Here is a 57,671-nt window from a genome sequence, read left to right as displayed (position 1 = left end):
TATAGAGCCCATGGCTGTCTTATTTTCCGATGTTTTGGTAGGGGAAAGAACTCTTATTCATAGCGGTGCTGTTATAGGTTGTGATGGGTTTGGAATTATCCCTTCTCGTTGCCCCAAGGAGCGGCCTGTCAAAATACCTCAGGTAGGTGGTGTGGTAATAGGGGACGATGTGGAGGTGGGAGCCTGTTCCACCATCGATCGTGGTACTCTCGATAATACGTATATAGGAGCTGGAGTGAAAATTGACGATCATGTTCATGTAGCGCACAATGTGCGGATAGGCGAGAATTGTATTCTTGTCGCCATGACGGGGTTAGCGGGAAGTACTGAGCTTGGGGAAGGCGTTATAATGGCAGCCCGTAGCGGAGCTAAAGACCACGTAAAAATAGGAGATCGTGCCCAAGTTGCGGCCATGAGTGGAGCTGTTAAAGACGTAGCACCTGGAGTAGTGGTGTCAGGGTTTCCTGCGAGGGACCACAAGGAACATTTCAAAGCTCAAGCTCTTTATCTGCGATTGCCTGAAATATTCTCCAGGTTGAGGGAGCTTGAGAAAAAAATAAAAAGTCTAGAAGAGGAGAAAGAATGACCCCTCTTTATACGCTGGCTTCCCCAATAATTTTTAGAGGGGTGGGGCTTCACTCAGGCGCTCCATGCTCTGTGGAGTTGAAACCTTCCACAGAGGATCGGGGTATTCTGTTCAAAATCAATGGTGAATACTTCCCCTTGAATAGTGCGGAATTCTCTGGGGATGGTCGAGGAACAGAGCTTCTTTTCCCTGGTGGCAGAAGAGTAAGGACAGTGGAGCACCTTTTAGCAGCTTTAGGGGCTATGGAAATTGGTCAGGTTGTGGTTGCTGTAATTGGTCCGGAAATTCCTATACTAGATGGGGGTTCTTTTTCTTTTGCGAAGGGAATACAGGAAGCAGGACGAGCGACAACAGGAGTTTTGAGCGAACCTTTAAAACTGCTCGTTCCTTTAGTGGAGAAAGACGAGACAGGGAATCGGATCCTCATGGCTTTCCCAGAGGATTGCCTCTCTATAACGTATATTATCGAATATTCGAATCCGGTAATCGGTACGGAGATATTTGACTTTCGAGTAACACCGGAAGGTTTTTTAACCCAAATAGCTCCTACGCGTACCTTTGCTCTAGATGAAGAAATGGATGACCTGATAGGTCGGGGTCTTGCAAAAGGCGGAACTCTTAGCAATGCTATTCTAGTAACAGGAAAAAAAGCAGAAACTGAGGGAGGTCTTCGTTTTCCTAACGAATTTGTTCGTCACAAAGTCCTCGATATAATTGGAGACCTTACGTTGCTTGGGCGCCCTCTCCATGCTCATATTGTGGCTATTAGGACAGGGCATGAAATGCATCTTCGGCTGGTTCGCCGGCTCAGAGCGTTGGAGAGCCGCTGCTAGTGAAAGGAGAACGTAAAAATGATCAATATCGATAGGATAATGGAAGCACTTCCTCATCGCTACCCCTTCCTTCTTGTAGATAGGATATTGGAGGTAGAAGAAGAGAGAGTTGTGGGGCTTAAAAATGTCTCTATTAACGAACCTTTCTTTCAAGGCCACTTCCCTGGAGAGCCTGTAATGCCGGGAGTCCTGATCCTTGAGGCTATGGGGCAAGTAGCAGCTATGATGATTATCTGTCGTCCCAATATGGGAGATATGATTACATATCTCACCGGCGTTGATAAAGCGCGATTCCGTCGGCCAGTTCGCCCTGGCGATCAACTTATTACCACTGCTGAAATAAAAAAAGTTCGAGGCCGTGTAGGGAAGGTGTGGGCCAAAGCGGAAGTAGATGGAGAATTAGCGGCGGAGGCAGAATATAGTTTTATAATGGCGGAGCGGCTATCTGGAAAGACAACGGAGGATTAAGAATAATATGAGCGTAACTATTCATTCAACAGCTCTTGTGTCTCCTCAGGCTGAAGTGGAAGATGGAGTTGTTATTGGACCTTATTGCATAGTTGGAGATCGTGTTCACATAGGTAGGGAAACAGTTCTCGAAGCATACGTACGTATTTTAGATTACGTTGAACTCGGTGCAGAATGTCATGTTTTTGAAAATGCGATTCTTGGCAGAGAACCCCAGGATCATGGTTTTAAAGGGGAAGAATCGTGGGTGCGCATAGGAAACAGCGTTACATTAAGAGAAAATGTTACAATTCACCGAGCCAGCGGAGAAGGGGCGGTGACGTCGGTGGGGGACGGCTGTTTTATTATGGAAGGTGTTCATTTAGGGCATAATGTGCACATAGGGAAAGGTGTCACCATAGCGAACAAAGCTGGGCTGGCTGGGTATGTTTCTATAGATGATGGAACAGTTATTGGCGGCATAGCAGGCATACATCAGTTTGTTCGGGTTGGACGCTACTGCATGATCGGAGGACTTTCCAAAATTGTCAAGGATGTGCCTCCTTTTCTTCTTGTCGATGGGCATCCTGCCTCTGTGCATGGTATCAATCAAGTAGGATTAAAAAGGGCGGGTTTTTCTTCTCATGATCGAATGGAAATAAAACGTCTTTATCATAATCTGTATCATTCAGGCCTTCCCTTCAGATCTGCTGCGGAAAACATAGAAACAGAAAACAACCCTAACGCCGCAGAAGTTGTTGCTTTTATTCGTCAGGCCAAAAGAGGTATCAGTCCCTGGCCCAGAGAAATAAGGAGAGAAGACGATGACCATTAAGCTTCTTGCTCTGGATGTAGATGGTACGCTTACTGATGGTGGCGTCTATCTCGATGGGCGAGGCAGCGAGTTTAAACGCTTTGATATCCAGGACGGCATGGGAATTGCGAGGTTGCGTAAAAGCGGTGTCCATATAGCTATTATTAGTGGCCGTTATTCTTCTGCTACAGAAGGCCGTGCCCGAGAGCTTGGTATCGATCTCATTTATAACGGAGTCCCCAATAAATATGAAACTCTTCTTGCCGTAGCGAAAATGCTGGATCTTCTCCCCTCAGAAATAGCCTATGCCGGAGATGATGTAAATGATGTTGAATGCATTACCTGGGCAGGTCTAGGCTGTGCTGTGGCTAATGGAGTAGAAGAAGCTAAAAAAGCAGCAGATTTTGTTACCGCTGCATCAGGGGGGCGCGGGGCTGTAAGAGAAATAGCAGAATATATATTAAGAAACAACAAAATAGAGGAAACAGGGTGTGGCTCTGGTGCGTAGACACGGTAGAGGTATTCTCGATCGTTTCATTTTAAAAGAGATGGCAGGGCCTTTTATCTTCGGTGTAATGTCTTTTACCATGGTTTTTGTTGCGGGGGATCTTCTTTTTCAGATCGCCAGTTTGATTATTGAGAAAGGAATCTCTCTCGGTGTCGTGGTTAGACTTTTCCTCTATCGCTTACCAGAGGTTATTATTCTTACCCTTCCCATGGCTTGCTTGCTCTCTTCGTTGTTGACATTCGGCAAGCTTTCGGCGAACAGTGAACTAGTAGCGTTAAAGGCGTCAGGAATTGCTTTCCAGAGGATTTTACGCCCTGTCATTTGGGGGGCGATTATTGTAGGTTTTGCTGCATTGATTTTAAATGAAACTGTCGTTCCTTTTTCAAATCGTGCTGCTGAAAACCTTATGCGCTATGAGGTAATGCGAGAGAAGCCTTCTCTTTTGCAGGAGCAGGTTTTTTTGCGAGACGAGAGCCAGGGAGAGTTGAATCGAGTTATTTACATCGAAAAGCTCCAGCCCCGAAAAGGAACCATGAGTAACATCTTGGTTCAAGAATTTGAAAAGGGCAAACTTCGAAGAATAACTGTAGGAAAAACGGGACTATGGAAAGATGGGAAATGGTGGCTTAATGATGGGGAAGTCTATCAGGTTGGAGAGACGGGCAAAGTTGAGCTTCTTTTCCATTTTGATCGCCAGCATTTTGAATTAGACCTCTCTCCTCAGCAAGTAGAACAGGCGTCACGGAAACCTAAGGAGATGAGCGCCACAGAGCTTTTAGTCCACATCCGACTTCTCAAAGCTCAGGGGGCTAGGCTTGCTCCTCTTTGGGTTATGTTCCATCTTAAATTAGCTGTCCCTTGGGCCAGTGTTGTGTTAGCTATATTAGGCGCCAGCCTTGGAGTCCGTTCTCATCGGACAGGATCTGGAGTCGGATTTGGTTTGAGCGTTGTTATTGTTTTTGTTTATTACGTGGTCATGTCTTTTTGTAAAGCCTTGGGAGAAACAGAGCATATGATGCCTTTTATAGCGGCATGGTTACCGAATGTGCTCTTCCTTCTCGTAGGGAGTTTCTTTGCTCGGAAGGCGAATGATTAAAATGAATAATATTGTTGCAATTATAGCGGGGGATGGGGCCCTCCCAGAGGCCATATGTTCTAAACTTCATCGAGAGGGGATTCCTGTATATCTTTTTCCCCTTGCAGATGATGTTCGCTCGCTGTCGCCGTATGTGACAGAAATTATTCCAGTAACTTCACTTAACCTTCAGGTTCTCTTAGAAAAGATGTTAATAAAAAAGGTGGACACTGTTATTCTTGCAGGCCGAGTTCCTAAAAGCCTTATGTACAATCGAGCAGCTCTTGACGAATTATTGCGTTTATCTCTATGCAATGGCGGCACGAACGATGATCATGCTTTGTTGGGGCGTATTGTGCAAACTATTGAGAGATCAGGACTTCGAGTGGCTGGATACAGGTCTATTGTCCCGGAACTTCTGGCTGAAATGGATTTTATAGCGGGACGCCAACCTACAGAACAAGAAAAAAGAGACATAGAATATGGTCGATATATTCTCTCCCACACGTTATCCCTTTCTTTCGGACAGAGCGTGGTTGTTTGTGACGGTTCGGTTGTAGCGATTGAGGCTATGGAAGGGACAGACGCCATGTTGAAACGGGCCGGAGAACTTGTACGCGGCGGCAGTGTCGTAAAGATGATGCGTGCCGATCAGGATGAACGTTTCGATATCCCAGTGGTGGGTCCTCTTACTCTTGAGGGGATGAAAACTGCGGGCCAGACATGTCTCGCCTTAGAGGCAGGACGCACCCTTATTTTAGAAAAGGAACAATTCCTTCAGCTTGCAGAATCTGCGAATATTTCTGTAGTGGGGGTTGAATCTTGTCAGTCTTTATAAGTTGTGGAGAACCGTCAGGGGATCACTATGCAGCCTTATTGATTGGTTCCCTTCGGAAAATAACGTCTCGCCCTATCTTCGGAATGCTGGGGAAAGAAGGACAACAAGCTGGAGGAGAGGCCCTTTGGTCTATAGACCAGTTAAGCCTTATGGGAACATCTGATATTATCTCTGCCATACCACGACTTCTTTCATTGAAAAAGACCATGGTCGATTATGTACTCCAAAAACGACCAGAGAGAATTGTCGTCATAGATAGTCCAGATTTCCACATTCCCCTTATTCGAAGCCTTCGTAAAAAAGGGTACAAGAAACCTATCTTTTACATTGCCCCCCCTACCGTATGGGCTTGGCGCTCGCGACGAATTCAATCGTTGCGTCGATATTGTACAGCTGTATTTCCTCTTCTAAGATTCGAGCATCTCTTTATGATTCGGCATGGTGTCCCTTCTGTATGGAAAGGGCATCCTTTCCTGGATGAATATGGGGCAGATTCTGTCACAGAACCTTCAAGTCGTACCATAGCTCTTTTGCCCGGAAGTCGAAAAGGGGAGGTAAAGAGACTTCTCCCTGTCCTTTTGGAATGTGCTGCTCTTTTTAAAGAAAAAGGGTATAATCCTGTTTTTTCGATTGCTCCTAGTTTCTCCTCAAAGTATCGAGAAGACCTAAAGGGAAAATTGATATCTTGGGATATTTTTGAAGGGAAAGGCATAGAGCTTATGAAAAAAAGTTGTCTTGTTATAGGGGCCAGTGGTACGGCAGCTCTAGAAGCGATGATGGTCAATCGTTTTATGGTGGTTATGTATAAAGGTTCCTTCATGTCGTGGTTTATCTATAAAATGATGGTGAAAACTCCATGGGTATCCTTGCCTAATATTATGGCAGGGGAGCAAGTATATCCCGAACTTTTACAGAAAAAAGCATCCTCCCACCGAGTAATGGAGGAAGCCCTTGCTTATCTTTCTGATCCCCTTGTAGCTGCGAGGAAACATGCAGATCTGGCCAGGGCTCGCTCTGGAATGGGGGAGTCGGGAGCTGTAGCCCTCTGGGCAGAAACAATCCTTCGAGGCGAAGTGCAATGAAACAGGTGACCCTTCTTGTAAATGGACCGGGAGAACTTTGGGGATGGTGTCGCCCTCTTACGAAGTCTCTGAAGCAGATGGCCTATCAAGTTACCATTTGGCTTTTACCCTGTCAGTTTTCCACTGGCAGAGAAATGGAGGTAGCTCTTCGTTTAGGGGCTGATGTTGTTGTGGGACCTCTTTCTGCAGGAGCCACGTTAGCGGCATTCCATCATCATAATACAGATATAGTTATACAGCTTGGCGGGGATTTGGTTTTTGGCCGCATCCTCGCCCGGCAGAATAAATCGCCTCTTTTATGTTATACCTATGGTGGAAAGAAAGGGCTTCAGCGTTGCGATAGTGTCCTTACAGCTTTTCAGGCTATGGCCGATACACTGCCACAAAAAACGGTAGTAGTAGGAGATTTGGTACAAGAGGGGTTGGCCATGGATTCGGGCCTTTCTCCCTGGCAAAGAAAAGATGGGGTCAAAATAGCGTTTTTCCCTGGCAGTCGACCGGCTATTCGCTCAAGGGCGCTTCCGTTTCTCTCAGAGGTCAGGTCTTTCCTTAGCAAAAGAATTAAAAATCTCCAGGTCGCGACACTTCTTTCTCCCTTTGCACACGTCGAAGAGCTTAACGCATGGAAAAAACAAGGATTAAATCCTACATGTACTGGAACGGCTGTGGCCCTTCGGGAAGCAGATCTGGCCCTTACGCAACCAGGGACCAATACCTTAGAGTTGATGTATATGGGAATTCCAACTCTTGTTGCAGTTCCTTTCGCCTTCTTGCAGGTGATCCCTCTCTCCGGGCTGGTGGGACTTACGGCAGCTTTGCCTGTAGTGGGGCCTGTGTTGAAAGAAAAAGTTTTACGTTCCATGGCACGTCGGCGAACATATTATGTAGCTTGGCCTAACCGATTGGCCCACCGACAGATCATGAAGGAAACTGTAGGGGAGCTTACTCCAAATGAGGTGGCGTTGCAGCTTGTGTCTCTCTATGAAGACAGAGAAAGTTATGAAGCCCAGCGAATGTTGCTTCATCATTGGGCGAACCTTGCTCCGAAAAACCCATCTCAAGTAATCTGTAGCATTGTGGAAAGGCTGTGTGTTTGTTCATGAAGAGTAAAAAACACATCTATTTTCGTTTGCTAGGTTATACGAAGCCTTATTTTGGGAGACTTTTGGCGGCTCTGGGCTGTATGGTGCTGTCTTCCGTCTTTACAGTGATACCTCCATGGCTTCTGAAAAACGTAGTAGATGATGTGCTTATCGCTAAAAAAATGATGGTCTTGAATGTGCTTTCCATAGGGCTCGTATTCCTCTTTATTGGCAAGGGGATAGCCTCTTATGGCCACCAGTACCTCATGAATTGGGTGGGGCAGCGTATTGTTATGGATTTGCGTGTGCGTCTTTATGATCATATGCAGAGAATGTCTTTACGATATATATATGGGAAACGCATTGGAGAACTTATGTCGCGTATTACCAACGATGTGAATGTACTCCAGAATATGGTGACGACTGTAATAGTAGACTTGGTGGTGCAAGGTATTACTTTTTTAGGAATGTTAGGGTTCCTTATTTATATTAACTGGCGTCTTACACTGGTTACCTTCGCTGTTCTCCCTGTAACTGTATGGATTCTTGACCATGCCTCTAAAAAACTTCGTATTGTGGGGCATAATATCCAGGAGGAACTGGCCCGGCTCTCTGCCACTGTACAGGAGGCTTTATCTGCCATTCGCATCGTCAGGTCTTTTGTAACAGAAGATTTGGAATCCAATCGATTTAAAGATCAAAACAAGGCTAATTTTAAAGCATTAATGCATGGAGTTCAGGTACAATCGGCCCTTTCAGGTATTATTGAAGTTATACTTATTGCCGCTCTAGCCTTGATTTTGTGGCTTGGAGGCCGCGATGTAATTTATGGAGCCTTGACCCCTGGCGAGCTTATTGCTTTTTTAGGCTATCTTGGTTTTTTAGTTCAACCTATTCGCGTCTTTACCAGAGTTGTAAGCAATATGCAGCTTGGCCTTGCCGCGTCAGAACGTATATTTGCAATTCTCGACACTCCTTGTGAGATCCATTCGCCCAAAAACCCTGTCCCTCTCGGCACGTTGAAAGGGGCAGTGACAATGGACGATGTTTGGTTTGCATATGTAGACGAACAGTGGGTTTTGAAAGGAGTGTCTCTTGAGGCTAAACCTGGGGAACGGGTTGCTATTGTAGGTTCTACTGGTGGAGGGAAATCTACTCTTATGGACCTCATTCCTCGATTTTATGATCCTCAGCGAGGATCTGTTTTTCTTGATGGACACAATGTGAAAAGCCTTGATCTCGTAGAGCTTCGGAAACAGATAGGTATTGTTCCCCAGGATCCTGTTTTGATGAAAGGGAGCTTGGCTTTCAATATCGCCTATGGTTTCCCAGATGCCACAATGGAAGATATTATTCGAGCTGCTCATATTGCGGGCATTCATGACTTTATCCAATCTCTCCCTGAAGGGTATGAAACGGAAGTGGGAGAGAGAGGAGTAACCCTTAGCGGTGGACAGCGTCAGCGTGTGGCTATCGCTCGTGCCATTATTCGTAACCCCCGCATTCTCATTCTAGATGAAGCTACTTCTTCTTTGGATGTAGCGGTGGAAAGCCAGGTACAGGAAGCTATGGAAAAGGCAATGGAAGGCAGAACATCTTTTGTGATCGCTCATCGTCTTTCCACTATTCGCAATGCCGATACCATTCTTGTCTTGAATGAGGGGAAAATTTCAGAGAGTGGTTCTCACGAAGAACTGCTTGTAAGAGGTGGATTGTATCGTCATCTCTACGATCTTCAGTTTGGTGGTGGAGAAACAGGTTATGAAAGTACTCCGTAGTTATCTTGATTGGGCGCGAGGGGATCGCCGAGTAAGTCCGTGGTCTCTCCTCATCCCCTTTGCTGGCATTTCTCACAGCCTGGTAGCAGCTCGTAACTACGCCTTTGACCACGGTCTTTTGGCGAGCTACGAGCCTTCTATTCCTGTTGTGAGTGTGGGTAACATTACCCTTGGGGGTACCAATAAAACTCCTTTTGTGGAGATGCTCTCTCGCCATTTCTTGGGAATGGGGATCCGGGTGGGTATTGTAAGTCGTGGATATGGAGGGCGAACCAACGATGAACCTGTAATTGTCCAGGGTTTTTCTGCTAATCGAGATATAGTAGGAGATGAACCGCTCCTTTTGGCTTCCCGGCTTTCAAATGTACCAGTAGCTGTTTCTCGAGATCGTCTCAAAGACGTGGAAGCTCTAAAAAAACATAATGTAGAGCTTATTGTGGCAGATGATGCCTTTCAGCACCGTCGGTTGGGCAGGGATGTGGATATTGTTCTGGTGGATGCGTGTTGTCCTTTTGGAAATGGGCGCCTTATTCCTGCCGGTATATTGAGAGAGCCTCCCAGAGCTTTAAAGCGAGCCCATATCGTAGTTATTACCAAAGCAGATCAGGTATCGAGTGAAGAACTTCGCGCTGTGCGAGAAAAACTTTTGAAATATGTCCCGGCTTCTCGTTTGTTTACATCGCGTCTTGAACTTAAAACATGGTCTTTTTGGCAAGGGAGCTGGAAAGATATTTCTGGATTTGAAGCTCGAGATTTACCCATAGTCGCCTTTTCAGCTATAGGAAGTCCAGCAAGCTTTAGAAGGACCTTGGAGCAAGCAGGGCTTAACGTATTAAAAGAACTTCGCTTTAAAGATCATCATCGTTTTGATGAAAGAGACATGAATAGGTTAGGTTCTCTGCGCAAAGAATTGGGAGCTGCCTACCTCGTGTGCACAGAAAAAGACGTATATAATTTGCCTGAATGGGATGGAGACTGTCCGTTGCTCGTACCTATTATTTCTACAGTGATAGATGAGGAGCCTCGATTTTGGCGTATTATAGCCCAAACGCTGCAACCTCGCCTGGTGGTGGCTTCCAACGGGTATGGGGAGGATGCTATGGGAGCGTTGCTCGCAGAAAAGATCCGCAATCGTTTCCCTGGTGCTCTCATCTCTTCTTTTCCTATAGTAGGGAAGGGCGAGCAATATCGTAATGCTGGTTTTATAGTGGATTCTTCTCCGTCTGAATCTCCTTCTGGCGGTGTCATAAAATATCATCTTTCTGATTTATGGCGAGATCTGCGCTCTGGGTTGGTACGGCATATTTTTTCTCAATTTAAGGCTTGGCGGCGGTTGAGAGGTACTGTTCGGACACCTCTTTGTGTAGGAGATGTCTATCTCCTACTTCACACTTTATGGGGGCAGGGACAGCTTCCCTTGCTTGTTGCCACAGCAAAAACAGTTTACCTTAGTGGACATTGGCGACTTGAGCGTTTTCTCATAAAACATCGATGTAGACGAGTATGGACTCGGGACGCAGAGACAGCTAAAGAGTTATCCCGTTCCCGAGCCAATGCAGTTTTTGCAGGGAATCCAATAATGGATCTTACCTGTGATAATAATAGTGGATCCTTCCAATGGCCAGAACATAAAGGAGTGAAGGTCCTTCTTTTACCTGGAAGCCGGCAACGTGCCTATCAGGATATGAAAATGCTTCTTGACGCAGCGTTGCTCCTTCAGGCAAAAACTCCATGTTCTTTTGTGGCCGTTATAGCTCCTTCTTTGGATGTGAGAGAGCTTGTGCAGGGAGCTCCTGGCTGGAAAGTTATTCAAAATGGCGCAGGTATAGAAAGAGATGGAATACAGGTGTTTTTCCATTTCGGCTCCCTTGTTTCAGTGGCTAATAACGCCCATATCCTTATAGGCCTCGGTGGAACCGCTAATCAGGTATGTGCAGGCCTGGGAGTTCCAGTGGTTTCTATTCGAGAGAAGGGGAAACTCGTACAGAAAAAACTATTGGGGAACTCTGAAGTCCTTGTGGCGCCTGAACCGAAAGCTTTGGCAGATGCTGCTTACGCTATCCTTACGGATAAGGAATTACGACAAGCGATGGCGGAAGAGGGGCGTCGGCGTCTCGGTGGCCCTGGTGCCCTTGATAATGTAGTGAACTACGTTGCAAAAGAATTAGGTTGGGATTTGCGTTGCCGAATATATGAAAAAGTGTTTTGCTTTGGCGTTTCCCATTCAGATGGGACGATTGAGGATTAAAGGCAGGGGATAGAAGAATGACACAAAAAGTACCTGTTGGAAATTTTACGGTCGGGGGCGACTCCCTCGTCATTATTGCCGGACCATGTTCCCTTGAGAGTCTCGAATTAGGTTTGGAAGTAGGGACAAAAGCTAAAGAGGTATGCGATAAACTCCATTTGAATTATATCTTCAAGGCTTCTTTCGATAAGGCCAATCGTACCTCAATCCATAGTTACCGCGGACCTGGTATGGAGGAAGGGCTTGAACAATTGGCTGAGATAAAACGTCGTTTAGGTGTTCCCATTCTCACCGATATTCACGAGTCGTGGCAAGCAGAACCAGTGGCGGAGGTGGCAGATATTTTACAGATTCCAGCCTTTCTTTGCCGTCAGACAGATTTGCTCGTGGCGGCCGCTGAAACGGGGCATCCTCTTCATATAAAAAAAGCTCAGTTCCTTGCTCCCCAGGATATGGCACAAGTAGTGGAGAAGTGTCGTGAAGCGAACAATCCTCACGTTATCCTTTGCGAGCGGGGAACAACCATGGGATACAATCAATTAGTAGTGGATATGCGATCCCTTGTACTCATGCGCAGCCTAGGCTGCCCAGTTGTTTTTGACGCGACTCATAGTGTGCAAATGCCTGGGGGGAAAGGTTCTTCCAGTGGTGGTGACCGCCGTTTTGCCCTTCCTTTGGCCAGAGCTGCTGCTGCGATAGGCATAGACGGTCTTTTCATTGAAACTCATCCTAACCCCGCTCAAGCAAAGAGTGATGGTCCGAACATGGTCCCTCTCCATAAGCTGGAGTATTTTTTGCGACAGATTAGCGAACTATGGTATACCGTAGAACAGGGAATGGGAAAAACAGATATAGATTGGGCAGAGGAGGCGTAGCCATGGTGTGTCTTCCTCGTGAGCGAGCCGGTATAGATCTTGACGATGCATGTCTCTTGCAAATCGGGCGTAAGGTACTGCAACAAGAAGCCCAGGAATTAAACAAGGCAGCTGGGCGTCTGGGAAGCGAGCTCGTAAAAGCAGCAAGGCTGATACATGATTGTAAAGGACGTCTCGTTGTTATAGGGATGGGTAAGTCAGGTCTCATTGGGCGGAAAATAGCTGCAACTCTTGCTTCTCTTGGAACCCCTTCCTTCTTTCTCCACGCAGCAGAGGGATCACATGGCGATCTGGGCATGGTTTGCAGAGAAGATGTGGGGCTCTTCATCAGCAATAGTGGCTGTACCCATGAAGTTGTGGCGTTGCTTCCTTTTTTCCGTCGTCTTGGCGCTCCAGTGGTTTCCATCACAGGGGGGCTCTCTTCTCCTTTAGCGAAAAACTCGGATATAGTTCTTGATTCAAGCGTGGAGAGGGAGGCAGACCCTTTGAACTTGGCTCCAACGAGCAGCACCACGTTACAGCTAGCCATTGGAGATGCATTGGCTGGTATGGTTACGGAGCTTCGCGGTCTCGGCGAAGACGATTTCGCCCTCTTCCATCCTGGCGGAGCCTTGGGGCGCCGGCTTCTTACAAAAATAGAGGACGTTATGGGAGCGGGAGAAAAATTACCTGTCGTCAGAAACCACGTAAAAGTAAGTGACGCCCTTTTCGAAATGACGAGCAAGGGGTATGGTGCCACTATTATTGTGAATGAGAATGGAAAATTAGAGGGGATATTTACGGATGGAGACCTCAGACGTCTCATAGCTCGGCGAGGGGTAGAGTGCCTTACAGATGTTGTAGCTGGGGCTATGACGCGAAATCCTATTACTATAGGGCCTGATCGGCTAGCTGCCGAAGCTGTTCGTATTATGGAGGAAAAAGAAATTTCTGTAATAGTTGTGGTTAAGGATGATAAGCCTATAGGGATAGTTCACCTTCATGAAATTTTAAAGGCGGGGGTGGCATAAGCTGAACTATAGTATGTACCGAGCCCTAGTGTCTGCTGCCTACCTCGCAGTGTACCCTTGGTTGGCGAAGAGATACCAGATAGGGCTGTCTGAAAGAAAAGCTCTGTACGCTCCAGAAAAACAAAGGATGTTTTCGGAAAGACCTTTATGGGTTCATGCTGTTTCAGTGGGAGAGGTCCAATCGGCGTGGCCTCTTTTAGAAGAGGTTCATACCGATCCGGTTTCCATTCCGGTAGTGCTTTCGACAACGACGCCTACCGGTCGTGCTATGGCGTATCAACTGACTCCCCATCTCTTTAACACCCATATATACTATCCTTGGGACATCCCTTGGATTATTAAAAGGGCTCTTGATAATATGAACCCTCGCGCCTATGCGGTAATAGAAACTGAAATATGGCCTAATCTATTGAAGGAACTTGAGAAGAGGCGTATTCCGGCTTTTCTCGTTAATGGAAGATTCTCTGTGTCTACCTCTGCGAGAGCTAAAAAAAGCGCTCATTTTTGGAGAGATATTTATTCTTGTTTTACCCGCCTTATGGTTCGTTCTGATAAAGATGCTGACCACCTTCTCTCTCTAGGAGTATCTGCCCATAAGATAGTTGTAACGGGAGATTGCAAAGTAGATGCTCTTCGTTTGCGCCATAAAGATGTAGATCTTTCTTTTTGGCAGAGCACTCTTGGCACAGAACGTCCGCTTTTTTTGGCAGGGAGTACCCACACTGGTGAGGATGAAATAGTGCTCAAGGCGTTTCGCATTGTTCGCGAACGTTTCCCAAAGGCTCGGCTTATTATTGTCCCCCGTCATCCCGAAAGAGCTGCTGATGTAGAGCGATTAGCTGGGAATGTTGCTCGTACCTGCCGGCTTTCTTCTTTGTCCGAAGGCTGGTCTATCTTAATAGTAGATAAAATAGGAGTTCTTTTTGAATTATATGGTGTTGTTGATAGTGCATTTATAGGAGGAAGCCTCGTCCCTAAAGGTGGACAGAACCTTATGGAGGCTGCTGCCTTTCGAGTGCCGGTGTGTCATGGCCCTCATATGGAAGATTTCCCTGAAGCGGCAGAAGCGCTGGGTGATCTTAATGTATCTGTAGTTGTCAGGAGTGCAGATGAAATGGCGAAGCGATGGATGGGAAGCCTCTCGCCATCTCTTAGAGAAACTGTTCAAAAAGGCTCGCGCCTTTATTTTGAACAGGTGGGAGGCGCCGCCCGAGCGTCGTGGAAAGAGATCCGAGAGGAGATGAGCATATGAATCTGAACAAGGATCTGTTAAAAAAATTCTACAATAATCTTGATTCGCGCTCTCAAGAGAGTTTAGATGAAGCGGTAGAGAAGATGATTGCGGTCAAGAAGCAAAATGGCAAAATTGTTGTTGCTACTGGTAGTGGCCCTAATATCCACGAGGGGGTAACTACTCTTATCGCTGAACTTATGGATAAAGGCATTATCGATGGAGTGACTACCAGTTCTGCTGTGGTAGGACATGAAATGGCAGGGGCCCTCGATAAAGTCAAAATGTGCAATGCAGCAGACCTCGGCTTCGAAGAACGTTTTATGCCGCGTGGCAATGTTTTTGAATTCACGCAGCTTACGGCCGATGCGCTACAACAAATTCGTCAAGAAATGGTGCTTGATGAACAGCTCCTTGAACAGGGGAATAAAGTTGACGGCCATATAGTTCTTAAAGCTGCTGGTAATATGGCATATCCGATGGGGCTTCGAAATGAAACGATAGCGGGAGAAATTTTAACCATATGCCGAGCGTACGGTCTCCCCTTTGAAGTTGTAGCTGGGTGGGGGGCCGATCATCACACCATGATCGGTATTGGAGCGGAAAAAGGACTTCCAGTACTTGTAAGTATCCCTCAGATGATTGGAAGTGGCCATGTCGGGATGGCTATTGGAGACAGCATTTCTATCTGCGAGCGTTCCATGCGTATCGCTCATATGTTGGGAGATGCCGATATCATTATAGAGTCGGCAGTAGCCCTGACCCAGGAAATTCATGACGGCCCCTTTGAATGTTATACAGGTCACGGCATTTGGTCGTGGTGGAAAGGCCTTCAAACCTATAGCCTTCGAGATAAGACATTGATCCGGATTGACCTCGACGAAAACTTGAGAAAAGCTCAGGATCTGCAGAAACAAAGTGCCATGATTCAGGAGGCCATCAATAAGGGGCTTCCTAAAACTAAAATATCAAGAATTCCTTTCCGTATGGAAATGTCTGCTTTTGCCCGACATGAAGGGAGCATTCCCATTATCGGTGATATAGGGCAAGTATGGCCTCTTATGGCGTGGCGAGTTGCCGAGGCTCTCAATATATCCCTCGATTTCATGAGCTATTCTCAGGAGACAGAGGAAGGGAAAGCCATGCGCGAGTGGATTGTGAATGAAGTGAAGTTCCTCAATAGGGGAAAGCTTCTCCAGAAAGCAAAGGAGTATCGACTATAACCATGAATATTCTTGGAGTGATTCCAGCACGTTACGGTTCAACCCGTTTGCCAGGGAAACCTCTCGCTGATATTTGTGGAAAACCTTTGATTCAGCATGTTTATGAGCAGGCTTCCCGCGCATCGCTTATAGGTGCTCTTATTGTGGCTACTGATGATGAGAGAATTGTGGAGGCTGTACAGGCCTTTAACGGCAATGCAGTACTTACTGGAGCGGATCACCCTAACGGGACAAGCCGAGTGGCGGAAGTGGCTAGAAATATGAATGTAGATCTCGTGATCAACATTCAGGGAGATGAGCCCTTGCTTGACCCTCAGATGATTGATGAGGTGGCCGGAGCTCTTATGGAAGATGAAACGGTAGTATCTGCCACCCTGTGTGCACCTATTACAGACGAGCAGGCTCTCTCTGATCCGAATGTGGTGAAGGTTGTACGGGATAGAAGGGGTTTTGCCTTGTATTTTAGCCGGTCACCTATTCCTTATTTCAGAGTTCAAGCATCTCTTCCTGTGTATGAGCATATTGGAATATATGGCTACAGAAAAGATTTTCTCATGAAATATGTAGAGCTTGAGAATACCCCCCTCTCTACTGTAGAGTCTCTTGAACAGCTTAAAATTCTGGAGAATGGCTACAGTATGAAGGTACTAGAGACGAAAGTAACGCATCGCGGTCCGAGCGTGGACACACCAGAGGATCTAGAGGCTGTTCGTCGCATTATGGGTAAAATAACTCTGTAAGGAGGAACGTATATGTCTCAATCCCCTGAGATGGTCATTATCCTCAGTGACGGAATTCGCGGCCATCTTTTTCAAAGCCGAGGGATTGCCGGGTGGCTTGCCAAATATACAGGTGCGGAGATTGTTGAATTTCAAGTCCCTAAAATCTCAGGATTTATGAAATTTTACCTTTTGAAATTGCAAGGACGACGCCTTCCTTCTATGAACAAAGAAGAGCTGCATTGTTGGTTTGCAAAATCGGGGGGGCATCCCCTCGTGGAAGAATGTCAGCTCCATCTTCAAAAAAATAAAGTTGATTCGAGACGCGTTCTTTTTATTTCGGCAGGAAGCGGTGCAGCGGCTTTTAACGTAGCTCTTTCTAAATATTTGGGGTCAAAAAGCTGTGCCCTTATGACTCCGTCCTTCATAGGTACGGATCCTTTTGATTTTGCAGTAGTGCCTCTTCATGATAAGCCGAAAGGAGAAGCAAACGTTTTGTCGACTCTTGGTGCCCCTAACTCGATCTTTCCGGAAAAATTATGTGAAGCGTCGAAAGAACTGTCTTCCATATATCCTCCAGAATCTCATCGTCGTTGGGCTCTTCTTATTGGTGGCGATGATGCTAATTATTGTATAAGCTCCATATGGATGCACAAAAATATTTCACCTATTATCAGGGCAGCTCAAGAAAAAAATATAGATCTTTACATTACTACGTCACGACGAACATCAGCAGAAGCGGAGCAGGCTCTTATTGAAGTGGCGGGAGAAAGCCCTCAGGTAAAAATGCTTCTTCTTGCGTCCCAAGATCCTATGAATCCTGTTCCTGGCATGATGGGGCTCTGCAATAGGGTATTTTGTACGGAAGATTCTGTCTCCATGGTTTCAGAGGCTGTAACGGCAGGGCATCGTGTTATATTAATGCGAGTGGAGCATCGACAGGGAATAAAAAAGGTGCTTCAAACATGTATGAAACCTTTTTATTCGTGGGGTATTTCACGTTTCAATACCCTCTTTGATGCATTGAAAGAAAAAAGGTGTTTAGTAGAGTATTCCGCACATTGTCTTGATGAGCTTGATGGTGATTATCAGAGCTCTGTTACTGATTTTAACGAAGCTCGACGTGCCGCTTTGTGGATTATAGAGAGGTGGAAAGAATGAAAATCATTGAACTAGTCCCAGAACTTCAGGAAGGGGGCGTGGAACGCCATCTACTCTGGATGACTGAAAAGCTAGTAGAGCGTGGCCACGAAGTGTTAATTATTTCGGCAGGAGGGAAAATGACCTCCCTATTTCACTCTCAAGTGAAGCAATGGATTCTCCCTGTCCATAAAAAGAACCCCTTAACCGCATGGTCTTGTGCTCAAAAAATAGCCGATCGAGCGAAACTAGAGGGATGGAATATTCTCCATGCACATTCCAGAGTCCCTGCGTGGATAGCCATGTGGGCTTCAAAAAAAGCCAATATACCGTACATAGTGACAGGCCATGTTCTCTTCGGGAATAAATCTCCGTGGATCTATTACCCCTATCGCAAAGCGTTTAAAGTCATATGCGTTAGTCATGCTGTAGAAGATGGCATGGTATCTTGTTTTTCTGGAAATACTCAAGTTATACACAATGGATTAACCGAACCTCCTTTTTATTGGAAGGGGCCGGACTCCGAAGATGTTACAACACGTTTCCTTTTCGTGGGACGTCTTTCCAAGGTAAAAGGAATTCAAGATATAATTGAAGTACTGCCTCGTTTGCAAGGTTCCTGGTCTTTAGATGTATTAGGTGACGGACCTATTATGGAAGAGCTTAAAAACCGTGTAAAAGATCTTGATCTGGAAGATCGCGTGACTTTTTATGGTTTCCGTGACGATCCCGATTATTGGATGCAGCGTTGCTCATGCCTCCTTTTCCCATCGTATGGGGAGGGGATGCCCCTTACTCTGGCCAGGGCTATCCAGATGAAAGTTCCAGTTATAGCATCAAATATATTGCCGGTTCGGGAGCTTGCAAAATCTGATGAAGGGTTGTTACCGCCAGGCAATCTTCATGCTTGGAGTAATGCTTTGCAGTTTTTCATCAATACAAAAAAAACAATTTGTAAATTTGACCCTGACATCATTCCAACTCTCGACCAAATGACTGATACAGTTGAGACTATTTATAGGAAGGCATTGATGACATATACAGTGTGAGGGGGAGACATTTATTGAAAGTTCTTCACTACGTAAATGAGGGAAATTTAGCATGGGTCCAGCCCTGGATGCAACTCCTTGATGCTCTGCGAACAAAGGGAATATGTAATGTAGTTATGTGTCCGGAGTATGGAACATTAGCCTCTATAGCTCGGGAGCATAATTTTGAGGTACGAACCTGTAAAGCCCCCTTCCCGTGGGCTCCGGCTCTTTGCTTGGAAGTGGGGAAGACTGTAAAGAGCGTAAAACCTGATCTGATTCATACCCGCCTTTCCTCGGCAGCGGCTCTTGGCGGTTATTGGGGATATAAATTGGGTATTCCTGTAGTGGCGACTCTCGATAAGTACCCTAAAACAAAATATTATACCCATGTTACACACCTCGTTGGGTGTTCACGGGCGGTTTCAAAGCACATGATAGACCAGGGAATTCCTGAGAAAAAAGTCTCTACTATTCATAACCCTGTACTCTTTGAGCGTTACATAAGAAATGAAGAGAAGAGGTTAGAGCTTCGCGAAAAAGCAGGGATTGAAGAAGGCCAGATAGTAGTTCTAGGTGCGGGGCGTTTTGTAAAGTGGAAAGCTTTTGACGTTCTTATAAAAGCGGCAGCAAAAATTGAATCTAGTAAAAATTGGGTTCTTTGGCTTGTGGGAGACGGATCAGAAAGAAAACATCTTGAAAGGCTTGTGGAAGAATATTGTCTTCAAGACCGAACCACGTTTTGGGGATTCGCCTCAGATGTTCGCCCGCATCTTTGGGCATCGGATATTTTTGTTCAGCCTTCAGGTGGTCCGGAAGGTTTTAGTCTCATGTTGTTGGAAGCCATGGCGTCTGGACTCCCTGCTATTGCTACAAATATTGGTGGAACCCTTGATATTTTAGAAGAAGGTTCAAATGGCTGGTTCGTAAAGCCAGGTGATGTTGATGGTTTATGTCGTGTCCTGTCTTTTGCTTTAGATCAAGCTGATCTCACCGAGGTTGGTCTTCGTGCCTCTCAAAGTGCAGCCCGTTTTCGGGTGGAACCCATAGCGTGTCAGCACGAGGATTTATATAGATTTTTAGTACAGAACAAAACGGAGCTAGGGAAATAGAGAAATATTGGGAAATTCTTGTTTCCCCCACTTCGTATCATATGCCTACCTAATGTGTTGTGGTTGCTCAATGTTTGAGATGTTACTTAAAGACGAATCTCAACGCTTAAATCCAAATACATAATGGAATATAGAAGTTTTTATTTTCAACATCATCAGAGGAATAATATGAATATAGAAAAATCTCGTGTTTCTCGAGTGCTTGTTATAGGCCTTTCTTGTATTGGAGATATGCTCTTTGCAACGGCGGCTCTTAGAAATTTGCGCTGTTTATTGCCTGATGCTCATTTCACGCTTTGGGCTCCTCCACGTGTTATCGACATGTTCGTGGATGATCCTATGTGGGATAATGTTGATCTTTACGACCGTAAGAAAGTCTTTTCCGGGATATCTGGGCGTTTAAAGGCTATAAAGAAAATGAGAGAAGGTCAATTTGATCTCGTACTGGATTTACGAGAAACCTTAATGCCCATAGTTAGCGGGGCTCTCTACGCTCCTTTGCTAGCGGTGAAAGAAATTTTCTTCCCCAAGAGGATTCATGAAGTAGAAAAATGGCTTTATTTTTTATCGTCCATGGGAGTACCAATATGGAATCGTAATATGAGGCTTTATATATCCCCTCAGAATAAGTATGAAGTAGAAAAAAAGTTGAGCCCTCTTCGAAAAGGGAGACCTTTTTTTATATTGAACCCTGGAGCAGATTCTAGCAAACGTTGGCCTGTAGAATCTTATGGCGAACTTGCATGTCTCTTGGCGAAAAAATATGGTGCGCTGATCGGTGTCATTGGATATAGCGATTATGAACAAGAACTTGCTGCTAGAGTTCTTTCAAAACTAAAAGACGCAGGGCTTGATCTTTCAGGACGTCTTTCCCTTCCTACTCTGGCTGCGTGGCTTGCAGCAGCAGATTTGGTTGTGTCGAATGATACTGGCCCTCTACACATGGCTGCTGCTCTCTCTACTCCAGTTGTCGGTATCTATGGCCCGTCCCTGCCACAAATCAATGGGCCGTGGGGAACAGTACACCGCGCAGTCATCCCTCCGGTACCATGCGCACCGTGTCTACAAGGAAAAAATTGTACCCGGGGAGTGGGAAGTTGTCTCGCGGCTCTTAGTGTAGATAAAGTTTTTGAGGCCTGCAGAGGAGTACTGGAGGAATTCCATGGCTATTAAAGAGTTACCACCTCTTCGTGGACGTGTCCTTGTAATAGCTTATAGTGCTTTTGGCGATATTGTGCAAAAAATGGCCGGTGTTAAAGCGCTTAAAAAATGTTATCCGGACCTCTCTGTTACATGGTTATCATGTTCTCCTTATAAACAACTTGTGGAAGTTCAACCTTTTGTAAACGATGTTCTCTCCTGGGATCGTTCTTTAGGGAACCGAGGTTTTTTAAAACTTCTCAATAACATAAGGAAGAGGCATTTCGATGTAGTTCTTGACTTAAAGGGAACAGACCGTTCGTTACTCATGACACTGTTTTCTCGCGCTCCTGTGTGCATTGGCTGGCACGCTCGAATCCCTTTTTTTCATAATTATTTTACCTATGATCCATGGAGTTTCCTGAACATAGATGTTCATAGAGAAAAGGGCCCGCATATCTTTATTCCCGATGAATTGAAAGAAACCATAAGAAAGCAATTCAAATTTGATAAAGCTCCCCTTATCGTTTGTGTTGTTGGAGCGAGCAAACCTGAAAAGTGCTGGCCGATCGGCCATTGGGTGCGTTTCTTGGATATGCTTGCTGGGTACGACGCGAATATCTGCATTATAGGGCATGGCACAACAGAAGAAAGATTATCTGAACAGTTATGTCATGAAACCCGAAACAACAAAGTCTGCAATGCAACAGGCCAGTTATCTTTCTTGGAAATGGGTGCTATGATAGCGCGAGCGTCTCTTGTAATCGGTGGTGATACGGGGCCTTCTCATTTTGCTGAGGAGCTGGGGGTTCCCCTTATTGGTTTATTTGGCCCCACTGAGCCTCATGAGGCTGGCTATAAAAATATAGTAGCTTTATTAGCTGAATGTACGCATGTGGGGTGTCAAAACTGGAGATGCTCATTCCCATGTATGGAGACCATTACTCCACAAAAAGTATTGAATGCAACGCTTTCTTTGCTGGCGTGATGGTCACAAGACAAGAGATAGTCTTTAACGCTGCCATTCAGGTGCTCTCATATCACGAATAAAGGGGCTTTATATAAAGATGAAGCGTCAAATATTTTGGGCTGAATTTGGTTTTTTGTTTGCTATTTTCATGGCTCCTTGGGGGCCTGTTTTACGTTATTTAGGTTGGCTTTTTGCTTTCGTAGGATTGGGGATGGATTTACGAAAGGGTAAATCTTTCAGAGGCGTTCTTGACCCTTTTATATCGAGGGCTCTCTTGCTTTTCCTTTCTTGGGCTGTGGTTTCCACTTCGTTATTCAAACATGATCTTTATTCATGGGGGAAAGGGATCTCTTTAGCATTAGAGTTTTCTTTTGCCATATGGCTTGCCGCTTATGTTTTTCAAGAGCAAGGTGCTTTGAGGCGATGGAAACATGTATGGACGTTAGGTATAGCCTTATCTCTTGTCCACCTCATTGGGGGAGAGTTGCTTCTTCTCACGCGAGAGCTTTTTTCTAATATCAATACGATTGGTATTTATGCATGTATTATTGTACCCTTTGTTTTAGCTCTTTTCTTCGAGAGCGAGAATAGACTTCTCGCTTGGGGGTATGCCCTGCTCTTTTGGGGGAGTATTCTTGCTCTTATTGTCAGTTTTAGCTCAGCAGCATGGATAGCGGGGGGCATTGCCCTTCTTCTGCAACTTTGGGTAAGTCGAATATCTTCGAAAGAGATCAAAATTCTTGTTTTATCCTTTCTTGCCTGTAGTGTCGTAACGTTTTTAGTCTTAACAATATGGCTTCCAGAAAAAGGAGTGGCCTTTGCTTCCTATTTTCAGCGAGAAGTACAACAAATCCTTTCTATAAATGACATAGATAACTTTTCTACTCATCGAATTTATATTTGGAAAGGTGCATGGAATCTAATAAAAGAAAAACCTCTTATAGGGTGGGGATGGGGTGATTTCTCTCAGGCCTTTGCTCAGGTAAATGCTTCCTGGTGGAATCCTGAAATAACAAAACTGAGCGTATATCGGGATGACGCACATAGCATGTATCTTAACATTGCTATTTTTGGAGGTATTCCTACATTGCTTCTCGTTATTGCCATACACCTCCGGGGAGCCTGGCTTGCTTTTCAGAAAGGGAATTGCAACGAGAAAGGTAAATACATTTATTATGCTATTTTTGCCTCTATAACAAGTCAACTTATTTACAGTTTGGCTGGCGACATGTTTTCATTCCGTTTTAAAGGTGCTATACTATATTGGACTTTAATAGGCATAGTTAGCATGAAGGATTATGTGAAATGATACAGAAGTCCTATTTTCATAAAGTAACTTTCACGGTAGTATAACCAGCGAAATTGCTGAGTTCTTTGATAATTTAACTTGGTTCATTATATTGCTTCATTCATCCGTAAGTATCTCTGAAGGCAGGAAAGGAGGTGCCGACAACCCCCGGCCATAAAGAGGGAGCGGATGTTGAGGGCGGAGAAAACACAGTTCTGTTGCGAAGACAAAAGAAGGAAACGAGGATACTTCTCTAAGGTCTTCAAAAAGAATGTGTGATCCCGCAAATACAAAAAAAGACAACCAAGGGGGTTGCACAAATATGAAAAAGATTCTTGCACTTGTTGCAGTAGCAGTTCTGGTTGCGTTTGCCGCACCAGCATTTGCTGCCAATCCGTTTATGGATGTACCTATGAACCATTGGGCCTATGATGCAGTAGGCCAGCTTGCTTCTCGTGGTGTAGTTTCCGGCTATCCTGATGGCTCCTACAAAGGGAACCAGCCCATGACCCGTTATGAAATGGCTTCTCTCGTTGCCCGCGCACTGGCTGTTGTTGACATGAACAAAGCCAGCAAGCAGGATGTTGAGATGCTGAAGAAACTCGTTGTTGAGTTCAAAGACGAGCTTGACGCTCTTGGCGTGAAGGTTGACAAACTTGACAGCAGAGTAGCCGTTCTTGAAGAGAACCTTGGCGGCTGGAAATTCTGGGGCGAGTTCCGTTTCGATGCTAAGTTCGCCGATGAAGAGAACGGGCTTTACACGAATAATGGAGATACCGATTTTAACCTGAATCGTTACCGTATTTGGATGCGCAAGAAGGTTGACGACAAAGTAACCTTCACGGCTCGTCTGGGACAGGGTAACGGCAATGGGACTCTTCGTAACGATGTTCGTTGGGATTACTACTGGATCGATGTTGCCCTTCCTTGGGACTTTGCCATGAAGGCTGGACTTTGGACCATGGACTGGCAGGATGAAGACGGTCTCTATACTGATAATGATGCTCTTTTCACCGATAGAGCTCATAAAGGTTTCTACTTTGCAAGACCCTTCAGCATGGGTGAGTTTGCAGCTTACGCTTCAAGAGAAGACGCTGATATTGATGAAGTTTTTGAGTATGGTGCTCGTGTAAAGTTTAACTTCAACGAGAAGTTCTGGGTGTCTGGAAACTATATCCAGAGAGATCTTGATGTTGCTGGTGGCGATCTGGAAGATGATGCTAACGTATGGTGGGCGGCTCTTGGCGTGAACTTTAGCGATAATTGGGCAGTCAGAGGTGCTTACTACAAAGAGGATCTTGGTTTGAATGTAACAACTGGTGAAGATAAGCCGGCAGCATGGCAGGCTATCCTTGATGTCAAGCAGGAAGCTCTTGGCTTTACCTCTGTTTGGGTTGAGTACTTAGACTTCGACGAGAACTTCACAGCTCTTACCGATGGTCCTTGGGATCTCTATGGTACAGTAACCGGAACGGATCTTGGAAATCAGTATGATAACGTTCTGTTCGTGAAGTTGAACCAGAAGTGGAGCGACAAGTGGAGCACTTTCCAGCGCTATTTGAGTGGAAGCGCTCGTGGAACAGGTGCCCTTATTGACGACACCACTAACTGGACTGTTGGTGTGAAGTACTATTACACCCCAGCTCTTTCTTTCGAGTTGCTCTATGATAAGATCGAGAACAGCCAGGCTGTAAAAGGCGTTGACGATAACGTAGTTCGCTTCCGTACCCACGTGGTATTCTAAGCTGGTTGAGTTGTTAATTAAGTAGCTAAAAGGGGAACCCAAATTGGGTTCCCCTTTTTTCATAGGCTATTGCAGTGTATAATACTCCCAGTTTGTGTTGAACTTGAGGAGGGACAGTGCGTGAAGCTGAGACGATTCCTTATAGGAGCTTGTACCGTGTTATTCCTGCTGGGATCTGCTTTCCCCGGCTTGGCAGACGAGAAAATATTGAGTCGTTGGTCGAAGACGAATCATTACGAAAACGACATAGGCAGTGAACTGTGGGTGACGGCGTCTTATTATGCCTCTGAATATGTAGAGGCCTTAGTGCAGAGCGAGGCGCAAAAGAATTTGTGGACAGCTGACGAGTCTGAGCAGTATAAGTATGAACTTTTGAAGACACTGAATTTGAGCGAGTACATTCCTATTTTTATCGCTTTCGATAATCGTGGCCCATCTTTGCACATGGCGCCTTTTAATGATCAACTTACTTTGTGGGTAGGAAAGAAAAAACTACAGCCTGTTGATTACGACAAGCGTTTTAACTTTAAGTTGCAGGGTAAGCGTGAAGGGTTTGTGTACTTCCCTCGGTATGATGAAAAAGGGAAGCCTATTCTTGAGGGAGTAAAGTCTGTACGCCTTACGATAAATGGAGGCATTAGTCCGGTAACTATGGGTAAGTCTATTGAATATATCTGGGATGTAGCTGATGACCACCCAGAAAAGCTCTACGCAGGTAAAGCTGCCGCCCGTCTTGAACTAGATCGTTTGATCAAACGCCTCGATAAACTCAACGAGGAGAAGAAGAATCTTGAGGGCGAACTTGATAAGGTTAATGCAGAACTGCAAGAGATTCAGAAACGTGTAGACGAGTTGCAGCGTCAATAATGATGAAGAAGATAAGAGGACGGCATGTTTTGTGCCGTCCTCTTTTGTTAAAGGAGGGCGGTACTACGTGAAACGGGTTGCTGTTTTAACGAGCGGAGGAGATGCCCCTGGTATGAATGCCGCTATTCGAGCTGTTGTGCGTACCTCCATCTATCGTCGTCTTGAGGCTGTAGGTGTGATGAAAGGCTTTGAAGGGCTTATTGATGGAGAATTTGTGCCACTAACCCGGTCATCGGTAGGTGGTATTATCCATAGAGGCGGAACTATTTTGAAAACAGCCCGAAGCGAGCGTTTTAAAACAGAGGAAGGCGTCAATCGCGCTTTTTTTCAACTTAAAAATGCTGGAATTGATGGGCTTGCCATCATTGGAGGGGATGGTTCTTTTCGTGGAGCTCAAAAGTTGTACGAGAAGGGATTCCCTGTGATTGGCATTCCAGGAACTATTGATAATGATGTAGCTGGTACAGATGAAACTATCGGCTTTGATACAGCAGTTAACACTGCTCTTGAAGCGGTAAAGAAACTTCGTGATACGGCGAGTAGCCACGATCGGCTTTTTATAGTGGAAGTCATGGGAAGAGAAGCAGGTTTTATCGCCCTCGAAGTGGCAGTGGCTAGCGGGGCTGAATATCTAGTGGTTCCAGAACTTCCCTTTAGTTTAGGTAAATTATGTGATAAGCTTCACGATACAAGAGCGAGGGGCAAAACCCACTCACTCATTATTGTAGCTGAAGGTGCCATGTCTGCATCGGCCCTTCGGGCTCAACTACAGGATACGGCGGGGTATGATGCTCGTGTAACGGTTTTGGGATATATTCAGAGAGGCGGCAGCCCCACTTCTTTCGATGCTGTTTTAGCATCTCGGATGGGAGCGTTCGCTGTAGAATCTCTTATAGAAGGGAAACATGGTGTTATGGTAGGAACCATGGCACATCAAATGGCCCTCACTCCTTTGGCAGAGTCATGGCAGACAAAGAAAAGACTCAGTCCAGAAAAACTGGAACTTGTAGAGAAGTTGAGCATATGATGACTTTTTTTCAGGATATTTGTGCTTTAGTGAGCACGAATAGAGGGGGACGCGGAGCTTCTTTGCTTTGTACCCCTTCTTTGTGGCAGCATGCTATGAAGATGCTGGAACGAACTTCTTCTGTTGCTGTTATAACTGGTTTTTATGTGCCGGAGGCTGGAGCCCCTGAAACGGATGGGCCAGGAGGGGCTGTTGTGTTGGGGCGCGCTCTGTCCCGTGCGGGGCGGCGTGTTTCCTTGGTTACTGATCCTTTATGTATGCCAGTGCTTTGTGAAGCCTCTGCACGTCTGCAAGGGGCGCCTGTCAAAGGGGCGTCCACTGGAGAAGAGCTTCTATCTCTCGCTCCTTTTGATCTTCTCATTTATATAGAGCGATTGGGAAAGAATTCTAGTGGCGGTTATTGTAATATGCGCATGGAAGATGTTTCGCCATGGACGGCCCCCCTTGATGATGCTATTGCCCTTGCCCATAAGAAATCAATTCCGGTTTTGGCAGTAGGCGATGGTGGGAACGAAGCAGGTATGGGATATTTCTTCCCTTCTTTATGTCATATACTTCCAGATTTTAAAAATGCTCTTTCTATAACAGAAGCGGATATGGCTCTCCCTGTAGATGTATCGAATTGGGGAGGATACGGATTAGCAACGTTGCTTTCTTTTATGGAGGGGCGATGGCTTGGGCACTCGCCTGAAGAGGAAGAGTGTATCGCACACGCTCTTTTCAAAGCGGGAGCTGTAGATGGCGTGACGAAGAAAAGAGGACTTTCTGTGGACGGGTTCCCTCTTTCCATGCATCAACATGTGGTTCAAGACTTATTCCTTTTATGGAAAAAGGCTTTTAATTCGACAGAAAAAAAGGCTTCAGGCGTTTTTCTATAATAGGAGTCAATATGGAAGCTGCGGTAGCACCTATTCCGGTTTGTGCCAGGTCTGTCCCAAATTCTATAGGAGCGGCTTGGATGCCATAGAGTATGGTAGCCATGCTTGTGTATCCAATAACCATAATAATGGCTCCTCCTATAACAGCAAGGAGACGATTTTTCTTTCGGAGCTTACCGGTTGCATATCCTTCTAATCCTTTGATGATAAGAGTAAATGGAGCCCAGAGGGGGTAGCCTAAAATAAGATCAGCTAGAGAAGCCCCTATCCCCCCGCAAAGAGCTCCATATCGTGGGCCAAACAGGAGCGCAATGGTATAAATAGCTCCTTCTCCCATGTTAAAATAGATCCGAAATCCAGGCATTGGAATACTTAGTAACGTTGCAATAGTGACACACGCAGCCATAATGGCTCCGAAAGAGATACTGAAAGCCAGAGAGCTTTTATTCATAACGAAATCAACTCCGTCCCATCTGGAATCTTTGATTATATTTTATATGAGGCATGTTGCTGGTTGTAGAACCAGTTGTATAATCTATTTGGCTTTTCTGGACCTGAAAAGGTTTTTTCCGTTCTGAGCTTGTCATAATTGAGGGGCGATGGTTATAATGTCTAGGAATGGGAGATTATTCCTCCTATTGGTTGCTTCTTGTATAGTACTTCTTCTCGGCTTATCTTTTTGGGCCGTAAAACATAATCGACGAACGGCAGACTCTTCCTTCCAGCTTGAAAACGTAGTTTTATGCGATGAAGTGGACGAGAAAATGCGACCTCTCCATACTGGTTCCCAGTTTGTTTTTGGAGTTCGCCAGCTGTGCCTGTCTTTTGACTACTCTTTGGATAGCAAAAGAAGCAATATACGCATTAAGTGGTATTATGGTGACCATCTTATATACTCCGAGGTTCTCTTGCTTTCTCCAGGGAGGGGAGTGAAGGTCTTTTGCCTTCTTCGGGAAGATGGGTCCCCTTTGCCTATGGGAATGTATAATGTGCAAGTTTGTTATGATGGAACCGTCTATTCCAGCCTTGCTTTTGAAATTTCCGATACTGAGTCAAAACTATAAATAATGAATAATAATGTAAAGAGGGGATATACTTGCGGTTTTTTTTGGATACAGCCAATCTTGATGAGCTGAAACAGGCTGCTTCTTGGGGTGTGATTTCCGGTGTGACAACAAACCCATCTCTAGTGGCAAAGGAAGGGGCTTCAGACTTCCACCATCTTATTCAGCTTATTACTGGTATAGTTGATGGTCCTGTTAGTGCAGAGGTTATAGCTCTTGATACGGAAGGCATGATTTCAGAAGGTCGGTCTCTTGCCTCTCTCTCCCCCAACATAGTGGTGAAGATCCCTATGACGCCAGAAGGTATGGGTGCGGTGAAGGTCCTTTCACAAGAAAAGATTCCTACGAATGTAACTCTTGTGTTTTCTCCACAGCAAGCTCTTTTGGCTGCAAATGCCGGGGCTTCATATGTCAGCCCATTTGTAGGACGCCTTGATGATATAGGTGAAGATGGGGCTGGCCTTGTTCAAGATATAGCGGATATTTTCCAGGTGCAGGGTATCAATACACAAATTATTGCGGCGAGTATTCGCCATCCAGCCCATGTGACGGCAGTTGCTTTGGCTGGAGCCCATATAGCGACAGTACCATTTAAAGTTTTGACGCAACTCTTCCTGCATCCATTGACAGAGAAGGGGTTGCGGCAATTTATTTCTGATTGGGAGGGGTATCGCAAAAGCCATGACAGATAATCAGTTTATAGATAATGGGGTTGTGGACGCAGTGTCGGGAAATAGCGCCCAGGAGCCAGAAAATGAACCAGAGGAAGAGGCCGAGATGAACGAGACAGAAGTGGAGGTAAGAAGTGTTCCTAAACCTCGCTACACCTACGCTAAACTGGCTTCTCAAGTAATTACGGAGCTTCGTCGAATTGCTAAAGACATGGGTGTTACAGGTTTTTCCGCTCTCCGCAAAGACGACCTCATCATCGCTATTTTAAGCACTCAGGCTCAACAGCTTAACTATCGGTTCGGTGGTGGGACCCTTGAGACTCTGAATGAGGGGTACGGGTTTCTTCGTCCGAAAGGGCTGCTGCCAAGCGATCATGATATCTATGTTTCGGCTTCGCAGATCCGCCGCTTTGGCTTGAGAAATGGCGATGTAATCTGGGGAATGGTTCGTCCCCCTAAAGATCAGGAGCATTATGAAGCGTTGTTACGAGTGGAAATGGTGAATTTTGCCGATCCGGAAGCTGCAAGAAAAAGACCACATTTTGGCGCTTTAACGCCTATCTTCCCGAACTCCAAATTAACGCTGGAAACAGATCAAAATGAAATATCCACACGGCTTATTGATCTTTTTGCCCCTATTGGCAAAGGTCAGCGGGCTCTCTTGGTTTCTCCACCTAAAGCAGGAAAAACTACAGTACTCAAAAAAATAGCGAATGCAGTTACTGTCAATCATCCTGATATTATCCTCATGGTTCTTCTTATAGACGAACGTCCTGAAGAGGTAACAGATATGGCTCGGTCTGTAGACGGAGAAATTATTGCCTCTACATTTGACCGGCCGGCAGAAGAACATTTGCGAGTGGCCAATTTAACTTTAGAAAAAGCAAAACGTTTGGTAGAGACTGGAAAAGATGTAGTGTTACTCCTTGATTCTATTACGCGTTTGGCACGAGCTTCAAATCTTGTTGTCCCCCCATCTGGGAGGACGCTTTCTGGTGGTATGGATCCAGCAGCTCTCTATTTCCCGAAGCGATTTTTTGGTGCGGCTCGGAATATAGAGGAAGGAGGAAGTCTTACCATAGTGGGAACGGCACTGATAGATACTGGAAGCCGTATGGATGATGTTATTTATGAAGAGTTTAAGGGTACCGGAAACATGGAACTTCATCTCTCCCGTAAGCTGGCAGAACAGCGGATTTTCCCGGCTGTGGATATTACGAAATCTGGGACACGCCGAGAAGAACTCCTGATGCCAGAAGATGACTTGAGCCGAGTATGGCTCTTGCGCCGTCGGATGGTAAACGTTGATGAAGCTGGGGCTTTATCTCTCATTATCGACAAGCTGAAAAAAAGCCAGACAAATAAAGATTTCCTGTTGACCATTAAGATGGCGTAGTATAAAGTATTGAGAGTGTTAAGGGGGGACGATGATGAACGATTCTCCAGGTAAAGGAAATCATTCTAAATCGGGCCGCATGGGTTTTATGATCGTTATGCTGCTCATGTTCAGTACAGCTGTTTTTCTCACTGTTTGTGCGAGTAACCGTTCCGCAGGGGTAGCCTGGGGAAATCTTCAGCAGAACGATAGCGATGATAAAAATGAAGAAGATACCCACGTGCCGGCGGGTTTTGTAGTTATCGATATGTCAGGAGCGGTAGCAAGCGAACCAGAAGCTGCGAGTGAAGAGGAGGGCGGCATTGGACCTCTTCCTGCTGATGAGTCGGCTTATTCAGAAGAGCCAGTGCTTATGGCAGGCGAAGGGGAGAGTGCAGATGTTACAGAAACTGACTCTTCTGGGCAGGATCAAAGTGAGTCTGGAGAAGAAGGAGACTCGGAATCCACTCTTCTTTCTGAAGTAATGCCCCGGTGGGAAGAATATACGGTAAAATCAGGAGAAACTCTCGGAGATATCGCCAGCCGTTATAATGTGTCGGCTGACGAGATAGCTCGTGCTAATGAGTTAAAAAATCCTAATAAATTGACATTAAATCAGCAGCTTCTTATTCCTGTTTCCAGTGAAGCCGTAGATGTTGTCTTGGAGGAAGTACGAACTCGAAAGGCTAGAGTAGCTGCCAAACGAGAGAAAGTGAAACCTCTTGATGTTACAAAGTATAAAGTAGCGAATGGCGATAGCCTTTGGTCTATTTCAAACACCTTCAGTCTCGAAATTGATACTCTTTTCGGAAGCAATGATTTGAAAGACCCTAATGTTTTAAAACCTGGAATAGAACTTCGTATCCCTAATCAGGATGGTATTTTCTATACGGTGAAAAAAGGCGATACTCTTGGCGGTATTGTTAAAAAATTTCAAATATCGAAAGAGAAAACTTTAGAAGTTAATGGGAATATGGATTTAAACAGCTTGAAGGCAGGGGAGGAAATATTCCTTCCGGAAGCCCGTCCTGAAGTTTCAGTTCTTAACGCTGATAACGGAGGAAGTAAATCTTCTTCTAAATCTGGTGGCGCAACATACTCTCGCTCTTTCCGCTGGCCTGTAGTTGGTCGCATTAATAGCCCTTTTGGTTGGCGTCGGCATCCAGTGACGAGAAGGAAAAGTTTCCATACTGGTATCGATATTAAAGCTTCCCGTGGATACCGTATTCGGGCGGCCAAAGAGGGACATGTAGTTTATTCCGGCTGGATGGGTGGATATGGGCGGGTTGTGGTATTGAGCCATGGAGGCGGGTATTCGACTTTATATGCCCATTGTTCTAAATTGGCTGTACGTAATGGGCAAAAAATATCCCAGGGGCAGGTTATAGCTTATGTAGGTTCTACAGGGAGAGCTACAGGTCCGCATCTCCACTTCGAAGTACGTATGAATAATAGGCCTATAAACCCTTTGAAGGTTCTTCGATAGGCGTATGGCCCCATGACATGGGAGTATTATTTCGTTAAACTGGACCAGGGAGTTTTTTGAGGCCCTGGTCCATCTTTTTTGATATTTCTATTCCTGGATGGAGGATCAATCCATGACAAAGTTTATTTTTGTTACGGGCGGAGTAGTTTCTTCTCTTGGGAAAGGCATTACAGCAGCGTCGCTGGGTGTGCTTCTCAAGAAAAGAGGTTTTAGAGTCTCAATTATCAAGCTAGACCCTTATCTGAATGTGGATGCGGGAACAATGAATCCCTTTCAGCATGGGGAAGTTTTTGTGACAAATGACGGAGCTGAAACAGATTTAGACCTGGGGCATTATGAGCGTTTTATTGACGAGTCTCTTTCCGCTGATAACAACGTGACTACGGGGAAAATCTATTCTACTGTCATATCGAAAGAACGCCATGGCTGTTATCTCGGCGGAACGGTTCAGGTTATTCCCCACATTACGAATGAGATTCAGGAACGTATTCTCAAAGCTGCTGACGATAATGATATTGTCATAGCAGAGATAGGTGGAACAGTAGGAGACATAGAGGGTCAGCCGTTCCTTGAGGCTATTCGTCAGATGGCTACGCGTGTAGGGAGAGAAAATGTACTATATTGTCATGTAACCCTTGTGCCTTATTTGGAAGCAGCCAGAGAGCTAAAAACAAAACCGACGCAACATAGTGTGCAGGAATTACGGAGAATAGGCATTCTTCCCGATATCATCGTCTGTCGTTCCCACTATACTATATGTGATGAGATGAAAGAGAAAATAGCCCTCTTCTGCAATGTGCCGAAGGAAGCTGTAATAGAAGCTCTTGATGAACCTACAATTTATAAAGTTCCTTTAAGCTTGTACGATCAGCATTTCGATACATTAGTGATGGATCGTTTATCTGTAAAAAGCGAGGTAGAGCCAGATCTTGAAGACTGGCGAAAAGTTGTTCAGAGTTTTTGCAATCCTGATGGCGAAGTAGAGATAGCTATGGTTGGAAAATATATAAACCATAAAGATGCTTATTTGAGCGTTGTAGAGGCGTTGAACCATGCAGGAGTTTATCACAAAGTACGAATTCGTATCCGCTCAGTGGAAGCTGAAGCTATAGAGGAACAGGGAGCTGAAAAAGTGCTTGCGGGTGTCCATGGTGTCCTGGTACCAGGGGGATTTGGGGCTCGAGGCCTTGAGGGAAAAATAGAAGCAGCTCGTTATGCTCGAGAGAAAAAAATACCTTATTTGGGACTTTGTTTAGGTATGCAGGTAGCGGTGATTGATTTTGCTCGGCATGTATGTGGCATTTCAGATGCCAATACGGCGGAAGTGCAGGAAGATGGCAAAAACCTTATTATACACTTAATGGAAGAGCAGCGCGATGTGGCTGATTTAGGTGGAACTATGAGGTTGGGGGCGTATCCTTGCGCTCTCGTTCCTGGAACGAAATCTTTTGAAGCTTACCATGAAGAAGTTGTTTATGAGAGGCATCGCCATCGCTACGAGTTTAACAACGAATATCGCGATCTCGTAGAGAAGGCAGGGCTTAAAGTAGCGGGAGTGTACAAGAAAAAAGACTTAGTAGAGATCGTGGAAATATCAGATCATCCGTGGTTTATCGCAGTTCAGTTCCATCCAGAGTTTCGGTCACGGCCGGTAAAACCACATCCGCTTTTTGTTGGTTTTATACAGGCTGCGGTAAATATGGTGGAAAAGTAGCGTACCGACAATGGTGTAAAAGGAGGGAACACTATGAGGAAGTTGCAGAAGATATCAGCGTCGCTTATAGTTTTGACAGTGCTCTTTCTTGGGGCTTGGAGTATGCCTTTGGGGGCTCAGGAAGACGAAAGTTCTTCTACTTTGCAGACGCTCAATCATGTTGAAGATATCCTCTACGGGCGAGAAAAATCTGGTGGCTTGATTGAACGTCTAAGCAATATTGAAAAAGATCTTTTCGGACGAGAGCTCCCTGGAAGTATTGCCGAACGACAGACAGCTATTCTGGATTTCATCGAAAAGGGAACTTCCGGTCAACCTTCCATGCTTTTTAAATTAGGAATTGCTGAATGGGCTGTTTCTCAACGGATTGATGGGTATGGTCCTGTAACTCGCAGAGTCGATTCGCTTGAATCTATGCTCGAAGGGACAGCTCACCCAGATAAACCAGTTGCCATGCGGTTAGAGAGAATATTAGGTCTTATTCTTTCCGAACAGGTTCAATGGCAGGATGCGGAGATACCAGCAGCGCGGGTTATGAAGGTAAAGTTTACGAAAACCCTTACCCCGAGCGGCGTAAAAGCCGGTGATCCCGTGGATTTAGAGTTAGCAGAAGATCTTGTTTCAGAGGCCCTTCTTCTAGCTCCGGCAGGAAGTCGTGTTATTGCTCATGTCCAGTCAGTTACAAAGCCTCGAAGTTTTGGGCGTCCGGCAGAGATAAAAATAGGTGTCGATACTTTAAAGCCTTTGGGACCGGAAGCCGTTCCAGTAGCTATAGGCGAGGAGTCTAAAAAGGCTGCGAAAGCAGAAAATGCTCAGATAGCAGCTGCTGGTACGAGCTTTATTGGTGCCATTCTGTTTGGTCCTGTAGGGTTGGCAGGTGGTTTTCTAGTTCGTGGAGATGCTAAAGAAATTCCTGCGGGAACAGAGCTTTTTATAGAGACAGCAGAGACTGCTCGGGTGTCGGCCTACGCTGTTCCTGCTGGTTTACAGGGGATGCTTCGAGGGGCAGGTGCAACTCAAAGTGGAGAGGATGCAGCAGAAGCCAGCAGTGATAACGCACCAAACACAGGCGCTAAAAGCACTTCTGCCGATACGATAAATACAGATACGACGGAAACAACGGACGATACTTTAACACCTATTAATTAACATCATCATGTAAATTTGGAATAGTCTTTTGCAACGAGTAGAGAAGGAGTGGTTTTTCATGAAAGGAGCAAAAAAAAGAATAGCAGTTTTGGTGATGGCTCTCGTCTTTTCTTTAGGAGGCATTGCTTGGGCTGTTAATCTAGGGGATATTGTAGGAGTGGTGGGTGGCGGTTTCTTGGTCACTCAAGTAGCAGGGCCTCTTAATGATTTTATTAACAAGGTTACGTTCAATAAAGGAGCGAAAGTAGAGGGACATACGAAAGTCGTTCCTATTGTTTCTTTAGGTACAGGTACGCGTATTGGGGCAGCTCAGGTAGCTGGACCCCGAGGAGAAGCTATACAAAAAACAAAAGCGGTGGCTCAATTGGAAGTTACGTTCAGAGACCGTCTTCGAGTAAAAGTACTCATACCTATCGACTCAGAAAACCCTATTAAACAATTTAAGCGGGTTCAGGGAGTTGGCGTTTCTGCTATTATTGATTTTAGGCTTTAGAGAAAAGGAGGCTCGCGGCATTGCGATGAAACGACGGTGTACGTTGTTTTGCCTGGTGTTTTGGGGAGTGTTTTGTCTCGTCTCTCCTTCCTGGGGTCTGGAACCTTTGGCGCGAGCTACAGATATTTTGGAAAAGTGGACAGTTTTCCATTGGGGAAGAGATTGTCTGGTTTGGATTGTTCACTATCCTGAAGAGTTAGTGGAGCCTTGGGTCGATGCGGAATCGACCCGGGCTGCTTTATCTCCTGGAGAAAGAGATGCGTATAAAAAAGCATTTATGGAACAACTTCGTATAGGAGAATCGGAGCCATTCCTAATTACTTTTTATTCTTTTGGTGCTCGTTCTTTATCTCTCAGCCCTTTTTCGGAGAATGTTTCCCTTGTGTTACGTGATGGAAGCCGAGTGAAGCCCACATCTTACGAGAGAAAATTTGATGAACCCATTAGCGGAGTAGTACAGGGTCTCGTCTTTTTCCCATATCAAAATGCCTCTTCTTTTTCTGTAGCGATAAAAGGACTGGGAATAGAAGATGAAAAGATGTTTAATTTTGCAGGAGCTTCTTCTAATGACAGACAACAGGAAGTAGCTACTGTTCCAGGACAGAGCAATAGGAAAAAAGATCAAATTGTATTGGACCTTCCTCCGATAGAAGAAAGCTCCAAAGAAAAAGAAGTGTTAGAGCGTGAAAAAACGAAAGCAAAGCGGGCAGAAAAGCAGGAAAATGAAAGTGCTTTTGTTGAAGCGAGCGAGGCCGAAATGCCTGTCCCCCTTCCTCCAGTAGCTCCTGCCGTGCCTCCGACAGCGAAAGTGGATCTCTCAGGGTTAAAACCCATATCTGTTCCAGAAAAGGGGGACGAGAGGGAGGAATCTCAAAAGGCAACTGCCTCTACTCCTTCAGACAAGGAAAGTCGCGAGGAAGTGTTAGAAAGATTTTTGTCCTATTGGAAACGTGGGGACTATGATGCTATGTACACCTTTCTTTCTCCGTCATCGAAAAAGCTGTGGGGGCAGAAAGCTTTTCAAGAGGATGTAGAGAAGGCAAATATGCGGGTGCCATTGAATGAAAGTTATGTTGTAGAGTGGGAAGGGAATAGAGCTCGAGTTTCAGCAGTGCAAAAAATGTTATTTGTCCGCACGTTACGTAAGGTGACCATAAAAATGGTGGAGGAAGACCATGGCTGGCATGTTCAGTGGTAAGTTTAAAATTCCTCTTTTAATTATAGGAGTTGCTCTTTTATTTGCGTTCTATCTTTGGTCGGCTTGGCAAGACCTTCATCTTGATCCGGACGCAGTAAAAAAAGCGGTGAAGGAAGGGCCAGCGATTGTAGTAGAGAGCCTTTCTGTAGAAAAAGAGATTTCTGGAGGTCTTTGGGCTATTCACGCAGAGCGCACAGAACGTAAATCTGGTCAGATTAAGGCTTCACAGATTACAATGGAAGGCGTTTCCTCTGATGGGAAGCAGTGGGATGTGAAAGCTCCTTCAGGGACCTTTGAAGAGTCTTCTTCTGGAGGTGTTTTGTATGAGCCAAAAGGGGTTACCAAGGGGCAGGATTTTACTGTAGATTGGAAAGCGCCAGAAGCCATTTGGAACAGCACAAATGCTGAATGGACGTTCCCAAAAGGAATCTATGCTGAGCATGATAAAGGGACCCTTGCAGGGGCATTTGGCCGTATTACAGAAGAAGGGATTTTTTACGTGGAGAAGGGAGCCACCTTAACGTGGAAAGAATAGGGGAGAAATTTTTCCTCCGTTTTTTTATGGTATTTATGGTGTTGCTTTTTTTGCAGAATCCTTTAAGGGCGGAAGAAGCGAAAGAAGTGACCTTGGAAGCAGAGGTTGTAGCCTATGACGAAAGGGGCACTGTAGCCACCGCAAAGGGGAGTGCCGTCCTTAACTACGGTATTATCCGTATTTATTCTGACTATATGGAGTACGATGTAGCAACTCAGGAAGCCTTGGCCGAAGCGCTGCCAGGGAAGAGTGTTACTATTTTTTATGGTGCTAATAAGCTTTCCGGGCAACGTCTTGTCTACCATCTTGAGACAGAGGAAGGTGTCCTCGATGGTGCAAAGGGCGAAATGCCAGCAGGACAAGGGACCCTCTTTGTGCGAGGGAAGCAGCTTGATTTTGCTCCAGTAGAGAGAGCTGCTCAAAAAGGTTGGATTAGCCAAAAATCGGCGAAAAGAATAAAAGAGAAGACCACTATAGGAAAGTGGCGCAATACGAGTTTAACTACGTGTCCTCAAGAACATCCCCACTATAATGTAACAACTAAGAAACTTACTATCATTCCAGGGAAGAGCATCGTCGCCAAAAATCCCAAGGTTTATATAGGTGGTTCTTATTTATTTACCTACCCCTTTGATTATGTAGTTGCCCTGAATAAGGAAAAAGGTTTTCTTGACTCCGAACTGATGCCCACGATTCTTTATACTTCAGATAAAGGATTTGGAGCTGGATACAGCGGGCCTATCGTATGGGACGATGGAGGGGCCCGTTTGGGCTTTATGATGTGGTCTAAGAAGGGGTTGGAAGGCAGTGTTTCTGCTTCTCAAAATCTTCAGAATATAGGATTGACAGGCGTAACCCTGTTTGGAAATCTAGAATATTCTTGGGAAGAAACGACAGACCAGGAAGCTTTCCGTCCATCTTGGGGGTTCCGCGGTGAGTGGAATGGATGGAGGGCGAGGCTTTGGTGGTCTCAGCGTGAGGCGCTTGATATAGAGAAGGGCGGCGGTGAGAGTTATAAAAACTTACTCTATCGCGACCCCGAATTTACTTTTTCCAGTCCTTCGTGGCCTCTTATGTCGTGGATGAACACGAGATGGAGCGTGGCTGGTTCTTTTGGAAGCTACGAAGAGCGACGAGGTCGTAAAGCCTATGAGTCTGACAGAATGGGACTTGGCATCACTCTCTCCGGAATTGGAAATCCCGCTCCCATTCGCCCCTTTTGGGCTTCGAGTTATTGGCATTTTCGATATGATGGTGGCGATGACGAGCAGAAGATTTTATGGCTGTCTGTAGGGGCTGGATATAAACTTGGACCTATCGATGCCAGAACGGCCTATCGGCGGCGATGGGTAGACGGACATTCTCCTATGGTGTGGGATCGATATAGTGATTTAGAAGAATTTTATCAGCAATTTGCTTTCCCTGTAGGAAAAGATATTTCATTGGCTGTTCGTAGCGCTTACAACGTTAAAACTACCGAATGGTTTGAACGTGCTTATATCTTAACGTACGATCCTAGGTGCTGTTTACAATGGCAGCTTATCTATAGAGATGATTTAAAAGAAGATGACGATTGGGTAAGTGTGCGTCTTGTCATTAACGCTTTCCCCGATAAACCTTTGGCCTTTGGAGATAAAAAACTTTCCAGTCCTTTCCCCTTTTAATGTAAAAGAAGGGAAAGGGCAGACAACGAGCTATGAAACGAGGATGACGACGTGGATAAAAAGATGGTAGTAGCTGTTTTATATGGTGGAGATGGACCAGAAAAAGAGGTTTCTCTGAAAAGCGGAGAAGCTGTAAGCAAGGGGTTAGAGGAGTGTGGATATAAAGTAGTACCTTTTAAGGTCCACTCCCTGGCAGATGTTTTTCAGCTTCGCAACGTTCAGGGGCTTGCTTCTGTTTTTGTTGCCCTCCATGGAGGTTGGGGAGAAGATGGGAGAGTTCAAGCAGCTCTTGAAGCCATGAATTTTCCCTATACAGGGCCGGGGCCTTTGGCGTGCTCTCTTTCTATGGACAAAGCAGCAGCTAAGGGGCTTTTGAACCTTTACGGCATTCCAACCCCCGCTGGACTGCTGGTTTTGAAAAATTCTTCTTTTTCTATAGAAGAGAGCCGTCATTTTATAGCTACTCACAAAATGGCTATTCTCAAACCTTGTAATGGAGGAAGCACTATTGGTGTATCTGTAGTCAAGGATGCGTCTTCGCTTGAGCAAGCTTTTGAAGAGGCATGGAGATATGATGATCGTGCTGTTTTGGAAGAGTTTATTTCAGGAGTTGATGTAACAGTTGCAGTGTGGGAAAGAAAAGGAAGTCCTGAAGCTCTGCCGGCGGTAATGATTCGTCCTAAACAGGGTTTTTACGATTATGACTCGAAATATACGCCAGGAATGACGGAATATATTACCCCAGCCCCCTACGAGCCGAAAGTATCAGAACATCTTGCTCATTTGGCATGTCAGGCTTTTCAGGTTTTAGGATGTGAGGGGTACGCTAGAGTTGATTTCCGTGTAGAGGAAGACGGAACCCCATGGGTGCTGGAAGTGAATACTGTGCCAGGGATGACAAGTACAAGCCTTGTTCCCAAGGCGGCAGCTGCTGCGGGGTACGATTTCCCTCTCTTTCTCTCAGAACTGGTTCAATTGTCTTTTGAAAAGAAAAGCGCCTGCAAATAATGAGCAGGCGCATGTCTTTTTTACTATTAAGGCATAAGAGCGATACTAACTATTTTTAGATTCCTGATACCTCGGGGGACTTTAACGTGAACTTCGTCTCCTATGGATTTGCCGAGAAGAGATTTTCCGACGGGGCTTGAGGATGAGATGTGGCTTAGCTTTGGATCTGCTTCTTCTGATCCCACGATAGTATAGGTGAACACTTTTTTGTTGGTTGTGTCTTCTATCGTTACAGTTGTTCCAAGAGTAACCCGGCTTGTGTCTACATCTGAGGCGTCAATAACCTTGGCCTTGCTCAACTGAAACTCAAGCCATGAAATGCGGGCTTCCAACTTAGCTTGCTCATCTTTTGCAGCAGCATACTCTGCGTTTTCGCTTAAGTCACCAAATGCCCTGGCTTCCTCTAGCTGTCGGGATATTTCTGCTCGCCCGTTGCTTCTAAGATCGACTAACTCAGCGGTAAGTTTTTCGTACCCGCTTCGTGTCATTACTGGTGCTAAATCAATACTTGAATGATTCAATGATTCCTACCTCCTTTAGAGGGGCTTTCTCTACAGTAACAACGAATTGTACCAAAAAAATATTGAAGAAGCAATGAGGATTGGGATACATAGCGGTGGCGAGAGAGCTGCGTTATAATGCATTTTTGTATTACTGGAGGTGGATACATGCCTGAAAAACCTTTAAAGCGAACCAGGCGTCGCCCAAGAAAATCTAATGCTGTAAAAAAATTAAAGTTCTTTGCCCTAGGTGGTCTAGGGGAAATCGGGAAAAATATGTATGTATTTGAATTTGGGGAAGATATTATTGTAGTAGACAGCGGACTTATGTTCCCCGACGAAGAAATGTTAGGCATAGATTTTGTTATTCCTGATATTTCATATTTAGTGGAAAATCGCCAGCGAATTCGTGGCATTCTCCTTACTCATGGACACGAAGACCATATAGGGGCTCTTCCTTTTGTGTTACCTAAACTCGATGTGCCCGTATATGGAACTCGGCTAACCTTAGGGTTGGTTCAAAATAAGCTAAAAGAAACAGTCCCCGATTACAACGGAAATTTTGTAGAGATTAAGGCTGGGAATGAAGTTCAACTAGGAGTTTTTTCTATTCGTTTTGTTGCTGTTTGTCATTCCATTCCCGACGCGGTGGGGCTGGTGATATCTACGCCCCTCGGACTTATTGTGCATACAGGCGATTTCAAACTGGATCCTACCCCAATAGACGGACGGTTAACCGATTACGCTGCTTTTGCAGAGGCTGGCCGTGATGGGGTGCTTCTTATGCTCTCTGATTCTACAAATGCGGAAAGAAAGGGATTTACCCCGTCGGAATTCCTTATAGGGGGGACCCTTGATCGTATTTTCCGCCTTCATAGAAATAAACGCATTGTCATAGCAACTTTTGCAAGTAACTTGCATCGTGTACAACAGGTTGTAGATGCTGCAGGACGTTTTAACCGTAAGGTTGCCTTTGTGGGGAGGAGCATGGTTACTAATGTGGAATTGGCGCGAGACTTAAACTATCTTTCAGCCGATGACAAAATGTTGATTCCTGCAACTGATGTTTATAAATACGCCCCTAACCAGGTTGTAGTCATGACGACAGGAAGTCAAGGCGAACCGTTTTCTGGGCTTGTTCTTATGAGCAAGGGGGAGCATCGACAGATCCAGCTGGGGGAAAAGGATGTAGTGGCAATTTTTGCCAGCCCTATCCCTGGGAATGAAAAGTTGGTTAGCAATACTATCAATCGATTGTTTGCTTGCGGATGCGATGTTATTTATGAGGGTGAAAAAGAAATACATGTGTCTGGGCATGCGGCACGAGATGAGCTGCGCCTCATGTTAAATCTTGTAAAGCCGCGTTATTTTGTGCCAGTCCATGGTGAGTATCGACACCTAGTTCGTCATGCTCAACTGGCGCAGGAGATAGGGGTTCCCACTAAAAATACCTTTGTAATGCAAAATGGCGACGTTCTTTTAGTGACGGACAAAAGAGCTCAGGTGAAGGGGCGTATCCCATCTGGTCGCATTATGGTAGATGGTGTGGCTATGGGGGAGCTGGAAGGCAGCATTATGAAAGAGCGCCATGAGCTGGCAGAGGATGGCCTTGTGGTTATTTCCGTTGTAGTCGATGGAGGCTTACATCTCGTATCTGAGCCTCGTATCGAAAGTCGCGGATTCATTCATATGGAGGATGCGTCTACTTTACATGAAGAGCTTCTCTCCACAGTCAAGAGAGTGTTCGACCATTTTGCTCAAAAGAAAAAAGAAGTGGAAGTTACGATGTTGGCTCTCCGTATGAAGAGCCGTGTAAAAGATGTGATACGGCGTCGGTATGCAAATGCAAAGCCTATGATTTTACCCATTATTACAAAGATCGAGGGGACGGAAATTCATGAAAGCTGAAACGTTAATTCTTGGCATCGTACAAGGCCTTGCAGAGTTTCTTCCAATTAGTAGTTCCGGACATTTAGCTTTGTTACAGAATCTATGGGGCATCGCAGAGGATAGCCTTACCTATGATGTGCTGCTCCATTTTAGTACGATGATAGCTACGGTTGTCTTCTTTTCGAGAGATATCTACTCTTTGGCAATAGAGTGGTTTAAGGGGCTGTTTTCCCCGTCTGGTCGAGAAACAGAAGGGTGGCGCCTTGGATGGGCCGTTATTTGCGGGACTATCGTTACAGGAGCTATTGGATTCCCTCTCAAGCCGGTGGTAGAGAGATGGATGGTATCTCCTGCTCTTATTGGATGCGCCCTTTTAATAACATCGTTACTCTTATGGTATGCTTCTTCTTTGCCTCAGAGATCAAATAAACTTTCATTACTGTCTGGAATTGTTATTGGGGTAGCGCAAGGATTGGCAGTTATACCTGGAATTTCCCGATCAGGGGCGACAATTGTAACAGGTCTGAAAAGAGGTCTCTCCCCAGAAGAAGCTTTTCGTTTCTCCTTCCTTCTCTCTTTGCCAGCTATTCTAGGAGCCACATTGCTTCAAGTGATGGACCTCGTGAGAGCAGGCGGTTTTGTTGATAGTTTGCCTGATTTTTGGTATGGCGGTATTATTGCAGCTTTTGTGACGGGATATGGAGCTTTAGTATGGTTTAGAAAGATGGTGACCCTCGGACGCTGGCGGATCTTTGCGTTGTATTGTCTTGTTCCCGCCGGAATAAGCTTAGTGATGAGTATATGGAGGTAGAGAATAGTGGCCTTAGGACGAAGTGGAAATGTACGCTGGTGGATGTTGATAATTTGCATAATAATTGGGACTCTGTTGGGGTTTTATTTGCAGAAATTTACTCTGACAGCTCCTTATTTCCGCAATATAATCTCCATAGGTTTTGATCTCCACGATGTACGGCTTGCTATTATGGATTTTGGTTTGAAGTTTTATCTTCATTGCAATGTTGGAACTTTGATCGGAGGTATTGTAGGACTGTGGATCGCTCGGTAAAACAATTAGTTCTGGCCTCAGCTAGCCCCAGACGGCGGGAACTTTTAGCTTCTCTAGGCTGGCCGTTTAAAGTTGTAGTATCTGATGTTGACGAAGCGCCTCTGGGTGATGAAAAGCCCGAGGCTATGGCTCGTCGTCTTGCAACTCTAAAAGCCCAATCAGTTGCCAGCCAGTTCCCTCATAGTTATGTTATAGGATCTGATACGGTGGTAGCTATAGATGGGCGTGTTTTAGGAAAGCCAGTCGACCAGGAAGAATCTCTCAAAATGCTTTGTCTTCTCAACGGCCGAACCCATCGTGTTTATTCTGGGGTAGCTCTTTGTTATGATCAAAAGACTCTATCTGACGTGGAATGTACAGAAGTTACGTTTAGATCTATGAAAGAAGAAGATCTTCAGAACTATGCAAAGAGCGGCGAGGGGCTCGATAAAGCTGGTTCTTATGCAATACAGGGAAGAGGGGCTCTTCTCGTTCGTTCAATTTGCGGATGCTATTACAATGTAGTGGGACTTCCTCTTTTCCGTTTAAGCTGTCTTCTTGAAGAGGCTGGTTTCCCTCTGACAATGCAATGGAGGCTGAGCGAGAAATGAGTTTTTCAAAAAGAACTTTTACAGCATTTATGTTAGTTGTAGCTTTTATCCTCTCTATTGTGGCTCTTACGCCTCGATGGAAAGTAGAGAAAGAAAATCGAAACAGCGGCATTATTTTGGAATATCGAGATGTTCTTTCTTTGGCTTCTAAAGGTCGCCAGACCCCGGAGGCAGTTTTTAATCGCTTAACTAATGCGGGAGTGTCTGGCTTAATAGTGGCGGAAATGACAGGTAAAGATCTGTCTGCAGGACTTGTTCCTCTTTATTACGGAACAGTGGCGGATCTCCCTGACTCTTTAGGAGAGGGACTGGATGAGCCGTATGGTTCGGCAACTATTTGGCTTGCTAAAGGTATGAAGGGGATAGAGTGGTACGATACGGCCCTTCAAACTCGTTTCCCAGATAGCCGACGATATCAGAAAGAAAATGGCATTCTTTATGTTCTCCCTCATACTATAGACGAGTTGCTGGAGACTGGTGTTGTGCCTGATTTTGCGGGACTCCTCTTTGCTCTCTCCGCAGGGATTCCTGTTATGTACCGCGTAGCGCCGGTTGCTGTGAGTGATACTGAAAACGAGATGGCTTTGCTTGAGGCTCTTCTCGATGATTTCCCTTCGGTAATTCGTTGTGTATCTCCTTCGGGTCTTTTTGCTGCTGGATATCCAGATATGCGTCCTTTAGCGAATGTATTGAAGGAGGCAGGGATTCCTGTGGCTATGGTGGAGTTTTCTCGGCAACTTGGGGCCCAACAGTTAAACTGGCTCCTGTATCCGGATCTTTTACCTCTCCATAGCGTAACAACAGAAGAGATGATCAGCAGGAATATTTCTCGAAACACGCTGTATGAACGGATGGTTCGGGCAGCTAAGGAGCGGGGGGTTCGATTGCTTCTCATGAGGCCGACCCTCTATGAAGCTTCTTCCGATCCATTAGGCGATTTTGAGGAAGAAGTACAAAGCCTCTCTCAGGGGCTTTCCGAGCGGGGGATAGTTGTCCAATGGCCGGAAACATTTTCAGGTTGGAATATGTCGTTTCTAGGAGCCGTTGGATGTGCTTTGATATTCCTTCTTCTTGTCGCTCGTTTAGCAGATCGTTTTCTCTTGCTAAACCTCTCTTTCTTAGGTAGTGTGCAAATCGTTGCTTTTATAGTTATCGGGGCCTTTCTTGGCGTAGGGATGTGGAAAATATCCTTTGCTGCACGCTTGGTAGGTGCCTTAACTGCTGCCTTTTTAGCTGCGGAAGCTACTCTTATTGCTTTGGAAGAATGGAAGAAGCCCCTTCGCGGGATATTGGGAGGATTTATCGTTGCTGTCATAGGAGGTCTTGCTTTAGCGGCTCTTTTCAGTTTCCCTGTCTTTATGCTGCGGTTACGGGCCTTTTCTGGAGTGAAGGCTACTCTTTTTTTGCCGCCTCTCATTGTCTTGCTCTATGATTTAAGAAGAAGAGTGCATCCCGAATCTTTAGGACAAGTACTGGCAAGGCCTCCTCTATGGGGCGAGCTCTTCTTAATAGGTGTTTTGCTTGTAGGGGCAGCAGTGACCCTTTTGCGAAGTGGAAATGCTCAATTTGTTCCTGGGTGGGAAGTGACATTGCGAGACACTCTTGAGCGTCTTCTTGTAGCTCGCCCAAGAAACAAGGAGCTCTTTGCAGGGTATCCAGCCCTTTTGTTCTGGTATTATTTTAAACGTCGTAATTTATGGGAGCGATATCGGGAGATTTTCAGGCTTGGGGCTACCTTGGCTTTTTGTTCCCTTGTAAACAGTTTTTGTCATTTCCATACGCCACTTTATTTTATTTTATGGCGTCAATTTAATGGATGGTGGACTGGCATTCTCCTTGGAGCTATTTTACTTGCGCTCTTTCATTGGGTGTGCATCCCCTTCTGGAAGCGTTGGCGAGGAGTGATTATGGATTGAGTCGGCAATACGCTGTAGCATTAGCTGGATATTATGGATTTGGGAACCTTGGAGACGAGCTTTTAGCTGCGTCTATGGTTGCCCATCTCGAAAATATAGGCATTGCTAGAGAGCGTATCGTTGTCCTATCGGCAGATCCAGAGAATACCTCTGCTATGCTTTGTGTTCCGTCTGTAAATCGTTGGGATATTTTAGATGTTTTTAATGTGTTTCGTAAAAGTTATTCCTTGGTTTTTGGAGGGGGAGGGCTATTCCAGGATTCCACAAGCCTTCGTTCCTGTTTTTATTATTGGGGCCTTCTGAAGTTAGCTCGGTTAGCAAAATGTCGAACAGGAGTTTTTGCCCAATCTATAGGCCCTTTCCGTACGCGAGTTGGACAATGGCTGGCTCATAATGCCATAGCCGGGTGTTCTATGCGTACTGTTCGTGATAAGAGATCCTTAGAAATTCTTCAAGACTGGAGGCTTACTGCTCAACTTGTTCCTGATCCTGTTATGGGGCTTTCAGTGTCTTTTGAGAGAGAAAAAACTGATGCTTTGCTCGTCAATATCCGCCCATGGCCTGGGCTTTTACCAGAAAAGACAGCTCAGGTTGCCACTCGCTGGGCAGCAGAGAATAATCTTCCAGTGATAGGCGTGGCTTTGGCGCCTGAGGACTTGAACGTAATCAACTCTTTTGTTTCGCGAGGAATATTGTCGTGTAAAGAAGTGCATTTAGTACGTTCATGGCAAGATGTGCAGAAGGTTTGGAGCCTTGGTAATATAGCTATAGGTATGCGTCTCCATTTCTGTATGTTGTCGCTTCTTTTCGGTTGCTCTACTTTAGCTGTTCCTTATGACCCTAAAGTGGAAGCTTTTGCTTCTCAATGGGGAATGGCTATTTTTAATGGAGAAGACATCCCTTCTTTCCCATGGCCTGTTGTGGATCGTCATTCTGTTGAAGCAGCGACAAAAGAGAGTTGTCAATCAGTAGAAAAAGCTTGGGAGGAGTTGAAGCGTAGTGCCAGTTCTATCTGAACATGAAGAGACGTTGCTCAAAGAAGCTGCTGCCTCTATCCGCAAAGATGTGGTGCGTATGATAGGAGTCGCCCGTTCCGGTCATCTGGCATCTTCTCTTTCTATAGTTGAGATTATGGCGTGGTTATACTGGCATATCCTTAATGTGAAACCAGAAGATCCTATGTGGGCGGAAAGAGATCGTCTGGTTTTGAGTAAAGGGCATGGATGTCCTGCTCTTTATGCGGCTTTGGCGAATCGTGGTTTCTTTGACCGCGAGGAATTATGGAATTATAGACGGTTAGGAACTATGTTGCAGGGTCATCCTTTAGTAAACCGAACGCCAGGGATTGACGCATCCAGTGGATCTCTTGGCATGGGGCTCGGAGTAGCTAATGGAATAGCTCTTGGGTTGAGAATGAGAGGTCTGGATAGCCGAGTTTTTTGCATTACAGGCGATGGGGAATTGCAAGAAGGAGCCATATGGGAGTCAGCCATGACCTCAACTCATTATAAACTCAGTCAGCTCACAGTTATTGTAGACCGAAATAATACCCAGATGGAAGGCTCTGTAGATCAGGTAATGTCTATTGAACCTCTGAAAGACAAGTTCATTGCTTTTGGTTGGCAGGTAGCAGAGGCTGACGGTCATGATTTTCAAAGTCTGGAAAGAGCCTTCGTAAAGAAAAATGCAGAAAAACCCTTGGCTATTATTGCACGGACTGTTATAGGTAAGGGGGTTTCTTTTCTAGAAGGACAAAGATATAAAGCCTCTATGGTTCTGACTCGAGATCTAGTAGATAAAGCTCTGAGAGAATTAGATTCAGGAGGGGCTCTCTTGCTATGAATAATATAACAATGAAAAGCACGCGCGATGCCTATGGGGAAGCTTTAATCGAACTCAATACTATATATAATGATCTTGTAGTTGTGGATGGGGATGTAGGGTCGTCCACACGAAGTGCTTCTTTTAAAAAAGCAAACCCAAAACGATATGTGGATGTGGGGATTGCAGAGCAGGATATGGTCCTTACGGCAGCAGGTCTTGCGTTGGCTGGTTTTAGAGTATATGTCTCATCTCTTGCTTCTTTTTTGGTAGGGCGAGCTTACGACGAGATACGAGAGACTATTGCTATCCCGGGACTGCCTGTAAAACTTATTGCTACTCATAGCGGAGTTACCGTTGGAGAAGATGGGGCTACTCATCAAATGCTTGAGGATATAGCACTTATGAGGGTATTGCCTGGTTTAGGAGTTCTTGCTCCTGCGGATTTTTATTCGGCTAGGGCTATCATTAAGATGGCGGCAGAGGTTAAACGCCCTATATATATTCGTTTAGGGCGTTCAAAGTTACCGTTGCTGTATAAGGAAGATGACGTGGATTTTTCGTTGGGTGGCGGTAGGGTTTTAAAAGAGGGGACTGAAGTAACCATCTGTGCTTGTGGTATTATGGTGCACGAAGCTCTTAAAGCCGCGCGCATTTTGGCCCAACAGGACCTTTGCGCAGAAGTCATAGATTGTTACAGCATCAGTCCCTTACCTGCTCAACAGATTCTAGAATCTATACATCGTACTGGTTGCTGTGTAGTGGCGGAAGAACATCTGGCTCATGGTGGATTGGGTGAGGCTATAGCTGGACTTGTGTGTCGCAGCTACCCTGTTCCTGTAAAGTTTGTAGCTGTAGATGACAAATTCGGACAGAGTGGGACGTCCGAAGAGCTACAGGAATATTATGGCCTTACGTCAAGTCAGATTGTCAGTGCAGCCGTGCAGGTGTGGACGATGCGCAGGAGGTAGCAATGGATATACGCCTGGCAGGAGTCTCTAAATACTTTCATCCCGACATTGTAGCCTTGGAAGATGCTTATCTTTCCATAGCACAAGGGGAGTTTGTCTACTTTGTAGGAACTACTGGCTCGGGGAAAACAACGCTAATGCGTCTCATTACCCGCGAGCTTATCCCAAGTAGAGGACAGATCACAGTAGGGGATAAGAACTTGCGAAAAATTCGCAACTCTCAGCTCCCTTATTTCCGGAGAAATATAGGGGTAGTCTTTCAAGATTTCAAACTCCTTCCTAATTTGACGGCATGGGAGAATGTTGCTTTTGTGCTCGAATCTATGGGTATGCCTTCCCGTATGGTAAAAGGTCGTACCGATGAAGTTATAGATCAGGTGGGGTTGTGGAGACGACGTTTTCTGTACCCCCCTCAGCTTTCAGGGGGAGAACAGCAACGGGTAGCTATTGCACGTGCCATGGCTAATTCGCCCTCTATTTTTATAGCTGACGAGCCGACTGGAAATCTCGATTTACATACGGCGGAAGACATTATGCGCCTCCTTCTATCTCTGAATGCTGCAGGAGCCACTGTTATTATGGCTACCCACGATCAATATCTGGTAGATGCCTATCGACAGAGGGTTATAGAGCTCCATGAGGGCAGGATAGTTCGAGACGAAGAAAAAGGAGGGTATCTCATCGATGGCGAGCTTTAAATATACCTTACGTGATACCTTCAGGTTGATTTTCCGCCATTGGGGATTGAGCCTTCTTACTCTTATTACCGCTTCTGCTGTCATATATCTCCTCGGCATGTCCAGCCTTTTCTCTCTTAATGTAAGGGCCATGGTTTCCCGTGTTGAAAGCGAACTCGTTGTTCAGGCGTACTTAAAAGATGACAGTAAAATCCAGGAAACGGTGAATCAGATAAAAAAAATCCCTTATGCAGCTCATGTGGTTTCTGTGTCTCCTGACGAGGCGCTAGAAAGATTGCGAGCCAAACTAGGCACTAAGGCGCGAGCTGTTACGTTGCTTGGCGAAAACCCTCTCCCTTGGAGTATAGAGATCAAGGTTAAACGAGCGGGGGATGTGGCTCCTTTGGTAAGGGAGATCACGTCTATGCCAGAAGTGGATGAGCTTGTTTATGCTGGGAAACTGGCTGAAAAACTTTCTCGGATTTCTTTTTTAGTTTCGAAAATTTCCGTTGTCGTTCTGGGATTGGCTCTTGTTATTAGTGCTTTAGTGGTTTATAACACCATTCGTATATCTTTATATTCTCGAAAAGAAGAAATACAAGTGATGCTTTTAGTAGGAGCCACGAGAACCTATATTTCTCTTCCATTTGTGTTACAGGGGATGATTCTTGGTTCTATGGGAGCCTTGCTGGCAGTGTTTGCTGTCGCTGGTTCCTATTTTTCTGCTCAGGAGGCAATATTGACAACCCTTCCCTTTATCCACCTGGTTTCTAACCATGATTTTTTGTTGCGTTTTTATCTCCTGCTCGTCGGGATTGGAACAACTCTTGGGTGGATTTGCAGTTGGTTTGCAGTCAGTCGTTTCGTTCGGGAGGCTGGGAAACCTCTTTAGTCTGGAGGGATTAGAAGCTTCGACAGGGGGTGCGATTACAGCTGGTTGCTTGGCAGGGAAACCCCTTTAAATGGAGAGATCGGAAGGGAGGATGTACAATTGAGGAGCTTCACAAAAAGGTGCTTATTAGGTATCCTTCTAGCGGTTTCCTGTTTTTTCTCCTTCCCTTCTTTGTGTGCATGGTCGGCTCCAGATGTTGCGGAGTTAGACCAGCAGATTGCGGCCGAAGAGAATCGCATAAAAATAATAGAGCGTCAAACAGCTCACTATGAGCAGCTTATTAAAAAAACTGGGCAAAGGGAACAAGGGGTTTTATCTCAAATTACCCAGTATGACCAGCAAAAACAGAAAGCTGAACGAGAAATAAAGCTTTTGGAACTCAAACAAGCCAGGGCTCAGAACAGAATTAAGGAATTACAAGGAAATATTAAAAAGACTGATGCCCAAATAGAGGAAATAAAAGGGTATCTTAGGGATCGTTTTGTCGCTATTTATAAATATGGTGGCATGGCAGAGCTAGACCTTCTCCTCACTGCTTCTACGGCACATGAAGCAATGGCCACGTCCTTGTTACTAGGGAAAATAGCTCGTGAAGATGAGCGCATGGTTGACTCTCTTTCGGAGAGTAGAGAGAAACTGGAAGCTGCGAAAAAAGAATTAGAAGAACAGAGAGCTCTTTTAGTAGCCCAGGAAAAGAAACTCCGGTCTGAGCGAGAAAAGTACAAGGCAGAAATAAAAAAACGGAACGACCTGTTAGCTTCATTACGAAAAGAAAAGGCTCTTCATGAAAAAGCTGCTCGGGAATTGCAACAAGCTCAGGAAGAGATAGGGAACACCATTAAAAATCTTATGAGAAAGAAACAGGAAATTATTGCTCGTGAAAGAGAAAATCGAGATAAAAATAAATCTCATTTTGGCAATATAACGTACATGCCCTCAGGAGGGCGGTTAGGATGGCCGGTACGAGGGGAGATTTCTCAATCTTTTGGGAAACGAGTACATCCTGTTTTTAAAACTACGAGTATGCATACAGGTATAGATATTCGAGCTTCAGGAGGGACCCCGGTCCAAGCAGCTGGGCCAGGAGAGATTTTGTATGTAGGGTGGCTTAGGGGATATGGACAGGTTGTTATTATCGATCATGGAAACTTACTCAGCACTGTCTATGCACATCTTGCTAATGCGACAGTAGAAGAGGGACAAGGGGTTTCTCGTGGTCAGGTGATAGGGCATGTAGGAAATACTGGCGTTACTACAGGGTATCATCTTCATTTTGAAGTACGAGTTAACGGAGATGCGCGGGATCCTATGCGTTATTTGCGGTAAAAAAGACATGGCGAAGGGAAAAGGAGCACAGGTTTGAGCATGTGGAAAAAATCAAGGGGCGTTCTGTTTGGGCTAATACTAGGAGTTGTTTTAACAGGTGCATTTCTGGGGGCTGGTGGTGCCTCAGAAATAGAGGATATTGTTCGTTTTGTCCCATTTAAATTGGAGAACCTGTGGCTCATGAAGCAGGCAAGGGCCATTATAGAAACCTATCAGGTGGATAGCGGAGAGAAACCTGTGGAAGAGACGAAGCTCGTCTATGGGGCCATGAAAGGTTTTGTACAAGCGTATGGAGATCCATATACTCGTTTTGTCGACCCAGAAGAACTCAAAGAAGAAGAAATAGAAATGGAAGGCGAGTATGGTGGATTGGGTATCTATCTAGGTCACAGAGACGGTAAAACTCTTGTTATCAGCCCTATAGAGGGAACACCAGCTGATCGTGTCGGTCTTAAGCCTGGAGATGAGATCGTTAAAATTGGCGATGAAGTGATTATAGGTTGGGAATCACAGCAGGTTGTTAAAAAATTGAGAGGACCGGCGGGAACGTCAGTAACTATTTGGGTACGCCGAGATAAAGAAGATAAACTTTTGCGCTTCGATATTCAAAGAGAGAATATAAAGCTTTTTTCTGTTCGTTCTGAAATGATCGATAAAGATACAGGCTATATCCGTATCTCTCAGTTCAAGCAGAAAACTGGAGAGGAAGTAAAAAACGCCATTATTGATCTAGAGCAGAAGGGCGCAAAGGGACTTATAGTGGATTTGCGCAATAATGGCGGAGGCCTTTTAAGTGCGGCTGTCGATGTGAGTGACCTCTTCTTGGACGGAGGGCTCGTAGTCAGCATGGAAGGGCGGGTAGATCGTGCGAATGACAAACTTTATGCAAAGCCGGGGCAACAAACAACCCTTCCCCTCGTAGTGTTGATAAATGAGGGGAGTGCCAGTGCCTCCGAAATTGTGGCTGGAGCCTTAATGGATCGGCAAAGAGCTATTCTCGTAGGGAAAAAGAGTTTTGGAAAGGGATCAGTGCAAACGCTCTTTAATCTCTCAGATGGGTCTGGTCTCTACGTGACTATCGCTAGATATCATACTCCATCGGGTGTTACTATAGATCATGTAGGATTAACTCCGCAACTTACTGTGGAGGGGGAGTATAACCCTGATCGTAAAAAAGATCCTCAGTTAAAACGAGCTATAGAAGAGCTTGCTAAAATTGAAAAAGGAACATCTTCTTTTTTGAAATGATTTGGAGGCCAGTATGACTAAAAAGAGAGTAAAGAGGAGGCCCAAGGGGCTCTTCTTACTCCTGTTCGGTGGGATAGCGTTGAGTGTTGCTATTTTAGCGATGGTGGGGAGGAGCACTCCACAACAGGAACATGTGGAGGTTTCTCGAGAGCCATACCCTGAAATAGTCTGTGAGGAACAAAAGGATCGAAGTACTCCTCCCCACCATACAACTCAACCTGAACCTGAGCCCCAAGCTGAGTCGTGCCCCCTTTTAGCCATTGTCATTGATGACTTTGGTTATTCTTACTCTTTAGCTCAAAAAGTAGCTGCTATTGATTTGCCTGTAACATGGGCTATAATTCCCTACCGGCCCCATAGTCAGGAGACAGTGAAGCTTGCTGTATCCAAAGGGGTTCCTTATCTTGTACACATGCCTATGGAAGCTATTATAGATAAGGGGAAAGGGGATTTTCTCATAGGAGTGTCTATGTCGGCTCCTGCGGTTAAAAAGGCAGTGCAGGATGTTTTCCAAGCTTTCCCTGAAGCTGTGGGGATGAATAACCATAGAGGATCTAAAGCTACTAGTGACCCACATGTTATGGAAGCTGTAATGGAAGCCTTAGTGCCTTTAGGAAAAGTCTTTATAGATAGTCGAACATCAGCGGCGTCTGTTGCATATAAGACTGCTTTAAAATTTCAGGTTCCAACAGCCTACAACTCGGTTTTTCTCGATCATGAAAAAGATATAAGGTTTATGAGAGAGCAGTTCAATCGAGCAGTAACTATAGCGAAACGAAGGGGATGGGTTGTGGCTATTTGTCATAATAGACCTGATACTATCCCTTTTTTACAAGAGCTTCACGATTCTGAAATAAACGATGTAAAATTTGTGACCGTTCCAGAGTTACTTGGTGTTCAAACGGCACGATGAGGAGGCCTTGAAAGTGAAAGGACGAGTAGAGATTATTATAGGAGCCCAATGGGGGGACGAAGGGAAAGGAAGAGTGGTAGATGCCCTTGGGAATCGGGTTGAAGTTTTTGCCCGATATCAAGGTGGTGCCAACGCTGGGCATACAGTTATAGTTGAGGGAGAGAAATATGTCTTCCATCTCTTGCCTTCCGGAATGCTTTATCCCTGTAAGCTTTGTGCCATAGGAAACGGCGTGGTTGTTGATCCAGAACAGCTTCTACAGGAGCTTTCCACTCTCCAGGAGCAAGGAAAAGACAGGGCTCGACTTATTATTAGCGGGTCTGCTCATGTTGTTATGCCTTATCATAAAATTCTCGATAAAGCTGAGGAACAGTTCCGTGGAAAAGGTAAAAAAATTGGTACCACAGGTAGGGGTATCGGCCCTTGTTATGTAGATAAATTTAATAGATGTGGTATTCGTATAGAAGATCTTCTAGACGCTGATGTTCTTCGAGACAAGCTCTCTTTCAACCTTGATGCTAAAAACCTCTTGCTAACGAAAGTTTATGGAACTGAACCAGTAGCTTTTGATGAAGTCTATAGCAAAGCTTTAGCGTGGGGGCAGAGTTTAGCTCCTTATGTAGCAGATGTCTCTTTAGCTCTGCATGAAGCTATTACATCGGGGAAGGGTGTTTTGCTGGAAGGGGCTCAGGGAACCCTTCTGGATGTGGATCATGGGACGTATCCTTTTGTAACGAGCTCCTCTCCTATTGCTGCTGGCGGATGTGTAGGTCTTGGTGTTGGACCGTCAGATGTGGACCGAGTTATTGGGGTAGTAAAAGCTTATTGTACTCGAGTTGGAGAAGGCCCCTTTACTACGGAAGATTTAGGTAATGAAGGGACTCGGCTGAGAGAGCGAGGAGGAGAGTTTGGTGCTACTACCGGACGCCCGAGACGATGTGGTTGGCTCGATATGGTAGCACTGAGATATGCAGCAAGAGTCAATGGCATGGGAGCTATAGCTTTAACGAAGCTTGATGTTCTTACAGGATTCGACAAAATTAAAGTCTGCACAGAGTATGAGATAGAAGGTAAAAAATACGAACATTTCATGACCAATACCGCGTTACTCGAGAAGGCTGAACCAGTGTACACTCTCATGGATGGCTGGAAAGAAGATATTTCTAAGTGCAGGTCTTTTGATGAACTTCCTGTGGCTGCCCAGAAATACGTAGAGTATATAGAGAAAGAGGCTCAGGTTCCAGTGCAGCTTATAGGAGTAGGTCCTGACAGAGATCAGACAATAATTAGGGGGTTGTAAGCGCTGTCCACACTTCTCGTGGATATACATTTTTGCTCCGTTAATGATTGTGATGAAATATATGAGCTTGAAAGAAAAAAAGGCGGACCTTTTTGGCCTCAAAATATAATATATGAAGATCTTTCCAGCGGGCTGTCTGTATATATGGCAGCTCGCTGGAAAAATCTTATGGTTGCGTTTCTTGTCCTCTCGCGGGAAAAGAATTTTTTTGTACTTACCAACCTCTATGTGGCTACCTCTTTCCGGCGAAAGGGAATAGCTTCTCAGCTTATTCTTTCATCTGGCGAGTTTTGTGTTCATGAAGGATATAATTGTTTAAGACTTCATGTTCGAGAAGATAATGGACCAGCACGTAGACTCTATGAAAATTTAGGTTTTTCCCTTATAGGAACAATAAAAAATTATTACGAAGATACGGGCACAGCTTTCTATATGGAAAAACGCCTGCCATTTCTCACCTCGTCTTAAAAAGTTATAGTTTTCTTATGAGGAAAGATTAGAGTTATAATTTTAATATGAATTATGGAGGGTACCTTGGTGACGTTATTCATAAAAATGCCCTCTTTTTTTACATTCAAGAGAGCAAATGCCAGCCTTTAGGCTATGAAAAAAGAGCGTTTTATGACTCCTTCCCAATAACAAAAAGGCCTTCAGGGAAGAGCCCTGAAAGCCAGTAACCATCATATGGTGGGCGACACAGGGTTCGAACCTGTGACCTCTTCCGTGTGAAGGAAGCGCTCTTCCACTGAGCTAGTCACCCATAACAAGGGGTATTATAGCTTCCCCAAAGAATTATTTCAACCCTGTGAAATTCCTTTTCTAATGTGTAATGTGTGTTGTATAATATTTTACACAGGGGTGATATTGTATGGTTGACCTGTCTATTATAGGCAAAGCTTCAGATTTATGGACCTATTGGGGTTTTGAAAGCTGGTCCTTCGACCATATGCAAGGAGTATCACGCCGGGTCACTTTCGTTAAGGATAGCATTCTTGGCGAAATAGGCCGTTATTATGCTTATGACTTTGTTATTTGGATTCATAATGGTTGCACCGATGCTGAATATATCTTCGCAAATTGGGAACCTCTCCCCGATGTTATGACACAACGTTTTGTCTTCTTAGAACCTTTTCCCTCCTTTGATAAAAAAATCAAAACTTTTTTTTGGGGTTTTAAAGGGTATTTGGAGCTTTATTCTTATACTCCGCTTGCTCCTTGGAATTCTAAAATCAAAGACCTTGCTCCTCTGGTGAATAAAGCTCAAGAGTTAGAAGGTTCTTTGTGCCAAGGGGGTGATGATATTAAAAAATAAAATAGTTTTCCCAGCTTTTATATATCTATTGGATCTATAGGAGAGTCATATTTTAATAGGAGGTGAAAGAAATGTTGGCAATGTTGTTCCTTGTTGCAATAGTCTTTTTTGCAATAGTCTATCGCGTTCATGGCCGCTATATGGCTCGTATTTATGCCCTTGATGATAGTAACCCGACCCCCGCTGAAACTATGTACGACGGAATAGACTATTGTCCTGCCCATCCAGCAGTACTCTTAGGGCACCATTTTGCTTCCATCGCTGGAGCCGGTCCCATTGTAGGCCCTATTGCTGCGGCGAGTATGTTTGGTTGGTTGCCTGCGTATCTTTGGTGTCTTCTCGGCTCTTCTTTTTTGGGTGGTCCACATGATATGGGGGCTCTTGTGGCATCTATGCGACACGATGGCAAGTCTGTTGGAGAGGTGGTAGACCACTGGGTAGGAAGGCGTGGAAAGCTTTTTTTTCTCATGTTTACCATCCTGACTTTAATTTTAGTCGTAGCGGTTTTCCTTCAATTATCAGCGAATACTTTTGAAGCTGACACGGCAGTGGCATTTTCAAGTACTCTTTATATATTTCTTGCCGTTATCTTTGGAGTGCTGGTTTATAAATATAACACGCCTCTTTGGCTCATGACAGTTATTATGGTTCCTATCGTCATTGGTGCTTGCTGGTATGGGAACTATGCAGACTGGGTTGCTCGATATTTTGTTTACTCGATGCCTACGTGGCGATGGCTCTTGGCAATTTATATTCTCTTTGCTTCTGTCTTGCCGGTATGGTTGTTGCTGCAACCGAGAGACTATCTAGCGTCCTACTTTCTTTATTTTGCAGTTATTGTTGGTGCTATTGGCATGATACTCGGCGGTAAGTTCGAAGTACAGCTTCCGGCTTTTAAGGGGTTTGTTGCAGGAGACCAGTTTTTATGGCCTATGCTTTTTGTTATTGTGGCATGTGGTGCCATTTCGGGATTCCACTCACTTGTAGGAAGCGGAACGACATCAAAGCAGCTTCGACGAGAGACAGATAGTACCCTTGTTGGGTATGGCTCCATGCTTCTGGAGGGTATAGTTGCGGTTATTGCCATTGGCACCATTATGATTAGCGGAAAAATCCTTCCTGGAGGGCCAGTTGTAACATATGCTCAGGGATTTGGGCAATTTGCCGGGCTTCTCGGGATCGATCCAAAGCTTGGGGCTTCCCTTGGCGGTTTGGCAATTAATACCTTCCTTCTCACATCCTTAGATACAGCTACCCGTCTGACCCGCTACCAAATTCAGGAAATTACGAACATGAAGGTAGACAAGTATACTGCTACCATTATAACTATAGCGGCAGCTATGGCTTTG

At 45.2% G+C, this 57,671-nt stretch carries 56 protein-coding genes and 1 tRNA gene (2 of these 57 running past the window's edge); 54 read left to right on the top strand and 3 right to left on the bottom strand.

The window, feature by feature from the left end:
• The 26 genes from lpxD to B4J50_RS03475 form a co-directional block, all read left to right on the top strand.
• A protein-coding gene (lpxD, locus tag B4J50_RS03600) for a UDP-3-O-(3-hydroxymyristoyl)glucosamine N-acyltransferase (RefSeq protein ID WP_024821754.1) crosses the window boundary here: on the top strand, positions 1 to 586 show its 3' portion. It extends 464 nt beyond the left edge of the window; only the last 586 of its 1,050 coding nucleotides appear in the window; its start codon lies beyond the left edge, outside the window; it ends in the stop codon at positions 584 to 586.
• A complete protein-coding gene (lpxC, locus tag B4J50_RS03595) occupies positions 583 to 1,419 on the top strand; it encodes a UDP-3-O-acyl-N-acetylglucosamine deacetylase (RefSeq protein ID WP_024821755.1) in 837 nt (278 codons plus the stop codon). The genes lpxD and lpxC overlap by 4 nt, the downstream gene beginning before the upstream one ends.
• A gap of 18 nt (positions 1,420 to 1,437) precedes the next feature.
• Positions 1,438 to 1,887, top strand: a complete 450-nt coding sequence (fabZ, locus tag B4J50_RS03590; RefSeq protein ID WP_024821756.1) for a 3-hydroxyacyl-ACP dehydratase FabZ — start codon at positions 1,438 to 1,440, stop codon at positions 1,885 to 1,887.
• Positions 1,888 to 1,894: 7 nt separating this feature from the next.
• Positions 1,895 to 2,701: an acyl-ACP--UDP-N-acetylglucosamine O-acyltransferase gene (gene lpxA, locus B4J50_RS03585; RefSeq protein ID WP_024821757.1), complete on the top strand. Its 807-nt coding sequence runs from the start codon at positions 1,895 to 1,897 to the stop codon at positions 2,699 to 2,701.
• Positions 2,691 to 3,188 (top strand): KdsC family phosphatase, encoded by a 498-nt coding sequence (locus tag B4J50_RS03580; protein ID WP_024821758.1) that lies wholly within the window; start codon positions 2,691 to 2,693, stop codon positions 3,186 to 3,188. The genes lpxA and B4J50_RS03580 overlap by 11 nt, the downstream gene beginning before the upstream one ends.
• Positions 3,172 to 4,284 carry an LptF/LptG family permease gene (locus tag B4J50_RS03575; RefSeq protein WP_024821759.1) on the top strand — a complete coding sequence of 371 codons (1,113 nt, stop codon included), beginning with the start codon at positions 3,172 to 3,174 and terminating at the stop codon, positions 4,282 to 4,284. Before B4J50_RS03580 ends, B4J50_RS03575 begins: the two co-directional genes overlap by 17 nt.
• Position 4,285: 1 nt before the next feature.
• Positions 4,286 to 5,101: an LpxI family protein gene (locus B4J50_RS03570; protein WP_024821760.1), complete on the top strand. Its 816-nt coding sequence runs from the start codon at positions 4,286 to 4,288 to the stop codon at positions 5,099 to 5,101.
• A complete protein-coding gene (lpxB, locus tag B4J50_RS03565) occupies positions 5,086 to 6,183 on the top strand; it encodes a lipid-A-disaccharide synthase (protein ID WP_024821761.1) in 1,098 nt (365 codons plus the stop codon). The genes B4J50_RS03570 and lpxB overlap by 16 nt, the downstream gene beginning before the upstream one ends.
• On the top strand, positions 6,180 to 7,286 hold the full coding sequence (locus B4J50_RS03560) for a cdisaccharide synthetase (RefSeq protein WP_286846231.1): 1,107 nt from the start codon (positions 6,180 to 6,182) through the stop codon (positions 7,284 to 7,286). Before lpxB ends, B4J50_RS03560 begins: the two co-directional genes overlap by 4 nt.
• Positions 7,283 to 9,043 carry an ABC transporter ATP-binding protein gene (locus B4J50_RS03555; RefSeq protein WP_286846230.1) on the top strand — a complete coding sequence of 587 codons (1,761 nt, stop codon included), beginning with the start codon at positions 7,283 to 7,285 and terminating at the stop codon, positions 9,041 to 9,043. The genes B4J50_RS03560 and B4J50_RS03555 overlap by 4 nt, the downstream gene beginning before the upstream one ends.
• Positions 8,973 to 11,291, top strand: a complete 2,319-nt coding sequence (locus B4J50_RS03550) for a lipid-A-disaccharide synthase-related protein (protein ID WP_286846228.1) — start codon at positions 8,973 to 8,975, stop codon at positions 11,289 to 11,291. Before B4J50_RS03555 ends, B4J50_RS03550 begins: the two co-directional genes overlap by 71 nt.
• Before the next feature lie 17 nt (positions 11,292 to 11,308).
• Complete coding sequence (gene kdsA / locus B4J50_RS03545; RefSeq protein WP_286846226.1) at positions 11,309 to 12,166, top strand: 3-deoxy-8-phosphooctulonate synthase; 858 nt, start codon at positions 11,309 to 11,311, stop codon at positions 12,164 to 12,166.
• Between the two features lie 2 nt (positions 12,167 to 12,168).
• Entirely contained in the window at positions 12,169 to 13,176 is a 1,008-nt protein-coding gene (locus tag B4J50_RS03540) for a KpsF/GutQ family sugar-phosphate isomerase (RefSeq protein ID WP_024821766.1), read from the top strand.
• Between the two features lie 13 nt (positions 13,177 to 13,189).
• Complete coding sequence (locus tag B4J50_RS03535) at positions 13,190 to 14,428, top strand: 3-deoxy-D-manno-octulosonic acid transferase (RefSeq protein ID WP_286846223.1); 1,239 nt, start codon at positions 13,190 to 13,192, stop codon at positions 14,426 to 14,428.
• A complete protein-coding gene (locus B4J50_RS03530; protein WP_024821768.1) occupies positions 14,425 to 15,630 on the top strand; it encodes a hypothetical protein in 1,206 nt (401 codons plus the stop codon). The genes B4J50_RS03535 and B4J50_RS03530 overlap by 4 nt, the downstream gene beginning before the upstream one ends.
• Before the next feature lie 2 nt (positions 15,631 to 15,632).
• Positions 15,633 to 16,370, top strand: coding sequence for a 3-deoxy-manno-octulosonate cytidylyltransferase (kdsB, locus tag B4J50_RS03525; RefSeq protein ID WP_024821769.1), 738 nt, complete (start codon positions 15,633 to 15,635; stop codon positions 16,368 to 16,370).
• Between the two features lie 12 nt (positions 16,371 to 16,382).
• Positions 16,383 to 17,510: a mitochondrial fission ELM1 family protein gene (locus B4J50_RS03520; RefSeq protein ID WP_286846222.1), complete on the top strand. Its 1,128-nt coding sequence runs from the start codon at positions 16,383 to 16,385 to the stop codon at positions 17,508 to 17,510.
• Complete coding sequence (locus B4J50_RS03515; RefSeq protein WP_024821771.1) at positions 17,507 to 18,538, top strand: glycosyltransferase; 1,032 nt, start codon at positions 17,507 to 17,509, stop codon at positions 18,536 to 18,538. Before B4J50_RS03520 ends, B4J50_RS03515 begins: the two co-directional genes overlap by 4 nt.
• A 14-nt stretch (positions 18,539 to 18,552) precedes the next feature.
• Positions 18,553 to 19,629 (top strand): glycosyltransferase, encoded by a 1,077-nt coding sequence (locus B4J50_RS03510; RefSeq protein ID WP_286846221.1) that lies wholly within the window; start codon positions 18,553 to 18,555, stop codon positions 19,627 to 19,629.
• Between the two features lie 168 nt (positions 19,630 to 19,797).
• Positions 19,798 to 20,802: a glycosyltransferase family 9 protein gene (locus B4J50_RS03505; RefSeq protein ID WP_024821773.1), complete on the top strand. Its 1,005-nt coding sequence runs from the start codon at positions 19,798 to 19,800 to the stop codon at positions 20,800 to 20,802.
• Complete coding sequence (locus B4J50_RS03500; RefSeq protein WP_024821774.1) at positions 20,792 to 21,757, top strand: glycosyltransferase family 9 protein; 966 nt, start codon at positions 20,792 to 20,794, stop codon at positions 21,755 to 21,757. The genes B4J50_RS03505 and B4J50_RS03500 overlap by 11 nt, the downstream gene beginning before the upstream one ends.
• Positions 21,758 to 21,836: 79 nt before the next feature.
• Positions 21,837 to 23,048, top strand: a complete 1,212-nt coding sequence (locus B4J50_RS03495; protein WP_024821775.1) for an O-antigen ligase family protein — start codon at positions 21,837 to 21,839, stop codon at positions 23,046 to 23,048.
• Between the two features lie 250 nt (positions 23,049 to 23,298).
• Positions 23,299 to 24,771 (top strand): S-layer homology domain-containing protein, encoded by a 1,473-nt coding sequence (locus tag B4J50_RS03490; protein ID WP_286953928.1) that lies wholly within the window; start codon positions 23,299 to 23,301, stop codon positions 24,769 to 24,771.
• 120 nt (positions 24,772 to 24,891) lie between these two features.
• A complete protein-coding gene (locus tag B4J50_RS03485) occupies positions 24,892 to 25,638 on the top strand; it encodes a coiled-coil domain-containing protein (protein WP_024821777.1) in 747 nt (248 codons plus the stop codon).
• Positions 25,639 to 25,705: 67 nt separating this feature from the next.
• Positions 25,706 to 26,665, top strand: a complete 960-nt coding sequence (gene pfkA / locus B4J50_RS03480; protein ID WP_024821778.1) for a 6-phosphofructokinase — start codon at positions 25,706 to 25,708, stop codon at positions 26,663 to 26,665.
• Positions 26,662 to 27,543: a DUF4392 domain-containing protein gene (locus tag B4J50_RS03475; RefSeq protein WP_024821779.1), complete on the top strand. Its 882-nt coding sequence runs from the start codon at positions 26,662 to 26,664 to the stop codon at positions 27,541 to 27,543. Before pfkA ends, B4J50_RS03475 begins: the two co-directional genes overlap by 4 nt.
• Here B4J50_RS03475 and B4J50_RS03470 read toward each other — a convergent pair.
• Positions 27,503 to 27,994 carry an ECF transporter S component gene (locus B4J50_RS03470; RefSeq protein ID WP_286847303.1) on the bottom strand — a complete coding sequence of 164 codons (492 nt, stop codon included), beginning with the start codon at positions 27,992 to 27,994 and terminating at the stop codon, positions 27,503 to 27,505. The two genes, B4J50_RS03475 and B4J50_RS03470, sit on opposite strands and share 41 nt — an antisense overlap.
• Positions 27,995 to 28,151: 157 nt before the next feature.
• Here B4J50_RS03470 and B4J50_RS03465 point away from each other — a divergent pair, with 157 nt between their 5' ends.
• From B4J50_RS03465 to B4J50_RS03415, 11 genes are all read left to right on the top strand, one after another.
• Positions 28,152 to 28,607: a hypothetical protein gene (locus B4J50_RS03465; protein ID WP_024821781.1), complete on the top strand. Its 456-nt coding sequence runs from the start codon at positions 28,152 to 28,154 to the stop codon at positions 28,605 to 28,607.
• Positions 28,608 to 28,639: 32 nt separating this feature from the next.
• Entirely contained in the window at positions 28,640 to 29,299 is a 660-nt protein-coding gene (gene fsa, locus B4J50_RS03460; protein ID WP_024821782.1) for a fructose-6-phosphate aldolase, read from the top strand.
• Between the two features lie 85 nt (positions 29,300 to 29,384).
• Positions 29,385 to 30,674: a transcription termination factor Rho gene (gene rho, locus B4J50_RS03455; RefSeq protein WP_156923368.1), complete on the top strand. Its 1,290-nt coding sequence runs from the start codon at positions 29,385 to 29,387 to the stop codon at positions 30,672 to 30,674.
• A gap of 31 nt (positions 30,675 to 30,705) precedes the next feature.
• Entirely contained in the window at positions 30,706 to 32,139 is a 1,434-nt protein-coding gene (locus B4J50_RS03450) for a LysM peptidoglycan-binding domain-containing M23 family metallopeptidase (RefSeq protein ID WP_286953925.1), read from the top strand.
• A gap of 112 nt (positions 32,140 to 32,251) precedes the next feature.
• Positions 32,252 to 33,853, top strand: a complete 1,602-nt coding sequence (locus B4J50_RS03445; protein ID WP_024821785.1) for a CTP synthase — start codon at positions 32,252 to 32,254, stop codon at positions 33,851 to 33,853.
• Between the two features lie 33 nt (positions 33,854 to 33,886).
• A complete protein-coding gene (locus B4J50_RS03440) occupies positions 33,887 to 35,002 on the top strand; it encodes a hypothetical protein (protein WP_286847310.1) in 1,116 nt (371 codons plus the stop codon).
• Positions 35,003 to 35,060: 58 nt separating this feature from the next.
• On the top strand, positions 35,061 to 35,495 hold the full coding sequence (locus B4J50_RS03435; protein WP_024821787.1) for a hypothetical protein: 435 nt from the start codon (positions 35,061 to 35,063) through the stop codon (positions 35,493 to 35,495).
• A 25-nt stretch (positions 35,496 to 35,520) separates the two neighbouring features.
• Positions 35,521 to 36,693 (top strand): hypothetical protein, encoded by a 1,173-nt coding sequence (locus tag B4J50_RS03430; RefSeq protein ID WP_286847313.1) that lies wholly within the window; start codon positions 35,521 to 35,523, stop codon positions 36,691 to 36,693.
• Positions 36,671 to 37,228: a hypothetical protein gene (locus tag B4J50_RS03425; RefSeq protein ID WP_024821789.1), complete on the top strand. Its 558-nt coding sequence runs from the start codon at positions 36,671 to 36,673 to the stop codon at positions 37,226 to 37,228. The genes B4J50_RS03430 and B4J50_RS03425 overlap by 23 nt, the downstream gene beginning before the upstream one ends.
• 35 nt (positions 37,229 to 37,263) lie before the next feature.
• Positions 37,264 to 38,892: a hypothetical protein gene (locus B4J50_RS03420; protein WP_286847315.1), complete on the top strand. Its 1,629-nt coding sequence runs from the start codon at positions 37,264 to 37,266 to the stop codon at positions 38,890 to 38,892.
• 51 nt (positions 38,893 to 38,943) lie between these two features.
• Positions 38,944 to 39,900: a D-alanine--D-alanine ligase family protein gene (locus B4J50_RS03415; protein ID WP_051461095.1), complete on the top strand. Its 957-nt coding sequence runs from the start codon at positions 38,944 to 38,946 to the stop codon at positions 39,898 to 39,900.
• Positions 39,901 to 39,926: 26 nt separating this feature from the next.
• On the opposite strand, the gene greA is transcribed toward B4J50_RS03415, so the two are convergent.
• Positions 39,927 to 40,388, bottom strand: a complete 462-nt coding sequence (gene greA / locus B4J50_RS03410; protein ID WP_051461124.1) for a transcription elongation factor GreA — start codon at positions 40,386 to 40,388, stop codon at positions 39,927 to 39,929.
• 180 nt (positions 40,389 to 40,568) lie between these two features.
• On the opposite strand from greA, the gene B4J50_RS03405 reads away from it, so the two are divergent.
• The 15 genes from B4J50_RS03405 to B4J50_RS03335 all read left to right on the top strand — a co-directional run bounded on the left by B4J50_RS03405 (position 40,569) and on the right by B4J50_RS03335 (position 55,478).
• Complete coding sequence (locus B4J50_RS03405; protein ID WP_024821793.1) at positions 40,569 to 42,308, top strand: ribonuclease J; 1,740 nt, start codon at positions 40,569 to 40,571, stop codon at positions 42,306 to 42,308.
• Positions 42,298 to 43,101: an undecaprenyl-diphosphate phosphatase gene (locus tag B4J50_RS03400; RefSeq protein ID WP_024821794.1), complete on the top strand. Its 804-nt coding sequence runs from the start codon at positions 42,298 to 42,300 to the stop codon at positions 43,099 to 43,101. Before B4J50_RS03405 ends, B4J50_RS03400 begins: the two co-directional genes overlap by 11 nt.
• Positions 43,102 to 43,107: 6 nt before the next feature.
• Positions 43,108 to 43,356 (top strand): hypothetical protein, encoded by a 249-nt coding sequence (locus B4J50_RS03395; protein ID WP_024821795.1) that lies wholly within the window; start codon positions 43,108 to 43,110, stop codon positions 43,354 to 43,356.
• A complete protein-coding gene (locus B4J50_RS03390; RefSeq protein WP_024821796.1) occupies positions 43,341 to 43,946 on the top strand; it encodes a Maf family protein in 606 nt (201 codons plus the stop codon). The genes B4J50_RS03395 and B4J50_RS03390 overlap by 16 nt, the downstream gene beginning before the upstream one ends.
• A complete protein-coding gene (locus tag B4J50_RS03385) occupies positions 43,943 to 45,862 on the top strand; it encodes a DUF5693 family protein (RefSeq protein ID WP_024821797.1) in 1,920 nt (639 codons plus the stop codon). The genes B4J50_RS03390 and B4J50_RS03385 overlap by 4 nt, the downstream gene beginning before the upstream one ends.
• Positions 45,859 to 46,878 carry a polysaccharide pyruvyl transferase CsaB gene (csaB, locus tag B4J50_RS03380; protein ID WP_286847322.1) on the top strand — a complete coding sequence of 340 codons (1,020 nt, stop codon included), beginning with the start codon at positions 45,859 to 45,861 and terminating at the stop codon, positions 46,876 to 46,878. Before B4J50_RS03385 ends, csaB begins: the two co-directional genes overlap by 4 nt.
• A complete protein-coding gene (locus B4J50_RS03375) occupies positions 46,862 to 47,704 on the top strand; it encodes a transketolase (protein WP_024821799.1) in 843 nt (280 codons plus the stop codon). Before csaB ends, B4J50_RS03375 begins: the two co-directional genes overlap by 17 nt.
• Positions 47,701 to 48,654 carry a transketolase family protein gene (locus tag B4J50_RS03370; protein ID WP_034326235.1) on the top strand — a complete coding sequence of 318 codons (954 nt, stop codon included), beginning with the start codon at positions 47,701 to 47,703 and terminating at the stop codon, positions 48,652 to 48,654. Before B4J50_RS03375 ends, B4J50_RS03370 begins: the two co-directional genes overlap by 4 nt.
• A gap of 2 nt (positions 48,655 to 48,656) precedes the next feature.
• Complete coding sequence (locus tag B4J50_RS03365; protein WP_024821801.1) at positions 48,657 to 49,352, top strand: cell division ATP-binding protein FtsE; 696 nt, start codon at positions 48,657 to 48,659, stop codon at positions 49,350 to 49,352.
• A complete protein-coding gene (locus B4J50_RS03360; protein ID WP_286847324.1) occupies positions 49,339 to 50,223 on the top strand; it encodes a cell division protein FtsX in 885 nt (294 codons plus the stop codon). Before B4J50_RS03365 ends, B4J50_RS03360 begins: the two co-directional genes overlap by 14 nt.
• A gap of 99 nt (positions 50,224 to 50,322) precedes the next feature.
• Positions 50,323 to 51,549 carry a murein hydrolase activator EnvC family protein gene (locus tag B4J50_RS03355; RefSeq protein WP_286847325.1) on the top strand — a complete coding sequence of 409 codons (1,227 nt, stop codon included), beginning with the start codon at positions 50,323 to 50,325 and terminating at the stop codon, positions 51,547 to 51,549.
• 39 nt (positions 51,550 to 51,588) lie between these two features.
• A complete protein-coding gene (locus B4J50_RS03350) occupies positions 51,589 to 52,797 on the top strand; it encodes a S41 family peptidase (protein ID WP_024821804.1) in 1,209 nt (402 codons plus the stop codon).
• Between the two features lie 13 nt (positions 52,798 to 52,810).
• On the top strand, positions 52,811 to 53,710 hold the full coding sequence (locus B4J50_RS03345) for a divergent polysaccharide deacetylase family protein (RefSeq protein WP_286847329.1): 900 nt from the start codon (positions 52,811 to 52,813) through the stop codon (positions 53,708 to 53,710).
• 13 nt (positions 53,711 to 53,723) lie between these two features.
• The gene (locus tag B4J50_RS03340; RefSeq protein WP_286847330.1) at positions 53,724 to 55,010 is read left to right on the top strand and encodes an adenylosuccinate synthase; all 1,287 of its coding nucleotides are present in this window, start codon (positions 53,724 to 53,726) and stop codon (positions 55,008 to 55,010) included.
• An 18-nt stretch (positions 55,011 to 55,028) separates the two neighbouring features.
• The gene (locus B4J50_RS03335; protein ID WP_286847334.1) at positions 55,029 to 55,478 is read left to right on the top strand and encodes a GNAT family N-acetyltransferase; all 450 of its coding nucleotides are present in this window, start codon (positions 55,029 to 55,031) and stop codon (positions 55,476 to 55,478) included.
• Positions 55,479 to 55,695: 217 nt separating this feature from the next.
• Here the strand turns inward: B4J50_RS03335 and B4J50_RS03330 are convergent.
• A tRNA-Val gene (locus B4J50_RS03330) sits at positions 55,696 to 55,770 on the bottom strand.
• Positions 55,771 to 55,878: 108 nt separating this feature from the next.
• Here B4J50_RS03330 and B4J50_RS03325 point away from each other — a divergent pair.
• Together B4J50_RS03325 and B4J50_RS03320 are read left to right on the top strand one after the other, a co-directional pair.
• A complete protein-coding gene (locus B4J50_RS03325) occupies positions 55,879 to 56,322 on the top strand; it encodes a hypothetical protein (protein ID WP_286934823.1) in 444 nt (147 codons plus the stop codon).
• Positions 56,323 to 56,393: 71 nt separating this feature from the next.
• Positions 56,394 to 57,671, top strand: partial view of a carbon starvation CstA family protein gene (locus B4J50_RS03320; RefSeq protein WP_286847338.1) — the 5' portion only. The gene runs 348 nt beyond the window's last position; 1,278 of the gene's 1,626 nt are visible here — the first part of the coding sequence; its start codon is at positions 56,394 to 56,396; its stop codon lies off the right edge, out of view.

The organism is Aminobacterium sp. UBA4908, from assembly GCF_002398115.1.
Lineage (GTDB): Bacteria > Synergistota > Synergistia > Synergistales > Aminobacteriaceae > Aminobacterium > Aminobacterium mobile.
This window is presented reverse-complemented; position numbering and strand designations above follow the sequence as displayed.

Coding starts and splice junctions, on each gene's coding strand:
- lpxC (WP_024821755.1), top strand. CDS start 583: ATGACCCCTCTTTATACGCTGGCTTCCCCAATAATTTTTAGAGGGGTG.
- fabZ (WP_024821756.1), top strand. CDS start 1,438: ATGATCAATATCGATAGGATAATGGAAGCACTTCCTCATCGCTACCCC.
- lpxA (WP_024821757.1), top strand. CDS start 1,895: ATGAGCGTAACTATTCATTCAACAGCTCTTGTGTCTCCTCAGGCTGAA.
- B4J50_RS03580 (WP_024821758.1), top strand. CDS start 2,691: ATGACCATTAAGCTTCTTGCTCTGGATGTAGATGGTACGCTTACTGAT.
- B4J50_RS03570 (WP_024821760.1), top strand. CDS start 4,286: ATGAATAATATTGTTGCAATTATAGCGGGGGATGGGGCCCTCCCAGAG.
- B4J50_RS03560 (WP_286846231.1), top strand. CDS start 6,180: ATGAAACAGGTGACCCTTCTTGTAAATGGACCGGGAGAACTTTGGGGA.
- B4J50_RS03555 (WP_286846230.1), top strand. CDS start 7,283: ATGAAGAGTAAAAAACACATCTATTTTCGTTTGCTAGGTTATACGAAG.
- kdsA (WP_286846226.1), top strand. CDS start 11,309: ATGACACAAAAAGTACCTGTTGGAAATTTTACGGTCGGGGGCGACTCC.
- B4J50_RS03540 (WP_024821766.1), top strand. CDS start 12,169: ATGGTGTGTCTTCCTCGTGAGCGAGCCGGTATAGATCTTGACGATGCA.
- B4J50_RS03535 (WP_286846223.1), top strand. CDS start 13,190: ATGTACCGAGCCCTAGTGTCTGCTGCCTACCTCGCAGTGTACCCTTGG.
- B4J50_RS03530 (WP_024821768.1), top strand. CDS start 14,425: ATGAATCTGAACAAGGATCTGTTAAAAAAATTCTACAATAATCTTGAT.
- kdsB (WP_024821769.1), top strand. CDS start 15,633: ATGAATATTCTTGGAGTGATTCCAGCACGTTACGGTTCAACCCGTTTG.
- B4J50_RS03520 (WP_286846222.1), top strand. CDS start 16,383: ATGTCTCAATCCCCTGAGATGGTCATTATCCTCAGTGACGGAATTCGC.
- B4J50_RS03515 (WP_024821771.1), top strand. CDS start 17,507: ATGAAAATCATTGAACTAGTCCCAGAACTTCAGGAAGGGGGCGTGGAA.
- B4J50_RS03505 (WP_024821773.1), top strand. CDS start 19,798: ATGAATATAGAAAAATCTCGTGTTTCTCGAGTGCTTGTTATAGGCCTT.
- B4J50_RS03500 (WP_024821774.1), top strand. CDS start 20,792: ATGGCTATTAAAGAGTTACCACCTCTTCGTGGACGTGTCCTTGTAATA.
- B4J50_RS03495 (WP_024821775.1), top strand. CDS start 21,837: ATGAAGCGTCAAATATTTTGGGCTGAATTTGGTTTTTTGTTTGCTATT.
- B4J50_RS03490 (WP_286953928.1), top strand. CDS start 23,299: ATGTGTGATCCCGCAAATACAAAAAAAGACAACCAAGGGGGTTGCACA.
- B4J50_RS03475 (WP_024821779.1), top strand. CDS start 26,662: ATGATGACTTTTTTTCAGGATATTTGTGCTTTAGTGAGCACGAATAGA.
- B4J50_RS03470 (WP_286847303.1), bottom strand. CDS start 27,994: ATGAATAAAAGCTCTCTGGCTTTCAGTATCTCTTTCGGAGCCATTATG.
- B4J50_RS03465 (WP_024821781.1), top strand. CDS start 28,152: ATGTCTAGGAATGGGAGATTATTCCTCCTATTGGTTGCTTCTTGTATA.
- rho (WP_156923368.1), top strand. CDS start 29,385: ATGAACGAGACAGAAGTGGAGGTAAGAAGTGTTCCTAAACCTCGCTAC.
- B4J50_RS03450 (WP_286953925.1), top strand. CDS start 30,706: ATGATGAACGATTCTCCAGGTAAAGGAAATCATTCTAAATCGGGCCGC.
- B4J50_RS03445 (WP_024821785.1), top strand. CDS start 32,252: ATGACAAAGTTTATTTTTGTTACGGGCGGAGTAGTTTCTTCTCTTGGG.
- B4J50_RS03440 (WP_286847310.1), top strand. CDS start 33,887: ATGAGGAAGTTGCAGAAGATATCAGCGTCGCTTATAGTTTTGACAGTG.
- B4J50_RS03435 (WP_024821787.1), top strand. CDS start 35,061: ATGAAAGGAGCAAAAAAAAGAATAGCAGTTTTGGTGATGGCTCTCGTC.
- B4J50_RS03430 (WP_286847313.1), top strand. CDS start 35,521: ATGAAACGACGGTGTACGTTGTTTTGCCTGGTGTTTTGGGGAGTGTTT.
- B4J50_RS03425 (WP_024821789.1), top strand. CDS start 36,671: ATGGCTGGCATGTTCAGTGGTAAGTTTAAAATTCCTCTTTTAATTATA.
- B4J50_RS03420 (WP_286847315.1), top strand. CDS start 37,264: ATGGTGTTGCTTTTTTTGCAGAATCCTTTAAGGGCGGAAGAAGCGAAA.
- greA (WP_051461124.1), bottom strand. CDS start 40,388: ATGACACGAAGCGGGTACGAAAAACTTACCGCTGAGTTAGTCGATCTT.
- B4J50_RS03405 (WP_024821793.1), top strand. CDS start 40,569: ATGCCTGAAAAACCTTTAAAGCGAACCAGGCGTCGCCCAAGAAAATCT.
- B4J50_RS03400 (WP_024821794.1), top strand. CDS start 42,298: ATGAAAGCTGAAACGTTAATTCTTGGCATCGTACAAGGCCTTGCAGAG.
- B4J50_RS03385 (WP_024821797.1), top strand. CDS start 43,943: ATGAGTTTTTCAAAAAGAACTTTTACAGCATTTATGTTAGTTGTAGCT.
- B4J50_RS03370 (WP_034326235.1), top strand. CDS start 47,701: ATGAATAATATAACAATGAAAAGCACGCGCGATGCCTATGGGGAAGCT.
- B4J50_RS03365 (WP_024821801.1), top strand. CDS start 48,657: ATGGATATACGCCTGGCAGGAGTCTCTAAATACTTTCATCCCGACATT.
- B4J50_RS03360 (WP_286847324.1), top strand. CDS start 49,339: ATGGCGAGCTTTAAATATACCTTACGTGATACCTTCAGGTTGATTTTC.
- B4J50_RS03350 (WP_024821804.1), top strand. CDS start 51,589: ATGTGGAAAAAATCAAGGGGCGTTCTGTTTGGGCTAATACTAGGAGTT.
- B4J50_RS03345 (WP_286847329.1), top strand. CDS start 52,811: ATGACTAAAAAGAGAGTAAAGAGGAGGCCCAAGGGGCTCTTCTTACTC.
- B4J50_RS03325 (WP_286934823.1), top strand. CDS start 55,879: ATGGTTGACCTGTCTATTATAGGCAAAGCTTCAGATTTATGGACCTAT.